The organism is Flavivirga eckloniae (genome assembly GCF_002886045.1).
Lineage (GTDB): Bacteria > Bacteroidota > Bacteroidia > Flavobacteriales > Flavobacteriaceae > Flavivirga > Flavivirga eckloniae.
In genome coordinates this window covers 4,700,904-4,758,574 of record NZ_CP025791.1, presented here as the reverse complement: position 1 = coordinate 4,758,574, position 57,671 = coordinate 4,700,904, and the positions used below count along the sequence as shown (strand labels likewise).

Below are 57,671 nucleotides of genomic sequence, written 5' to 3'. Positions count from 1 at the left end.
ATACCATACCATGTATAGCGCCTAATTGTTTGGTTCCAAACAAGTCTCCGAGGAATGCAGGTAACGTTGCAAACCCACCGCCGTACATAGTAATTACAGTAAACAGAACCACAAGGAATACTAGTTCCATTGAAATTTTTGGCAATAAAAAGAATGCCAAAATTTGAAAAGCAAAGAATATGATATATGTATTTGCTCTTCCTAAATAATCTGAAAGACTGGACCACATAATTCTCCCCAGTCCATTAAACACACCTATTAAACCTACAATTGCTGCTGCTTCCATCGGGGTGTAATTTAATTTTTCCTGCATCATTGGGCTTGCTGCAGATATAATAGCAATACCGCAAGCAATATTTATAAACATCATAATCCAGATGTAATAAAAACGTGGTGTTCTTAATGACTCATTAGCACTAATGTTAGAAATATCTGCTTTAATCTTTTTACCTTCACCCGGTTTAAACCCTTCTGGTAAATAACCTTCTGGTGGTCTTTCAATATATCGTGCAGACGATAATATTAATATCATATATATGGCTCCTAAAATGTAAAAGGCATTTGATACACCAACGGCATCAAAAAGCGATTGCATAACAGGTCCAAAAATTAAGGCAGCAAAACCAAACCCCATAATGGCCATTCCTGTTGCCAGACCACGTCTGTCCGGAAACCACTTTACCAAGGTACTTACAGGTGTAATATACCCAAGTCCTAATCCAATACCTCCTATTACACCATAACAAAGGTAAAATAGCGTTAATGATTCCAATTGAACAGCGAGTCCAGAACCTAAAATACCAATACCGTAAAACAATCCTGCTGTAGTACCACTAACTCTTGGCCCTACTTTCTCTACCCAACGTCCTAAAAATGCTGCTGATAAACCTAATAGTAAAATAGCTATTTTAAAAGCCCATTTTATAACACTTCCATCAACATCAAAAATATCTTTAACCGGGTTCGTCATAACCGAATATGCATATACAGAACCAATAGAAATATGGATTCCAACTGCAGATGCTGCTATTAACCAACGGTTTTTAAGTTTTTGTGTTTTCATAATATATTCTTTAAGTGCTGCTCTTAACAACACTTTCTTCTTAATTAATTTTTACTTCTTTAAAGTATTTCTCTAATATCTTTACAGCTTCATCTATCTCCTCGTCTGTGTTTTCCCGTGCATCTTTTAATTGGTATTCCCAACCTAAAGATTCCCATTTATGTATACCTAGTTTATGATATGGCTGCAACTCAATTTTTTCAATGGTCTTATAATCTTTAAAATATTCGCCCATTTGATGTAAAAGCTCTGGTTTATTAGTAATTCCCGGTATTAATACATACCTCAACCACATTTTCTTTCCCGAGGCCTCTCTATGTTTTGCAAAATTGAAAGCTGTCTCTTTATTACGCATCCCCGTTATGGCTTCATACCCTTCTTCGGTCATATGTTTTATATCCAGCATAACTAAGTCTGCGTACTTGTCTAACAATTCTTCTGTGAAGTGATTCAGTATTCTGCCATTGGTATCAATGTTAGTATGAATCCCTTCTTCTTTAAGTCTTTTAAAAAACGACACCAATCCTTTAGATTGTAACAAAGGCTCCCCTCCAGATACCGTTACACCACCTTTGTTTCCAAAATATGGTTTCATTTTTAAAGCGATATCCACGAGCTCCTCTGTATGATATAGTGTACCACCTGAAGTACTAATTGTATCCGGGTTATGACAATACAAACATTTTAATTTGCAGCCTTGCAGGAAAACAATTAATCGAACTCCCGGACCATCGTGTGTTCCAAAGGATTCAATTGAGTGTACTCTTAATATGTTCTTTTCTGTTTTGATAGGATAGTCTTTTTAAAATTTAGCATCCGCAAAAGAAGCCATGACACTCCTTTTGCAGACGCTCAAAAATAAATATTAATAAAACTACATGGATTCGTGGAAAGATCGTGTAATAACCTCCAGTTGTTGCTCTTTTGTTAATCTTACAAAATTAACAGCATAACCGGACACACGAATTGTTAATTGTGGGTATTCCTCTGGATGCTCCATAGCATCAAGCAAGGTTTCTTTGTTCAATACATTCACATTAATATGTTGTGCATTTCTAGAGAAATATCCATCTAAAATTGTTGCTAAATTATCTATTCTATCAGTATCATCAGCTCCTAACGATTTTGGCACTATTGAGAAGGTATTTGAAATACCATCCTGAGAATCTTCATAATTAATTTTAGCTACCGAGTTTAATGAAGCAATAGCGCCTTGAGAATCTCTTCCGTGCATAGGATTAGCACCTGGTGCAAATGGAACGCCTTTTGCTCTACCATCTGGTGTTGCTCCGGTTTTCTTTCCGTAAGCTACATTCGATGTAATGGTTAACACAGACATTGTTGGATCTGCATCTTTATAAACTGGTAATTTCTTTAATTCATCGTTAAAATCTGCTACAGCATTTACTGCTAAAACATCCACTCTATCATCATCATTACCATAACATGGGAAATCGCCACTTACATCAAAATCAACGGCTAAACCTTCTTCATTTCTAATAGGCTTAACTTTAGCATATTTAATTGCAGAAAGTGAATCTGCTACTATTGATAAACCAGCTATACCGTAAGCAATATTAATACTTGGATTCGTATCAATTAACGCCATTTGAGCTTTTTCATAATAGTATTTATCGTGCATGTAGTGAATAATGTTCATAGAATCATTATAAACACGTGCCACTTCTTTCATAGCTATTTTAAAATTAGCCATGACTTTATCGAAATCTAAATATTCGCAATCACAAGGCTCAATACCATCAACCATTTGAGTTCCTGTTATTTCACAACGACCACCATTAATAGCTAATAATAATGTTTTAGCCAGATTTGTACGTGCTCCAAAGAACTGAATTGATTTTCCTAATGCCTGGTGAGATACACAACATGCAATTCCGTAATCATCAGACCCTCTGCTTTCTCTCATTAATTCATCATTCTCAAATTGAATTGATGATGTATCGATAGATACTTTAGCACAGAAATCTTTAAAGTTTTGTGGTAAATCCTTAGACCAAAGAATCGTCATATTCGGTTCTGGTGAAGGCCCTAAGTTGTATAAGGTATTTAAGAAACGGAAAGAGGTTTTAGTCACCTTAGTTCTTCCATCTTCAAATAAACCACCAATAGCTTCTGTTACCCAAGTAGGATCTCCTGCAAAAATTTCATCGTAAGCTCCCATTCTTAAGTGACGTACCATACGTAATTTCATTACGAACTGGTCGATGTATTCTTGAGCTTCTTCCTCTGTTATAAGACCTTCTTGTAAATCATTTTCAATAAAAATGTCTAAGAATGTAGATACATTACCTAACGACATAGCTGCACCATCCTGCTCTTTAACAGCAGCAAGGTAAGCCATGTAAGTCCATTGTACCGCTTCTCTTGCATTTTCCGCAGGTCTGCTTAAGTCTAAATCGTATTTAGCTCCTAATTCAAGCATTTCTTTTAATGCTTTTATTTGCTCAGAAACCTCTTCACGTAAACGAATAACAGCATCACTCATCGGACCTGTAATATTCTCTAAATCTTCTTGCTTAGACTTAATTAGGAAATCAATTCCGTATAACGCTATACGACGGTAATCACCAATAATTCTTCCTCTCGCATAGTTGTCTGGTAACCCAGTTAAGAAACCTAAAGAACGGAACTTCTTAATTTCTGAAGTATACGCATCAAAAACACCATCATTATGTGTTTTAACATATTTTGAAAATAATTCCGTTAAAGCATCATTAGGTTTTACACCTTGTTCCGATAATGCTTTTTGAACCACTTTAAAACCTCCAAAAGGTTTCATGGTTCTTTTTAATAGTTCGTCTGTTTGTAATCCTACAATTACTTCATTCTCTTTGTCTATGTACCCAGCACTAAAGGCACTAACAGTTGAAACGGTTTCAGTATCTACAGATCGTACACCGTTATTTTGTCGCTCTTCCTTGGTAGCTTCTTTACAGATGTCCCACAATTTTTGAGTTTTCGCACTAGGTCCAACTAAAAATTCTGATGTGCCATGATAAGGAGTAATGTTATTAATAACAAAATCTCTCACGTCGACTTTTTCAGCCCAAATTCCGTATTTAAATTGTTTTACTTCCATCTTTTTATTTATTAATATTTTGAAAAAAAATCATGTTTGTTTTACTCTTACAAAATTAAATACTGTCTCTATTTTGAAACCTGACAATTGTCAGTAAACAGATTAAAAGCGGAAGATTAAGCTCTAATATTTTTTACGAAAACGTTTGAGTTTAGAGTTTAAAAAAAGAATCTTTTATACTTTTCACTCCAGAACAAACAAAAACTAAAAGAAAATTTATTTTTTGTGGTATTTTATCATTCTTTAACACAATTCGATATATTTTTCATAATAATTCAAAAATTTTACCTTACTTGAAGTATTTAATAGAAATAAACGAAAATAGGTACGCTTTTAGAAATTCATTTTCCGAAAATGTTAAAAACAGTTACATATTTGATAATCCTATTTAATTTCCTATTTTGCAATACAAGAAACTTTAAAATAGCACATGGCAGAGATAACAAGAATTTTTGATTTCCCTTATTACCAGTTAGAAACTTACAGTTTAGATAAATCACTCACCTCTAAACAGAATGGGGAATGGTACTCAATATCAACTCAAGAATATATTGATCAAGTTAATGCTATTAGTAGAGGTTTATTGCGCATGGGGATTCAACCCGATGATAAAATAGCTGTTATTTCTTCAACAAATAGAACAGAATGGAATGTTATGGATATTGGCGTATTGCAAACTGGCGCGCAAAACGTTCCTATCTACCCAACTATTTCTGCCGAAGAATACGAATATATTTTAAATCACTCCGAATCTATTTATTGTTTAGTTTCAGATGTAGAGGTACTCGAAAAACTAAATACCATAAAAGACAAAACCAAACTTAAAGGTGTTTATACATTTAATGATATTGAAGGTGAAAGCAGTTGGAAAGAAATTTTAAAGTTAGGTGAAGATGCAAGCAATCAAAACGAAGTTGAAGCCAGAAAAGATGCTGTTAAGCCTAACGATCTTGCTACCTTAATATATACATCTGGAACTACGGGCAAACCAAAGGGTGTTATGCTGTCGCACAACAATCTAGTGTCGAATGTCTTAGATAGTTTACCTCGGGTGCCTATAGAATTGGGAGAATCTAAAGCATTAAGTTTCTTGCCCATATGCCATGTTTTTGAAAGAATGATATTATATCTGTATCAATATTGTGGTATTGAAATATATTTTGCTGAGAGTATTGAGCTTATAAGTGATAACCTTAAAGATGTTAAACCAACCATCATGACAGCGGTTCCAAGGTTATATGAAAAAATGTATGATAAAATCATCGCAAAAGGAGCTGAATTAAAAGGACTAAAAAAGATGCTGTTCTTTTGGGCTGTTAACTTAGGCTTAAAATATGAACCTTACGGCAAAAATGGTTGGTGGTACGAATTTCAATTAAAAATAGCCAATAAGCTTATTTTTAGTAAATGGCGAGAAGCTCTGGGTGGCAACATTAATACCCTCGTATCTGGAAGTGCAGCTTTACAACCACGATTAATTAGGGTGTTTTCTGCTGCAAGAATGCCTATACTGGAAGGCTATGGTTTAACCGAAACCTCTCCCGTTATTTCTGTAAACTGTCCTATTGACTATGGTATTAATATAGGAACTGTTGGACGTATGATAGATAATGTTGAAGTAAAAATAGCAGACGATGGAGAAATTTTAGTTAAAGGCCCAAATGTGATGCTCGGCTATTATAAAGACCCAGAAAAGACCAAGGAAGTTATGAGTGGAGATTTTTTCCACACGGGTGATATTGGAGAAATTGACGACGACAATTTCTTAAGAATTACAGATCGTAAAAAAGAAATGTTTAAAACCTCTGGTGGAAAATATGTAGCCCCTACGTTGTTAGAGAACCAATTCAAACAATCGAGGTTTATAGAGCAAATAATGATTATAGGTGAAGGAGAAAAAATGCCAGCAGCATTAATTCAGCTTAATTACGAATTTGTTGAAGAATGGGGAAGACGACACGATATAACATTTCAATCTAAAGAAGACATGAACACGAACCCTACTTTATTAGAACGTATTCAAGAAGAAATTGACGCGGCTAATAAAAATTTCGGGAAGTGGGAACAAATAAAAAAATTCGAAATTACCCCAGATATATGGTCTATAGATGCAGGCCATTTAACACCTACTTTAAAAATGAAAAGAAAAGTGATTAAAGGTATATACGCCGATTTGATAGAAAAAATTTACAGGCCGTAACCTAAAAATCACAAATACATTTTCAATACTCTCTCAATTAAAATGTGTTAATTTTTACACAATTTATTATGCATGCATAATAAATTTTTCATATCTTTGATCACCAACCAATTGATATGAAAGACAAAACTATTGACTATATACTAAGAACTACATGGCTTGCAGTGCAAAAAATGTATAATGAAGAAGCGGCAAAATTTGAAAGTACGATGGCAACGGGCTTTACTCTTTTAAGTATAGATCCGGAAAAGGGAACTCCTTCCACTGCTCTCGGACCTAAAATGGGAATGGAAGCGACCAGTTTATCCAGAATATTGAAAACTATGGAAGCTAAAGGACTCATAGAACGCAAACCCAATCCGGATGACGGTCGTGGGGTTATTATTTCTCTTACCGAATTTGGTCTTGAAAAAAGAACATATTCAAGAGAAAAAGTTTTAACATTTAATGACGCCATAAGAAAGAATATTTCTGAAGAAAAACTAAATAGTTTTTACGAAGTAGCAGAAGTTATAAATGATATGGTGACAAACAAAAAAATATATAATCAAAACGAGTAGTTGTATAACATGAGCAAACGTAGAATAAAAAAAGTGGCCATTATTGGTTCTGGTATTATGGGAAGCGGTATCGCATGTCATTTTGCTAACATTGGCGTAGAGGTTTTATTGCTAGACATCGTTCCAAGAGAATTAAACGATAAAGAAAAAGCCAAAGGTTTAACACTCGATGATAAAATGGTACGAAACAGATTGGTAAACGATGCCTTGTCTGTAGCTTTAAAATCTAAGCCCTCTCCTATTTATCATTCTAAATTTGCAAAACGTATTACAACTGGTAATCTGGAAGATGACATTGCTAAAGTTTCCGATGTCGATTGGATTATGGAAGTCGTTGTGGAACGATTAGACATAAAAAAACAGGTTTTTGAAACCCTCGAAAAACATAGAACTCCCGGTACTTTAATTACCAGTAATACATCTGGTATTCCCATTAAGTTTATGAGTGAAGGCAGAAGCGAAGACTTTCAAAAGCATTTCTGTGGGACACACTTTTTTAACCCGGCGCGTTACTTAAAATTATTCGAAATCATTCCTAGCCCTAAAACAGATGCATCTGTTTTAGAATTCCTTAATGGTTACGGTGAGCAATTTCTTGGTAAAACTTCGGTAGTAGCAAAAGATACCCCGGCTTTTATTGGAAACCGTATTGGGATCTTTAGTATTATGAGTTTATTTCATGTTGTTAAAGATATGGAGTTAACTATAGAAGAAGTGGATAAACTATCTGGTCCGGTTATCGGCAGACCTAAATCTGCGACCTTTAGAACCGTTGATGTGGTTGGCTTAGATACTTTGGTACATGTAGCAAACGGAATTGCAGAAAATTGCAAGGAAGATGAAAGCCTAGAGCTTTTTAAATTACCGGATTTCGTTAACACCATGATAGAAAACAAATGGTTAGGAAGTAAAACCAAACAAGGCTTTTATAAAAAAACCGTTTCGGCAGAAGGAAAAAAAGAAATCCTATCACTAGATTTAAACACTTTAGAATACCGCTCTGCGAAAAAAGCAAAATTTGCCACTCTAGAACTTACCAAAACTATCGATAAGGTTGTAGACCGATTTGAAGTATTGGTATCTGGCAAGGATAAAGCCGGTGAGTTTTACAGAAAAAACTTTGCCGCTTTATTTGCCTACGTTTCCAATCGTATTCCCGAAATAACCGACGACCTATACAAGATTGATGATGCTATGAAAGCTGGTTTTGGTTGGGAACATGGTCCCTTCCAAATTTGGGATGCTATAGGAGTAGAAAAAGGCATTGAAATAATGAAAGCCGAAGGTTTGGCACCTGCTTCTTGGGTAAGCGATATGTTAGCTTCTGGAAGCAAATCGTTTTACTCGGTTAAAAACGGTGCAACCTATGCTTACGATATTCCAAAAAAATCACAGGAAAAAGTACCAGGACAAGATGCATTTATCATTTTAGATAATATTAGAAAATCTAACGAAGTATTTAAAAATTCCGGAGTCGTTATCGAAGATTTAGGTGATGGTATATTAAACTGCGAATTTCAATCTAAAATGAATACCATAGGCGGTGATGTATTAGCTGGACTAAATAAAGCTATCGATTTAGCTGAAAAAGAATATCAGGGATTAATAGTTGGCAACCAAGGCGCCAATTTCTCAGTTGGCGCCAATATTGGTATGATATTCATGATGGCTGTAGAGCAGGAATATGACGAACTTAATGCTGCCATTAAGTATTTTCAGGATACCATGATGCGCATGCGCTATTCCTCAATTCCAACTATTTCGGCACCACACGGCATGTCTTTAGGAGGTGCCTGCGAATTATCGATGCACGCCGATAAAGTTGTGGCTGCAGCCGAAACTTATATTGGTCTGGTAGAATTTGGTGTTGGGGTAATTCCTGGCGGAGCAGGCTCTAAAGAAATGGCTTTAAGAGCATCCGATACCTTTAGAAAAGGTGATGTAGAACTAAATATTCTGCAAGAATACTTTTTAACTATAGGTATGGCAAAAGTCGCTACTTCTGCTTACGAAGCTTTCGATATGGGAGTACTTCAAAAAGGAAAAGATGTTGTTGTTATTAATAAGGACAGACAAATAGCCACAGCAAAAGCACACGCTAAATTAATGGCAGAAGCTGGTTACACAAAACCTATACAACGTAAGGATGTAAAAGTACTTGGTAAACAAGCTTTAGGAATGTTCTTAGTTGGAACAGACTCTATGGAAGCAGCCAATTACATAAGTGAACACGATCATAAAATAGCTAATAAACTAGCCTACGTTATGGCTGGTGGTGATTTATCAGAACCTACTCTGGTAAGCGAACAGTACTTACTAGACCTAGAGCGAGAAGCTTTCTTAAGTTTATGTACAGAGCGTAAAACGCTAGAACGCATACAACATATGTTGAAGACAGGGAAACCGCTTCGTAATTAACAGCCCCTAACCCCAAAGGGAACTATAAAAAGCGAATTGATACATATTCTGAATGAAAAAATTGAAATTAACACATAAATAAAACCCTATTGACCCCTAATAGGAATTCCCCCTTTGGGGGGTAGGGGGCTAATATGAAACAAGCATACATCGTAAAAGCATACAGAACCGCAGTTGGAAAAGCGCCAAGAGGAGTCTTTCGTTTTAAAAGAACTGATGAATTGGCTGCAGAAACCATACAATATATGATGAAGGAATTGCCGCAATTAGATAAAACTCGTATAGACGATGTTATTGTTGGTAATGCTATGCCAGAAGGATCTCAAGGTTTAAACATGGCACGCTTAATTTCCTTAATGGGATTAAATAGCGTTGATGTGCCCGGAGTTACCGTAAACCGTTTTTGTTCATCGGGTATCGAAACTATCGGCATTGCTACAGCAAAAATACAATCCGGAATGGCAGACTGCATCATTGCCGGAGGAGCAGAAAGTATGAGTTCTGTACCTATGACGGGGTTTAAACCAGAACTTAATTACGACATCGTAAAATCAGGACACGAAGATTATTACTGGGGTATGGGAAATACTGCTGAAGCTGTTGCAAATCAGTTTAAAGTATCGCGTGAAGATCAGGATGAATTTGCCTATAATTCACATATGAAAGCTTTAAAAGCACAAGCCGAAGATCGTTTTCAAGATCAAATTGTGCCTATAGAAGTAGAACAAACTTATATTGATGCTAACGGAAAGAAAGCAACTAAAACATATACCGTAACAAAAGACGAAGGACCTCGTGCAGGAACAAGCATAGAAGCTTTAGCTAAATTAAGACCTGTTTTTGCACAAGGCGGTAGTGTAACCGCAGGAAATGCATCTCAAACAAGTGATGGCGCTGCCTTTGTTATGGTTATGAGCGAAGACATGGTAAAAGAACTTAACCTAGAACCAATTGCGCGCTTGGTAAACTATGCTGCCGCTGGTGTAGAGCCACGCATTATGGGAATTGGTCCCGTTAAAGCAATTCCAAAAGCCTTAAAACGTGCCAATTTACAACAATCGGATCTAGAGCTCATCGAATTGAACGAAGCCTTTGCTTCACAATCATTAGCCGTAATAAGAGAACTTGACTTAAATCCAGATATAATAAACGTTAATGGTGGTGCTATTGCCTTAGGTCACCCACTTGGCTGTACCGGAGCAAAACTATCCGTACAACTATTTGATGAAATGCGTAAACGTAACATGCAAGGTAAATATGGTGCCGTAACTATGTGTGTAGGAACAGGTCAAGGTGCATGCGGTATTTTTGAGTTTTTGAATTAAGAAAAAAGAATAGAGAATAAATATTAAAAACACTGGAAGAAAAAATAGAGAATAGAGAACCTTAAAGGATAATCTATAGGATTTCAAAACGGTCTCAATTAAAATCTATTTTCTTTCTTCTCAAATCTAATAAAACATGGAAGCAACAGAAAAGGACATTTTACGTGGAGGACAATTTTTGGTAAAAGAAACCAATTGTGAAGATATATTTACTCCCGAAGATTTCAACGAGGATCAGTTGATGATGAAAGAGGCTGTTTCTGAATTTGTTGACAGGGAAATTTGGGCCAAAAAGCCCCAATTTGAGAAAAAGGATTTTGCATTAACGGAGTCGTGCATGCAAAAAGCTGCAGAACTTGGTTTTCTAAGTGTTTCTGTTCCCGAAGAGTACGGTGGTATGGGCATGGGTTTTGTAGATACTATGCTTGTTTGTGACTTTATTTCTGGAGCAACAGGTTCTTTTAGTACTGCATTTGGTGCACATACTGGTATTGGTACAATGCCAATTACCTTATACGGCACCGAAGAACAAAAGAAAAAGTATGTTCCTAAATTAGCTTCTGGAGAATGGTTTGGGTCCTATTGTTTAACAGAACCTAGTGCTGGTAGTGATGCCAATTCCGGGAAAACAAAAGCGGTATTGTCCGAAGATGGAAAAACATATAAAATCACTGGACAAAAAATGTGGATCTCCAATGCTGGCTTTTGTAGCTTAATGATTGTCTTCGCTCGTATTGAAGACGATAAAAATATTACCGGATTTATTATAGAATACGATCCGGAGAATCCAAATGGGATTACCATGGGCGAAGAAGAACATAAACTAGGTATTCGTTCATCATCAACCAGACAAGTATTTTTCAACGATACAGTGGTGCCTGTAGAAAATATGTTATCAACAAGAGGCAATGGCTTTAAAATTGCTATGAACGCTCTTAACGTAGGTCGTATTAAATTAGCAGCAGCATGTTTGGATGCACAAAGAAGAACCATAACAGAATCTGTTAAATATGCTAACGATCGTATTCAATTTAACACCCCCATTTCCAGTTTTGGTGCTATTCGTCAAAAAATAGCAGAAATGGCAACCAACTGTTGGGTTGGTGAGGCTGCCAGTTACAGAGCAGCAAAGAATATTGAAGATCGCATAGAACTTAGAAGAAATAATGGAAAAGACACCCATCAGGAAGCAGAATTAAAGGGTGTTGAAGAGTACGCTATAGAATGTTCCATACTTAAGGTGGCCGTTTCAGAATTTATTCAACACTGTACAGACGAAGGCATCCAAATTTTTGGAGGTATGGGCTTTTCAGAAGAAACGCCAATCGAATCTGCATGGAGAGACGCCAGAATTTCACGAATTTATGAAGGCACCAACGAAATTAACAGAATGCTTTCTATAGGCATGCTTATTAAAAAAGCAATGAAAGGCCATGTAGACGTATTAACACCAGCTATGGCTGTAAAAGAAGAATTGGTAGGTATTCCATCATTTGAAGTTCCAGACTTTTCCGAGTTGTTTTCCGAAGAAAAAAACATTGTAAAGAACCTTAAAAAACTCTTTTTAATGGTTGCTGGAGCAGCATTACAGAAATATGGTGAAAAAATAGAAGAGCAACAACAACTCATGTTAGCTGCGTCTGATATTTTAATTCAAATTTATTTAGCAGAATCTGCCATTCTTCGTGCCGAAAAAATGGCGAAAAAAGAAGGTGAAGACCAGGTAAAAGAACAAATAGCTATGGCTAAGTTAAATTTATTCCATGCTATCGATGTTATTGAAACAGCTGGAAAACATTCTATCATTTCATTCTCAACAGGAGATGAACAACGTATGATGCTTATGGGCTTAAAACGCTATATTAAATACGTTAACATGCCTAACATTATTGAACTAAGACATATTATTGCAGAAAAAGTAATTAAAGAAAATAAATACTGTTTTTAGTATTGACAATATAAGTAGTGACTAACTCAATTTTTAAAAGCGCTCCGAATTTATTTTCGTAGCGCTTTTATATTTTTATAATCTTTAAAATAAAACAGCAATGTGTCCCTATTTAGCTCACTACAAACGTCTTAATACTATAAATCCATTAAAACACAATATTATGAAGGTCTTTTTTATGATTATACTAGTAACTACTTCTTTTTATAGCTTACCCTGCAAAGCACAAACCGAAAAAGAACTCGAGCCCAAATTAGAAAACATTTCGTGGATTTCTGGTAATTGGAAAGGCGAAGCTTTTGGTGGGCAGGTAGAAGAAAACTGGAGCAAACCATCTGGCGACTCTATGATGGCTACATTCAAACTGGTTAAAGACAATAAAACCTCTTTTTATGAAATTGAAATAATCCGCGAAGTAGAAAATACGCTTATACTGCAATTGAAACATTTTAATAATGACTTAAAAGGATGGGAAACCAAAGACGAAACAGTAGATTTTCCTCTTAAAAAAATAACCTCCAATAAAGTTGTATTCGACGGTATGTCTTTCGAAAAAATAAGTGACAACGAAATGAATGTCTATGTAGATTTACATGAAAAAGACGGCACCACCAAAACCATCAAATTCAATTACAAAAAATAAATCTCAAATAACATAATCAACAATAAAAAACCTCCGAATATTTTTAGGTGTTCCATGCAATTTATTTTTGAAGCATTCCTATTTTCGTTATCTTTAAAAACACTAGTTCAAAACGAAAATTACATTTATTCAAAAAAAACATGAAGCACCTAACTCTATTACTTTTACTACTCGTTCCATTAACTATTATTGCCCAAACCAATCAAAAACTGTATGATATTATTGAGACTGTTTCTGCCGACCGTCTAAAAAAAGATGTCCAAACCCTTGCCGATTTTGGAACAAGAAATACCTTTAGCGATACTATTTCAAACACAAGAGGTATTGGAGCAGCCCGACGATGGATAAAGTCGGAATTTGAAACTATTTCTAAAAATTGTAATAACTGTTTAGAAGTCTTCTATCAAAAAGATTTTGTTACTAAAAAAGGCAACAATCGTGTGCCACATGATGCTTGGGTGGTTAATGTTATAGCCATTCAAAAGGGAACAACTCACCCAAATCGTTATATCATTATGAGTGGTGATATTGATTCCCGTGCCAGCGATACTATGGATTTTACTACCGATGCGCCCGGTGCAAACGATAACGCTTCCGGTATGGCAGGCACTATTGAAGCCGCTAGGGTTTTATCTAAATACAAATTTGAAAGTAGCATTATTTACGTTGGGTTGTCTGGCGAAGAACAAGGCCTTTTTGGTGGTGCAGGATTGGCTAAATATGCTCAAGAAAAAGCATGGGACATCATAGGGGTTTTCAATAACGATATGATTGGAAATATAAAAGGCGTAGATGGTGTTATAGATAACAGAACCTTTAGAATATTCTCTGAGCCCGTACCTGCTAACGAAACAGAACGCCAAAGAAAACTACGTCGATTTTATGGCGGTGAAGTAGATGGTATCTCGCGTCAATTAGCGCGCTACGTATATAAAACCACGAAAACATATATGCCGGAAATGAACCCCATGATGGTATATAGATTGGATAGATTCGGCCGTGGCGGTCACCACCGTCCTTTTAACGATTTAGGTTACGCTGGAATCCGCATTATGGAAGCTCATGAAAACTACACCCAACAACATCAAGACATTCGCGAAGAAAACGGAATTAAATATGGTGATGTTATTGAACATGTAAATTTCGATTACGCAAAAAAGCTCACCACAGTAAATGCCATAAACATGGCTAGTTTAGCCTCTGCTCCACCCACTCCAAAAAATGTTTCAATTGGTGGTATTGTAGAGCCTTCCGTAAAATTCAAATGGGATAAAGTAGATGGTGCCAAAGGCTATAAGATTTACTGGAGAAGCACCACTTCCCCTACTTGGGATCACAGCAGATATGTTGGTGATGTTTCAGAATTCATATTGGATGGTATCGTTATTGATAATTACTTCTTCGGGATAGCTTCTGTTGACGACGATGGTTTTGAAAGTGTAGTTGTATTTCCTAACAAAGTCTTTAGAGACTAAGATACGAACCAAACATTAACAAATTCTTAAGAACCTTTTTATTTACATTTGGGTTAAGTTATAATTATAGACAACATATTAAGAATTGTTAGAAACTCGTTCCTTTCCTCTTAAATTAAAGAAGAGAGCCGTAATGGTTAAGTAATGATGTTAAAGGGAAAGATGCGTGTTGATGTATAAAAATAAAAACAGAACTTGTTCCTCCCTTTTTTAAAGGGAGGTGGTCCCGATAGAATCGGGATCGGAGGGTTACAGAATATTAGGAGGAATAAAATAAAAACACCTCTTTCTTCCGATTTTTTATTAAAATCGGAATTCATTCTCCTCTTAAATTTAAGAGGAGAGCAATAATAACTGAACGCTATAATTAATAAACATACAGTAAATAAAATATAAATAGAACTCGCACCTCCCTTTTTAAAAGGGAGGTGGTCCCGATGGAATCGGAATCGGAGGGTTACATAATATTAGGAGGAATAAAATAAAAACACCTCTTTCTTCCGATTTTAATAAAAAACCGGAATTCATTCTCCTCTTAAATTTAAGATGAGAGCCGTAATAATTGAACGTTATAACCAATAAAATACAGTACCTAAAATATAAACAGAACTCACTCCTCCCTTTTTAAAGAGAGGTGGTCCCGATAACATCAGGATCAGAAGGTTAAATCAAATCCATTTTCTAAACCCAATTCGCTAAATAAAAAAATGATCAATCGAATATATCTATTACTCTTATTATTAACAATCCCATTTTCAATCGAAGCTCAGGGGTTACTTTCCGAGAAAAGTAGTTTTACAAGACAAGACACATTAAGAGGTTCAATAACTCCAGAACGTTCGTGGTGGGATTTAACCTATTATCATTTAGATATTAAAGTAGATCCAGATAAAAAATTTATTTCGGGTAAAAACACTATTCAGTATAAGGTTTTAGAAGATCATTCCGTAATGCAAATTGATTTGCAAACACCTTTAAACCTTACTAAAGCCGTTCAGAATGGTAAAGAATTACAAATAAAACATGATGGTAATGCACATTTTATAAATCTTATCGAAAAGCAAAAAACTGGTGATTTAAATGCTATTGAAATTTATTATGAAGGAAACCCCAGAGAAGCAGTTAGAGCACCTTGGGATGGAGGAATTTCATGGAAAAAAGACCCAAAAGGCAACCATTTTGTAGCCTCCTCTTGCCAAGGATTAGGTGCAAGTGTTTGGTGGCCATGTAAAGACCATATGTACGATGAAGTAGACAGTATGCTTATTAGTGTAAACGTGCCTAAAAATTTGATGAACATTTCCAATGGTAGACTAAAAAATATAGAACAATATGGAGATACAAAAACATATCACTGGTTTGTAAATAACCCTATTAATAATTATGGTGTTAATATAAACATTGGCGACTACACTAATTTCTCTGATGTTTATTATGGAGAAGACGGTCGCTTAGATATGAATTATTACGTATTAAAAGATAGCCTTGAGAAAGCCAAAGAACATTTTAAAGATGCTCCCAAAATGATGAAAGCTTTCGAACATTGGTTTGGCAAATACCCTTTCTATGAAGACAGTTTTAAACTGGTTGAAGTTCCCTATTTGGGCATGGAACATCAAAGTTGTGTTACTTATGGTAATAAGTATAAAAAAGGATATTTGGGTAGCGATCTATCCGGTACTGGATGGGGCTTAAAATTCGACTTTATTATTGTACATGAGTCCGGGCACGAATGGTTTGCTAATAATATTACCAACATAGACATTGCAGACATGTGGATACATGAAAGCTTTACTACGTACTCCGAAAACCTGTTTTTAGATTATTATTATGGAAAAGAGGCTGCAGCAGAATATGTTATTGGTACTCGAGAAAGAATCCTTAACGACGTCCCTTTAATAGGAACTTATAATGTTAATAGCGAAGGATCCAGTGACATATATTTTAAAGGCGCCAATATGTTACATACACTAAGGCAACTTATTGAAGATGATGAAAAGTGGCGACAAATTTTACGTGGGCTTAATAAAGATTTTTATCATCAAACAGTTACGACACAGCAAATCGAAAGCTATTTAAGTGAAAAAACAGGCATCGATTTAACAGAGTTTTTCAATCAATATCTAAGAACAACAAAAATTCCGACATTAGAGTACACAATCGAAGAAAATACATTAAAATACCGTTGGACAAATATTGTTGATAAATTCGACATGCCCATTCAAATCAGCATTAACGAAAAAGAACAATGGTTATTTCCAAAATCTGATTGGAAAACTATAACCGCAGCATCAAAAATCACCTCTTTTAACGTTGATCCAGATTTTTATGTTGAAGTAAATAAACTCTAAAAGCAGTGGAAATTCCAGAACTATATTTTAAAACAGATACCGAATGGCGCGAATGGTTGCACGAAAACCATGATCTATCAAATGGGGTTTATCTCATCCTTTATAAAATAGAAACAAAAAAACCTTCTATGCGTTGGGAAGAAGCTGTAAAAGTGGCGCTTTGTTATGGTTGGATCGATTCTACAGTAAAAAGTTTAGGCAACGGCAAACGCCGACAACGCTTTTCTCCAAGAAACCCTAAAAGTGTATGGAGCGCCCTAAACAAAAGGTACATTAAAGAATTAACTGCTAATAATTTAATGCACGAAAGTGGGTTTAAAATTATTGAAATTGGAAAACAAAATGGTAGCTGGACGGCATTAGATGCTGTTGAAAAAGGCATCATTCCAGACGATCTTCAAATGGCCTTCAACAAAAACCCAAAAGCCTTTAATAACTATAATAGCTTTGCGCCTTCATATAGAAAGGGTTATTTATATTGGATAAATCAAGCAAAACGCCAAGCTACTAGAGAAAAGCGAATCGCAGAAATTATTAAACTGTGCGAAGCCAATGTAAAAGATAGAGGTGGTTGGTAAAAGACCTTTTGGCTTTTATTCTTAAAATAGTTTTTTGACAGAAGAGTACTAACCATCTTTATAGTAAAATTTTACATAAAATATTAGGTAAAAAAAATAAAACGATTATTTTTGCCAATAAGTTCATATGTATGAACATATGAACTATAAAATATATGTTAACCCAAATCATATAACTTAAATACCTTATATTATGAAGAAAATCAATTTATTATTTGTACTAGTTTTAACTATTTGTATATCCCTAACATCTTGCAAGGATGCAAATAAAGAAACATCTCAAAATGAAACAGCAGAAACAGAAGCTCCAAAAAAGGAAGCATCTCCTAGCGAAACTTTAACTGGAAAATGGATCTTAAAAGACATGAACATTAAGACTAAAGAAGAAATGGCAGGCATGGAGGAAATGTTTGAAGCTGTAAAAAAAGCTTTAGTTGGAAAACTTTCTTATGAATTTAAAGCAGATAACGCTGTTGTTGTTAATTCTCCTGCTTTCATGGGGAAAAAAGAAAAAACAGAGAAAGGAACATGGTCTTTATCTTCCGACAATAAAACATTAACAACAACTGAAGGTTCTGAAAAAAAGGATTTCTCAGTTACTAGCTTAGATCAAAAAAGCTTAGTTATTGTGTTAAGCGACGAAATGGGAGCGCAAACCATGACCTTTGCTAAGCAATAAAAACGAAATACTTTTTTTCTATATATTTCTATAGAAAAAAAATTTATAAAAGCGTAGTATGCTTACCTTTCATGGTTGCATACTACGCTTTCGCTTTATATGTAATGGGTTATACTATTTTACAGTTTAACAATCTTAAAGTTGTCCTCATCAATATTTAAAAGATAAACACCACTTTTTAAGTGTTTAATATCTAACCTTATTTCTGAGGTATTAATTGGTTCTCTTAATAATTCGACACCATTAATTGAATACAGCCTAATAAACTTTGGTCTTGAAGATCTAAAATTTACAAATAAATAATCTGAAGCAGGATTAGGGTATATTTCAAAGGAAAAGTCATCCAACTCGGTAACACTTAAAGGGGTTTCTTGTAACGGGTTATATGTATTACCAGAAAGCGTAAACATATAAATGGCTCTTAATGTTGCACTAAAATAATCACTTTTAGATTGATTCTTTAATTCTGTATAACCATTATTTACAAAACTTTGAGTACTTGAAGACATACCTGCTGTAGCATAAGCACCAGTAAATACCGGGTCTTTATAATCTGTTGAAATTGGAACACCATCTTGATTATAACCCGGGTATATTTGATTAAAGCCGCCTTTAGCAGTGACAAAATTATTACACAAAACTGAATAATCCAATGCTTTAGAATTACCATGCCACACATAATCAATTGCTATTCTCCATGGTGCCCTAGCTGAATCGTAATAATAAGACTTCCCTTGATTATGTGCTCCTCCAGGTAGTACAGTTGCATAATTACCATCCGCTTTACACCAATCTGATACTAAATTATAAGCCGCATTGTTTTTAAATAAATTAGCATTAATAATATCGTAGCACGTATCTGCAACAGTGTTCCAAAAAGTAGCATCTTTCATATACTCACCAAACACTCTAAAATAGCCAGTTGCAAAGTATGATGGACTTGTATTGGTGCTCCCTCCCCAGACATCACCAGGCTTTAAGACATTTGTACCGGCTTCTACTTCATGATTTTTTATAGCATTTATTAATGTTTTTGCATCTGTCTCATAATTTATAGCACCTGTATTTCCCCAACGTTTATCTGCCACAATTAAGGCTATAGCTGCATCTAATTCTGCATCAGTTGCACCATTAAAACCAATGGCATTGGAGCAACCATCTATTTTCCAGTTCATAACACCATTTGCATTAGCAAAGTCTTGATAGTAAAGCCATAGACCATCAAAAAGTTCTTTATCATTTGCATAAGCTGACAATAACATGCCGTATGCTACTCCCTCGGAAACTGTTTCGTTAGTCGGGTTAAATTTAATTCGATATCTTCCATTAGAACAGGGTGAGGCAAAAGTGTTTCGCCACGCCACGTAGACATCATACAAATCATCTGCTTGAATATTTGATGGTTGAATGCCGTAAGCATAATCTTTATTCAAAAAATTTATTTCTGAAATTTGAGCACTAGACAGGCTCACAAATAGTAGTAACAACCAAACGGTTGTAGGATAACATTTTAACATAATAAGTAGGTTTTTTCGTTATCCTATATACGTTATTAATCTAAATGTCAGATTTTATTTAGCACTATTTTTATATCCCATTTATAAAACTTCCATAAGGATCTTTAAACTGAATACCTTCGGTTAACCTTTGTTTACTTAATTGCTTAAATTCCACCAACGCCCAAAGCACAAACTCCTTTACAAAATAACTATCCTGTTTAGATAAATTAGGCTGGTATTCTCCTAATAAATCATTTAAAGGTTCAATAGAGTCTAGTAAACTTTTATACTCCTTATCGCGTAAGTCGTCCAAGAGTTCGAAACCTTCTTTTAGGTTAAAAAACCAAGACACAATATTATCATAAGGACTTTCTTCATCCTGTTTTTTTAATTTTTCAATCTTTGGAAAAAATTCACTAAACAAACTCTTAACCGCCTCGCCTATTAAATTATAAGCAACAACGGCGCTTCCCTCCTGCTCTCCTTCGTAAACCAATTCTACTTTTCCTGTAATAGACGGAATAACACCAATAAAATCACTTAAACGTACCATGGTGTTTTTATCGCCCGATATTAGCGCTCTACGTTCCGCGGTACTTAGTAAATTCTCTAAAGCAGTAATACTTAACCTGGCACTTACGCCGCTTTTAGCATCAATAAAATCATTTTCACGAGCTTCAAAGGATATTTGCTCCAGTAAATCCCTTGCTAATTCAGGAACTGTAACAGTTTCTTTTTGTCCTTCTACTAATTTGGCTTCTTGTTCTGTTATTAATCTGGCCGTATCTATATTTATTGGGTAATGGGTTAAAATTTGAGAACCAATTCTGTCTTTTAAAGGTGTTACAATACTTCCTCTATTGGTATAATCCTCAGGGTTTGCAGTAAATAAAAACTGAATATCTAAAGGTAAACGTAACTTGAATCCTCTAATTTGAATATCACCTTCTTGTAAAATATTAAATAAAGCTACTTGAATTCTGGCTTGTAAATCTGGTAATTCATTAATTACAAATATGCAACGATTAGCTCTTGGTATCATACCATAATGTATCACTCTGTCGTCTGCATAACTCAATTTTAAGTTGGCTGCCTTAATAGGGTCTACATCACCAATAATATCAGCTACTGTAACATCGGGTGTTGCCAGTTTTTCAGCAAAACGTTCACTTCTATGTAGCCATGAAATAGGTGTATCGTCTCCTTTTTCATTTATCAATTCAGTTGCAAATCTCGAAATTGGCTGAAACGGATCATCGTTAATCTCAGATCCTGTAACATAAGGAATATATTCATCTAACAGATTCAACATTAAACGAGCCAAACGTGTTTTAGCTTGTCCTCGTAACCCCAAAAGGTTGATATTATGACGAGATAAAATGGCACGCTCTAATTCGGGAATAACAGTATTCTCGTAACCATGCACACCTTCAAAGGTCGTTTCCTTATTCTTTATTTTTTTAATAAGATTATCTCTTAATTCATCTTTAATGGATTTAGGTTGATATTTTGCCTTCTTTAAATCCCCCAGTGTTTTTATGTTTTCTATGTTCATATACTTTTGTTTAGAAAAGAGATTATAAACTTGTATAATTATATCTTTTCTTTTGTTATCTTTTTTTAACCCTTCGAGTCTCGATTATACCGGAACGCATCTTTCCTTTAACCTTATTACTTTATTCGTTACGGCTCTCCTCTTAAATCTAAGAGGAGAATGAATTCCGATTTAATAAAAAATCGGAAGAAAGAGGTGTTTTTTACTTTACATACTCTAAATACTCTAACCCTCCGATCCCGATTCCATCGGGACCACCTCCCTTTTTAAAAGGGAGGAGCAAGTCTGTTCTTGCTTCTAGTTAGCCTCTAATCCGTTTCTTTCTATTCGTTTCGTAATCTTCAAAGATCATTTCCCCCAATCCTTTTAATCCCGTATAAAATGCTTTTCCTTGATTTGCATAAGTAAACTCCCTTACAAATTGCATCAAATAACTATCCTGAGCAATCATAAATGTTGTAATAGGAATATGTAAACGTCTAGCCTGTTGCGCCATGGCATAACACTTATTTACAATATGTTTGTCTAATCCATTACTGTTTTTATAGTACTGACCGTCCGGCAAACGCAAACAACTTGGTTTCCCATCGGTGATCATAAAAATCTGTTTATTAGTATTTCTTTTTCTTCTAAGCAAATCCATAGCCAACTGCAATCCCGCTACAGTATTGGTATGATAAGGTCCAACTTTTAAATAAGGCAAATCCTTAATTTCAATCTGCCATGCATCATTTCCAAACACCAAAATATCCAAAGTATCTTTTGGATACCGCGTAGTAATCAATTCTGCTAATGCCATAGCTACTCGCTTAGCTGGTGTAATTCGATCTTCCCCATAAAGAATCATACTATGGCTTACATCAATCATTAAGACAGTACTCATTTGCGATTTATGAAGCGTTTCTTCAACCACCAGATCATCCTCAGATAAATTAAAATCACCAATCCCATGGTTAATTTGAGCGTTCTTTAAACTCTCTGTCATAGACACCTTATCCAAAGCATCACCAAACTGATAATTTCTATAATCTCCCGTGTGTTCATCACCTATTCCAGGACTTTTACTTTTATGGTTTCCTTTCCCACTTCGTTTAATCTTCCCGAAAATATGATCTAAAGCTTGCTGACGAATGGCACGTTCTGTTTTTGCAGTAATAGCCATACCTCCGTTTCCATCAGGATCAAGTTCTTCTCTTATATACCCTTTCTTCTTTAAATCTTCAATAAAATCATCAATAGAATAATCGTCGGTAGTGAGCATATATTCTTTATCTAACTCCCGTAACCATTCTATAGCTTCATCAAAATCACCAGAAGTATGGGTAATGAGCTCTTTGAAAACTTCAAAAATTCTATCAAAAGGGGACTGAAAAGGAGCTTCATATTTTTTAAATACAAACCCTTTTCTTATGGCTTTTTTATCTATCATAGCTGTATAAAAATACCACATTTTTTTCATTACATAAAAGCATTAACATCTCATTAAGAATCTCGCGCTAAGTTTTTGTTATCTTTATTCCGACTAATCGAATAAATAAATGAAACGCACACTCTACCTATTGATGCTATTGGCATCAATTTCTGTATTTTCCCAAGAATTTTCAATGGACTTATTAAAGAACATGCAACCACGAAACATTGGTCCTGGCGGTATGTCTGGTCGTGTTACAGCCATAGATGTTGTACATTCTAATCCAGATATCATGTATGTTGGAACCGCTTCGGGGGGATTATGGAAATCGACTTCTGGGGGTATTAAATGGCACCCAATTTTTAACAAAGAAGTAACAGCCTCTATTGGTGCTGTCGCTATTCAACAATCAAACCCAAGTGTTATTTGGGCAGGAACCGGTGAAGGAAACCCGAGAAACAGCTTAAATGGCGGCTATGGCATATACAAGTCGTTAGATGGCGGTAGAAACTGGACATTAATGGGCTTGGAAAAAACACGGCACATACATCGTGTTATTATCGATCCAACGAATCCGAATATCATTTATGTTGCTGCTATAGGTTCGCCTTGGGGAGAACACCCAGAGCGCGGTGTATATAAAACCATCGATGGTGGAAAAAATTGGAAGAAAATTCTATTTGCCAATAACAAAACCGGAGCTGCCGATTTGGTTATGGATCCTACAAACCCCAATAAACTTATTGCTGCCATGTGGGAACACAAAAGAGAGCCTTGGTTTTTTAATTCTGGTGGTGAAGGCTCTGGATTACATATTACCCATGACGGAGGAGAAACATGGAAAAAGTTAACCGATGAAGATGGCTTACCAAAAGGAAATTTAGGACGTATAGGTATCGCTATTGCTGCAAACAAACCCAATACAATCTATGCCCTTATTGAAGCCAAGAAAAATGCCTTATACAAAAGTGAGGACGGTGGTTTTAAATGGAAAAAAATAAACGATAAAAACGATATTGGAAATCGTCCTTTTTACTACTCTGAAATTTATGTAGACCCACAAAATGAAAACCGTGTCTATTCTATTTATACCTATGTAAATGTTAGTGAAGATGGCGGAAAAAACTTTTCACAGCTCATGCCTGCATATGGAGCCAATAACGGTGTGCATCCCGACCACCATGCCTGGTGGATACATCCCAACAATGGTGATTTTATGATAGACGGTAACGATGGCGGATTAAATATTACGAAAGATGGAGGTAAAACATGGCGCTTTATAGGCAATCTACCTGTTGCGCAATTTTATCATATAAATGTAGATAACGATATTCCGTATAATGTGTACGGAGGCATGCAAGACAATGGTTCATGGAAAGGTCCTGCTTATGTTTGGCGTTCGCAAGGTATTAGAAACTCTTACTGGCAGGAAATAAGTTTTGGTGATGGTTTTGATGTTGTTCCAGACAAAGAAGATTCCCGTTTTGGTTGGTCTATGAGTCAACAAGGCTACGTGAGCAGATACGATTCCGAAACCGGAAATAATTACATCGTAAGACCAATACATCCCGATGCCGATGTAAAACTCCGATTCAATTGGAACTCGGCCATAAACATAGATCCTTTTGACTCCAGTACAATTTATTTTGGCAGTCAATTTGTTCACAAATCTACAGACAAAGGCTTAACATGGGAGATTATCTCCGAAGATTTAACAACCAATGATCCTGAAAAGCAAAAACAAAGTGAAAGTGGCGGATTAACGATGGATGCAACTGGTGCCGAAAACCACTGTACCATTTTAGTTATAGAACCTTCACCGCTCGAAAAGGACATGCTCTGGATTGGTACAGACGATGGTCGTTTACATTTTACCCAAAACGGCGGACAAACTTATACTGAAGTTACTAAAAATATTAAAGGGCTTCCTTCTGGAAGTTGGATTGCCCAAATAAAGGCTTCTAATAAAAACAAAGGTGAAGCGCTTTTAATTGCTAACGATTACAGACGCTTTAACTATACGCCCTATGCTTACCGCACTAAAAACTATGGCAAAACATGGCAACGCATAGTTGATGCTAACGACGTAAAAAGTTATACATTATCTATAGTTGAAGATATTGAGAACCCTAACCTATTATTTTTAGGAACAGACGATGGTTTATACCTCTCTTTAGATGCAGGAAACAAATGGACAAAATGGACTACTGAAGGCTTTCCAACGGTTCCTGTAAAAGACTTGGTTATTCATCCACGTGAGCACGATTTGGTTATTGGAACTTTTGGTCGCGCTGCATGGGTTTTAGATGATATTCGTCCGTTACGAGCCATTGCCAAGAATCAGGAAATAATTAATAAAAAATTAGAGTTATTCCAACCTCCAACAGCTTACATGGCTGCTTATCAACAACCAACGGGAACTCGCTTTGGAGCTGATGCTATATACCATGGTGAAAACAGAAAATATGGAGCTCAAATATCGTATTATGTAACTATAGACAAAAAGGAGTCGTCTGATGAAGATAAGAAAGACGATGACGATAATACCAATGAGACAATAGATGAAGATCAGGAGCCTACTTCGACTTCGCTAAATACAGAAGTTCAGGTTAAATGGGATTCTTTAACTATGAAAATTTATGATAAAGACCGTTTAATAAGAACATTGAAACAAAAAGCGCCTAAAAAAACTGGTATTCATAAGTGGACCTGGTATATGAATGAAAAGGGGCCAGACTGGGCATCGCGAAAAATAAGTAACGTAAAAACAGAACCCGGAGGTGTTAGAGTAAAACCCGGAACATATAACATAGTGTTGCATTTTGGAGATCAAACCTCAAAACAAACGATTACCGTTAAAAACGATCCTCGTTTGAACAAATCTGAGGCTTCAATTAACGAAGTATACAATGCCTCAAAAAACATTGAACATATGAAGCAGGTTATGGCAGACGCTGTTAAACAACTCGTTGAAAGTAAACAAACTGTTAAAAAATATCAATCCGGTTTAAAAAAACTGGATAAAGAGTTATATAAAGATCAAATAAAAGCATCAAAGGATATTACTAAAAAGATTGACGACATTATTAATCTGTTTTTAGGAAAAGAAGATAAAAGACAAGGTATAACGCGCGATCCTGGGGTGAATATTAATCAACGTATAAATGTAGTAGATAATTACGTAAGTTCTAGGCAAAATGGGTTGACTACAACAGAAACCACATTACTTAAACATGCTGAAAAAGCTTTAAGAAACGGAATTGAAAAAACAAATGCTTTTTTTAACGACGATTGGAAAACCTACAAGAATTTGGTGGAAAATATAAAGCTATCCCCATTTAAAGAAGTGAAATCATTTAAAACCAATTAGATATGAATAAACTGGTAACCTTAGTGCTTCTGGTTTTGTTTGTTTCTTGTAAAAAAGAAAACAAAACAGAAGAAGTTGCTCTTAATTTAAAAGAGTACACAATTGAACAGTTCATGGATAATGAAGCTGTAGGTGGAGGGAGTTTTTCTCCAGACAAATCAAAATTATTGATATCGAGCAATCGATCTGGAATTTATAATATGTACACCGTTCCTACATCTGGTGGTGATTTTACGCCTATTACGGCTTCAGACTCATCATCGGTTTTTGCTATTTCTTACTTTCCAAACGACGAACGTATGTTATATAGAGCAGATGGAAATGGTGATGAAATCTTTCATTTATACATGCGAGATACCGATGGTTCGATCTCCGAACTAACACCAGATGAAGGCGCAAGAGCATCCTTTAATGGCTGGTCTCACGATGGAAAAAGCTTTACGTATAGTTCTAATAAAAGAGATAAGCGCTTTATGGATGTTTACGAAATGAACATTGAGGATATGACTTCTAAATTAATTTATCAAAACGATGAAGGCTATAATCTTAATGCTATTTCCAGCGACAAGAATCTTTTGGCTTTAAGTAAAACCATAAATACAAACGACAGCGATATTTTTATTTACAACAGAACTGATAAATCGCTCACAAAAATTAACGAAAACCAAAGCAGTAATTTTGCTCAGGATTTTTCTTTAAACAACGAAACGCTTTATTACACTACAGATGATGGCGCAGAATTCTCGTATGTTATGAAGTACAATGCCACTACCGGCGAAAGGCAAAAGGTTTTAGAAAAATCTTGGGATATAACTGGTATTTACTTTACCCATAACGAGAAGTACATGGTTAGTTATATAAACGAAGATGCCAAAAACGTTATAGAAATATTGGATATGGCTTCTGGTAAAAATATAGAACTCCCAGATTTTAAAAATGGAAGCATTACCAGTGTTGGTTTTTCCAGAGACGAAACCATGATGCGCATGTATGTTGGAGGTTCTAATAGTCCATCGAATTTATTCACTTACAATCTTGCGACCAAGGAGCAACATCAATTAACCGATGTACTTAATAAAGATATAGATGCAGAGCACTTAGTAACTGCCAAAGTAATTAGATATAAATCTTTTGACGGTGTAGAAATTCCTTCTATTTATTATTTACCGCATCAGGCTTCAGTAAAAAATAAAGTACCAGCTTTGGTTTTAGTACATGGTGGACCTGGAGGGCAAAGCAGACAAAACTTTAGATCTCTAGTACAATATCTGGTTAATCATGGTTATGCCATACTAGCCGTAAATAACCGTGGAAGCAGTGGTTATGGTAAAACATTTTTTCAAATGGATGATTTAAACCATGGCGAAAAAGACCTACAAGATTGCGTAGAAGGTAAAAAATGGTTAGCCTTACAACCCGAAATTGATGCTAGCAAAATTGGTATTATGGGCGGGTCTTACGGTGGATACATGACTATGGCTGCGTTAACCTATACTCCAGAAGAATTTGCCGTTGGGGTTAATATATATGGTGTAACAAACTGGATACGCACACTTAAAAGTATTCCACCATGGTGGGAATCATTTAAAGATGCGCTTTACAAAGAATTAGGAAATCCGCATACAGCAGACTCTATAAGACTACATAAAATATCGCCTTTATTCCACACCGATAAGGTAACCAAACCTTTAATCGTTTTACAAGGTGCTAAGGATCCTCGGGTTTTACAGGTAGAATCAGACGAAATCGTTGCTGGAGTTCGTAAAAATGGAGTACCTGTAGAATACGTTTTATTTGAAGATGAAGGTCATGGTTTTGTGAAAAAAGAAAACCAGATTAAAGCTTATAGCAGTATTCTTAAGTTTTTAGATACTTATCTTAAAAAGGAAAACGCACCTATAGATGGTGAAATTCCTGTAAAAGAAATTGAAGCTGAAACGGCAAAACAGTAACGATCTCTTACCTACATAGAAACAATTTAAAGAGGGTGAATTCTAAATTAAAATCAAAAGAATTCATCCTCTTTTTTAGTCATATACAATATGACTTATTGGTACTTTTTAAAAACTACTTCTCTTAAGATCCTTATTAAGCAAATATTTATCCTTTAGAGGTAAGTTTTATATTGCAACTTTATACGGTATTTAGTAATCAATTTATTAGAAATGTCGTGTAAAGAAATCCCCTTTTCTACTATAATACCTCAAAGGCAATACTAAAAAATTAAAAAAACAGTATCCTATAATGATACTTCTGTCAGGGCTAAGACCGAAAACCTGTAGAAAAGAGTAGGTCGTTAATTTTTTAATATATATGTTATGAATTTTAAAATTTTTAAAATCGTTTTACCAGTATTTACTTTAATGTTAGCTATCACTACTTCAGTTGCTTTTGCTCCAGCTGAAAACGATGCAGAACATGTTGGCAAAATTACAGAAGGGTGGATTCAAAACGCAGCTCAACCGGGTAAGTGCGGTACAGCCTTTATTAATGTTTCCTGTCAAAATGCAATTCCTCCAAATTTTGAGATTTGTACAGTTACAATTGCAGGTAAAAAAGAGAAATTATTAGATCAACACGTAGGGAAGTGTAATATTCTCTTATATAAATACACGCCTAATTAATTATAAAAACTAAAAAGAGAGCCTCTATATGGGGCTTTTTTTAATACAACTTACTCTTGTTTTTAAATAATACCTGTTCTGATAAAATATACTAGAGTAAAAGAAAACTCAAACACAGATGTTTAAATTTCATATTGAAGTATAACATAAAAGGATTGCAAATAACGAATTCAACTTATAATTCTATAGTTATTCAATTCGTTTCAATCCTTCTTTATTTTCTATCTTAATTTGTTTTCCAATAGTAGAAATGAGTCCTTCCTTTTTAAATTGGGATAAAACTCTTATGGCAGACTCTGTTGCCGTACCAACGATATTAGCAAAATCTTCTCGAGACAACAATACACTAAGTGTACCATCTGGATTAACTCCAAAACTATCATGTATATAAATTAATGCCTCAGCCAAACGTTGTCTAACAGATTTCTGAGCCATGTTAACAATAATATCGTCCGCTTCTCTTAAATCATGAGCCATATCCTTTAATACATCAAAGGAAAACTTAGGATTCTTTTGAAGATCGGCCATGATTTCATGTTTAGGAATAAAACAGACTTCCATATCGTTTAAAGCTGTAGCTTGTAAATTGGAATTTTCGTCGCTAACCAGAGAACGCTGACCTAGTAATTGGCCCTTAACAACCATTTTTACAATTTGATCTTTACCGTTTTCACTTAATTTAGACAGCTTACAGATACCATCCTTAACACAATAAACGCCATTTACAGCATCTCCCTCTTCAAAAATAACCGTTCCTTTTTTTATTGTATACGATGTTTTGCAGTTTGAAATTCTTACCAACTCATCCTTAGTCAGAGATTTAAGAGAATTGAACTGCTTTATAATACAAGATTCACACTTACCCATAATATTTAATTGCTCATGATGTAAAAATAAAGAAAACATGACAATTATCATATTAAAATAGCCATTAACTTATAACCTTTGTACTAGGTATAAATGAGCAAAAATAGGAATGGACAACAACACATGTTTTCATTGTGGGTTAGATGCAACGTCCTCTACAATTACATTTGATGATAAATCATTTTGTTGTAATGGTTGTAAAACTGTTTACGAAATTTTTTCTGTAAACGATTTAACCTGTTATTACGATTTACAACAAGCACCCGGTGCAACTCCTAAGGATATAGAGGGTAAATACAACTTTTTAGATAATATTAAAATTGTTGAACAACTGCTGGAATTTAATAATGACGATACACAAATCGTTACCTTGTACATTCCGCATATACATTGTAGTTCGTGCATCTGGATTCTTGAAAATTTAAACAAATTAAATCCATCGGTTAACTCATCCATTGTTAATTTTGGCAAAAAAAATGTGCGGGTTACCTATAACAGTGAATCCCTTACACTAAAGAATCTGGTAACTTTATTGAGTAGTATTGGTTACGAACCTTTTATAAGTCTAGACGATTATACCGTTGGCAAAAAACACATTGACCGTTCTTTAATATACAAGCTGGGAATTGCTGGTTTTGCCTTCGGAAATGTTATGTTTTTATCATTTCCAGAATACTTTCAAGTAGATGGGTTTTGGATAGAAAAGTACAAACATTTATTTAGATGGCTTATGTTTTTCTTTTCTCTGCCTGTAGTGCTTTATTCTGCACAAGATTATTTTATTTCTGCCTTTAAAGGGCTTCGGTCTAAAATCTTAAACATAGATGTTCCTATCGCTTTAGGAGTTTTAGTCTTGTTTATAAGAAGTTCTACAGAAATAATTTTTGATGCCGGTTCCGGCTTTTTCGATAGTTTAACAGGACTTATATTCTTTCTATTACTAGGGAAATTTTTTCAACAAAAAACATATACGTTTTTATCTTTTGAACGTGATTACAAATCGTATTTCCCTATAGGCATCACAAAAATAACAAACGAAGGAACAGAAGAACCTATACAGGTATACGACATCGAAAAAGGCAATCGATTACTCATTAGAAATGAAGAGCTTATTCCTGTGGACTGTATTTTAATAAAAGGAAGGGCTCGCATTGATTATAGTTTTGTAACAGGCGAATCTAAAATAGTATCAAAACAATCAGGAGATAAACTTTTTGCAGGAGGAAAACAATTAGACGGCAGCATAGAAGTAGATGTATTAAAATCGGTAGAACAAAGTTATTTAACACAGCTTTGGAGCAACGATGTTTTTAAAAAAGACAAAGAATTATCATTTACAAACATTACCAATAGTATTAGTAAACGTTTCACGGTTACCATTTTAGTAATAGCACTATTGGCTACCTCTTTTTGGTTGTTAACAGATTCAAGTAAAGCATTAAATGTTTTTACCTCTGTACTAATTATTGCATGCCCCTGCGCTATTGCTTTGTCTGCTCCTTTTACTTTCGGAAACATATTACGTATTTTAGGAAAGAAAAAGTTCTATTTAAAAAACGCCAGCGTTATTGAGCAGTTGGCTAAAATAAATACGGTCATCTTTGATAAAACTGGCACCATAACTGCTAACAAAGAAACTTCAATAAATTATGAAGGCACAACACTTTCTTTAGCCGAAGAAAACTTATTAAAGAGCACATTACGAGGATCTAATCACCCGTTAAGCAGATCACTTTATAATATCTTAGACAAGCACGATATTCATACTTTAGATACTTATGAAGAGTTTTTAGGAAAAGGTATTGAAGCAAAATATAAAGACCATAATATAAAAATAGGATCAGCGCCTTTTGTTGGTCTGGCAAACGACACAGCTACATTAAACACAGCCGTTCATGTTAGCACCAATAACATATACAAAGGTAAATTTACGTTCTACAACGCCTACAGACAGGGAATCTCTCTACTATTCAATACCCTTAAAAAAGAGTATGATTTAGTAATTCTTTCCGGAGACAATGCCGGCGAAAAAGAGAACTTAACAAAACTACTTCCCACAAAAACCAAGTTACTTTTCAACCAAAAGCCCGAAGACAAACTGGAATACATAAAATACCACCAAAACGAGGGGGCCAATATATTAATGGTTGGCGACGGATTAAATGACGCTGGTGCATTAGCACAAAGTAACGTTGGTATAGCCATCTCAGAAAACGTGAATGTTTTCTCACCGGCCTGCGATGCTATTTTAGACGCCTCCAAATTCAATCAATTATACAATTACATAAAAATATCTAAATCCGCTATAAACATTATAAAATGGAGTTTTTTACTCTCTTTCATATACAACATTATCGGACTTTATTTTGCTGTAACCGGGCAATTGGCACCAGTTGTAGCAGCCATATTAATGCCACTCAGTTCAATTAGTATCGTGGCATTTACAACAGTAACAACAAATATTTTAGGTAGAAAACTAGAGTAAATATGCTCTATTACACGAATAATTATGCTTTAAAATTGTTACACGGTGACTCGTAAAGCTTTCACAGAAATGTGCTGATATTTGATCATCCGTGTATTCGTGGCTAAAAAGTATTCTGTAAAACATGATAAAAATCATATTTTAAAAAAAGACATAAAAGTATTTTTGAACCATAACTTCAAGTAGGTATGAGTGTTATATATATTTTATTAGCTATAAGTATAATTGTAGCTGTGGTTTTTTTTATAGCCTTTATCATGGCAGTAAAGAAAGGACAGTATGACGATAGCTATACGCCTTCCGTAAGAATGTTATTTGAAGATGAACTTATAAAAGAAAATTCCGAAAAAACGATACTAACCAAAAAAGATTAATAACTAATAAATTATGGAAATGCAGCAATTTCATTACGATAATAAAATCGTTAAAAATTTCTTATACGCCACCATGCTTTGGGGCGTTGTGGGTATGTTGGTAGGACTGCTACTGGCATTTATGTTTTTATTCCCTAATCTAACCGACGGTATTTCATGGCTAAGCTTTGGTCGATTAAGACCATTACACACCAATGCCGTTATTTTTGCTTTTGTTGGTAATGCCATTTTTGCGGGAGTTTACTACTCTACGCAACGTTTACTAAAGGCGAGAATGTTTAATGACACCTTAAGCAAAATTAACTTTTGGGGATGGCAACTTATTATTGTAGGTGCTGCAATTACGCTACCTTTAGGTTATACAACATCAAAAGAATATGCCGAACTAGAATGGCCTTTTGATATTGCTATTGCAATTGTATGGGTCGTATTCGGTTGGAATTTAATAGGTACCATTCTAAAAAGAAGACAGCGCCATTTATATGTTGCTATTTGGTTTTATATAGCCACGTTTGTTACTGTTGCTGTACTTCATATATTTAATAGTTTAGAATTACCGGTTAGTGCCTTAAAAAGTTACTCGGTCTATGCCGGGGTTCAGGATGCTCTGGTACAATGGTGGTACGGACACAATGCCGTGGCTTTCTTTTTAACCACACCATTCTTAGGGTTAATGTATTATTTTGTTCCTAAAGCCGCTAACAGACCTGTTTACTCTTATAGACTATCGATCGTCCACTTCTGGTCGTTGATCTTTATATATATCTGGGCAGGACCTCACCATTTACTATATACAGCATTACCAGAATGGGCTCAAAACTTAGGTGTAGCGTTTTCTGTAATGCTATTAATGCCTTCTTGGGGAGGTATGATAAACGGACTTTTAACTTTACGAGGAGCCTGGGATAAAGTACGTACAGACCCTGTTTTAAAATTCATGGTTGTAGCCATTACAGGTTACGGTATGGCAACCTTTGAAGGGCCTACCCTATCACTTAAAAACGTTAATGCCATTGCCCACTTTACCGATTGGATTATCGCTCACGTACACGTAGGAGCCTTGGCATGGAACGGGTTTTTAACGTTTGGTATGATTTATTATTTAGTACCTAAGTTATTTAAAACAAAACTATTTTCAGTTGGGTTAGCAAACCTTCACTTTTGGGTTGGCACACTTGGAATTATAATGTATGCCTTACCTATGTACGTTGCAGGATTCACACAAGCAAGTATGTGGAAACAGTTTAACCCAGATGGTACACTAACCTATGGTAACTTTTTAGAAACTGTTACGGAAATTATGCCTATGTATTGGATGCGTGCCATTGGAGGAACACTTTTCATTATAGGTATGCTCATTATGGTTTACAATGTTATTGTAACCATTAAACAAGGTAGTAAAGTTGAAAACGAATTAGCAGAAGCGCCTGCATTAGAGCGTGTAACTAAAAAACGTACAGCAAGCGAAGGATGGCACACTTGGTTAGAACGCAGACCAATTCAATTAACCATTTTAGCTACGATTGCTATTTTAATTGGTGGTGTCGTGCAGATTGTACCGACTATAATGGTTAAATCCAATATTCCAACCATAGCAAGCGTAAAACCATATACGCCGCTCGAATTAGAAGGACGAGATATTTACATCCGTGAAGGTTGTGTAGGCTGTCATTCACAAATGATTCGTCCTTTTAGAAGTGAAGTAGAACGCTACGGCGAATACTCGAAAGCCGGAGAATATGTTTACGATCATCCATTCCTTTGGGGAAGTAAACGTACCGGACCAGACTTACATAGGTTAGGTGGTAAATATTCAGATAACTGGCACTTTAATCACATGTACGACCCACAAAGTACATCATCAGGATCGATCATGCCGCGTTATCCATGGTTAATCACAGGACCATCCAGTGAGTTAGATAAATCGCAAACCGAAGCTAAAATGCGAACCATGGTGTCTTTAGGTGTTCCTTATACCGAAGAAGACATAACCACTGCACAACAAAATATGTTGGAACAAGGAACTCAAATAGAAAAGAACCTTTATACAGACCCAGATTTTGCAGAGACCTACGAAGCAGATAAAAAATACGCTTCAGAAAACGGTGAAAACTTCGTTGAAATGAAAAACAGAGAGATTGTTGCTCTTATTGCATATTTACAACGTTTAGGAACCGATATTAAAGTAGAAACGGCTCAGAATTAATCATCAAAAAAAACAGATAACATGTTAAAATTTGTAAAAAATCATATGGAGAGTATCTCAGATGTGGAAATATATCCAATCATCTCACTACTCATCTTTTTTATATTTTTTGTAGCACTTTTTTGGTGGGTTATTACAGCTAAAAAAGACTACATAAATACCGTAAGCAACATTCCTTTAGACAACCAAAACGACGATATATCATGAGAAAATTAATCCCATCTTGGATAAGAGTTCCTATAGCATTCTTTTTCATCTTCGGAGTTGTAGAGTTCTTCGTAGATTCAGGAGATAAACCTGCATTTATAGAATATCCAATAGTTCTACTTTTCCTTTTCTTAGTACTGCTAATTTTAATAGCCATTGAAGCTATTGTTGCAGCATTGGAAAACATTATGATTCATAAATTAGACGAAGAAGCCAAAGCACGTTTTTTAGCAGAAAAGGAAAAACAATACCAGTTTACCTGGCTAAGTAACATTTACAAAAAGCTTCTGGGACAAAAGCCTCTTGAAGAAGAAGGCGAAATTATATTGGATCATAATTACGATGGTATAAAAGAGTTAGATAATAACTTACCACCATGGTGGCTGTACGGCTTTTACATCTCAATTATTTTTGCTGTTATTTATTTATTTAAGTACCACGTTTTTAATGGAGATAACCAATTTGATGAATTAGAAACCGAATTAGCCGAAGCCAGAGAAGCTATTGAAGCTTATAAAAAAACAGCTAAAGATTTAGTTGATATTAACACCGTTACTATGCTTACCGATGCAGCAGATTTAAACGCAGGTAAGAAAATTTTCGAAACGACATGTGTGGCCTGTCATATGGCAGACGGTGGTGGTGGTATTGGTCCAAATTTAACAGACCAAAACTGGATTTTAGGCGGTGGTATAAAAAATGTTTTTAGAACCGTATCCGAAGGAGGTCGTTCTGGTAAGGGTATGATCGCCTGGAAACAACAATTAAAGCCGTTGCAAATAGCACAAGTATCTAGTTATGTGTTAACACTACAAGGCACAACACCAGCTAATCCTAAGGCTCCTGAAGGCGATGTATGGGTAGATGAAAATGCACCTGTGCAGGAAACCAACACCACCCAAACGGATTCTTTGGCTACAACTGCGGTTAACTAACATAGATATATCTCAGACCTGTTAGATTTTAAAAACCTGACAGGTCTGTAGACAGGTTAAAAAACAAAAACAAAAAACTTGGAAACCCCAGAAAACGAAACGTTTAGAGACTCAATAGGTACCGTTACCGAAGAAGGTAAACGTGCTTGGGTATTTCCAAAAAAACCTAGCGGAAAATTTTACAAATACCGTAAATGGGTGAGTTATGGATTGCTGGCTTTTTTATTACTGTCTCCTTTTGTAAAGATAGGTGGAAACCAGTTTTTAATGTTCAACGTATTAGAACGTCGTTTTAATATTTTTGGATTTCCGTTTTGGCCACAAGACTTTCATTTGTTTGTGGTTTCTATGATTATTGGTGTTATTTTCATAACGCTATTTACAGTAGCTTTTGGTAGAATTTTCTGTGGATGGATTTGTCCGCAAACCATTTTTATGGAAATGGTTTTTCGCAGAATTGAATATTGGATTGAAGGCGACAGAGGGAAGCAAATAAGACTTTCTAAACAACCTTGGAATGCAGAAAAGATTAGAAAGAAAGGGCTGAAGCTTTTTATTTTTACGGTAATTTCCTTTTTAATTGCCAATGTATTTCTGGCATATTTAATTGGAAGTGACAAACTCGTTCAATACATCATTGATGGTCCTTTTAGTCATTTAAGCACCTTGATTTCATTGTTGATTTTTACAGCGGTGTTTTACTTTGTCTTTGCATGGTTTAGAGAGCAAGTGTGTATTATTGCCTGTCCTTACGGAAGATTACAGGGCGCGCTTTTAGACACTAAATCTATTGTGGTTGCTTACGACCATAAACGAGGTGAAGCAGAAAATGGAAGAAAGAAGTTTAGAAAAAATGAAGACAGACAAGCTTTAGGACATGGCGATTGTATTGATTGTTTTCAATGTGTTAATGTATGTCCTACCGGTATCGACATTAGAAATGGTACACAACTAGAATGTGTAAACTGTACTGCTTGTATAGATGAATGCGATCATATTATGGAAAGCATTAATCTGCCAAAAGGTTTAATTAGATATGCCAGCGAAGAAAACATTGAGAAAAAAGTACCTTTTAAACTAACAGCCAGAATGAAAGGCTACATTGCAGTGCTTTCTATATTAATTGGTTTGTTAACTGGTATGCTCTTTTTAAGAAACGATGTAGAAGCTAATGTATTAAGATTGCCTGGGCAATTGTACGAGCATAAAGAAAATAATATAATAAGTAACGTATTTACCTATAAATTGGTAAATAAAACAACAAAAGAAATTGATAATGTCCGCTTTAAATTATTATCGCATAAAGGCACATTAAAATTAGTAGCAACTAGCGATAGTTTTGTAGTACCCAGCCAAGGAATAGCAGAAGGGACGCTTTTTATCGAAATAAATAATTCGGCATTATCTGGAGATAGAAATAAAATAAAGATTGGCGTATATGCAAACGACGAATTAATTGAAACGACTACGGCTAATTTTTTAGGTCCGAGGAGTTATAAATAGTTGGCAGTGTTTGGTGATTAGTATACAGTGAGCAGTGTTCAGTAAGCAGTTTTAACTAATAAGATATCATTAACAAATAAGATCATGAAAATAAACTGGGGAACAGGAATTGTAATTGCTTTTATAGGCTTTATAAGCTTTATAATGTATTTCATTATCACTATGAACGTAGATGATAAATACGACCATGATCTTGTAACTGAAGATTATTACGCCGAAGAATTGGAATATCAAAAAGATATAGACAAACTAGAAAACGCTAAAGAATTAGAAGAGAATATTACATATAAAAAAACAGCCGAAGGGTTAATTATTCAATTTCCTGAGGCTATTGATATTAAAAAAATAACTGGAAAAGTATTCCTATATAGACCATCTAACAAACACTTAGATTTTGATACTGCTATTTCATTATCTAAACCCACTTTGCTCATACCTGACAATCGTTTGGTAGATGGTCGTTGGAATATTAAAATCGATTGGCAATATAATGGAATTTCTTATTTATTTAAGGAATCCATCAATTATTAAAACTTATAGAACAATAGATATAAGAAATGTTCCAAAAAAGATCATCTATCGAACACTTAGATAATGATAATGCTATATCGTTATCTAAACCCACTTTGCTCATACCTGACAATCGTTTGGTAGATGGTCGTTGGAGCATTAAAATTGATTAACAACAATCTATAAATAATTTAAACATGTTAATTTCGGCATTTGTATTAGGTTTATTAGGAAGCTTCCACTGTTTGGGTATGTGCGGTCCTATAGCCTTTATGCTTCCATTAAGTCGAACAAACACCTATAAAAAAGTATCACAAATTACCATTTACCATGTTGGTAGGTTATTAGCTTATAGTATTATTGGTTTAATTTTTGGACTTATAGGCAAGAGCCTGTATATTTTCGGGTTTCAACAACAACTCTCTATTATTACTGGCCTTTTAATGATCTTGGTTGTTATAATTCCACAAAAAACATTTAATAAATACAATATTTCGAGACCGATCTATAAACTTATTTCCAAAGTAAAATCTGCTTTAGGCAATGCTTTAAAAAAGAAAACAACCGATACCTTTTTAACCATTGGTTTTTTAAACGGTTTTTTACCTTGCGGACTGGTTTACATGGCTTTATTTGGAGCTATTGCCGGAGGAAATGCAACACAAGGAAGTCTTTATATGATGCTCTTCGGTTTAGGTACCATACCATTAATGACAACTGCCATTTTCTTTAGTCATTTTTTAAAAGGAACCGCAAGACAAAATATACAAAAAGCTATTCCTGTTTTTGTGGTTTTTATTGGTATGCTCTTTATTATTAGGGGGTTAGGTCTTGGGATACCTTACCTGTCCCCTGCTCCTATTGTAGATAGTGTGTCCAGCGCTATTGAATGCCATTAAGAATTAACCTTCTATACTGGGTTGGTGATGTTTTAAGGTGTCTTTTAAAATACTTCACAAAATACGAAGCGTCTTCAAAACCTAACTTATAAGCAATTTCATTAACTTTTAATGATGTAAATGCCAATAAGCGTTGAGCCTCCAAAATAATACGTTCCGTTATTAATGTAGCAGGCGACTTTGAAGTAACCGTTTTGGTTATTGTTGCGAGTGTTTTTGTTGAAATATGCAATAAATCTGCATAATCACTTACCATATAATTTTTATTGTAGTGATGTTCGATAAGCTCCCTAAACTGTAAATATTGTAATTCGTAAGCATTTGTTAAATGAATGTTTTCATCTGTATTTTGGAGATGTGTCCGTTCCAAAACAATAAGTAACGACTTTAACAAATACCGAATAACTTGTTGATGCCCAAAACCAGTTGCTATAGCTTTCTCTTTTTTAATAAGATTCAGGTATGAATTTGCCTGATCAATAATGTCTCTAGTAATGCAATAGCAAGGCCTTCCCTGATTATTAAACACATTGTACTTTAAAAATATATCAACATCAGATTGCATTAAAAAACTTTCATTAAAATGAATGAGAACACCTTCATGATTTGCTGTCTTGTCAAAATAATGAATTTGATTTTTAGAAATAAAAAAAATCGTATTAGTCTTAACGTCGTAAGAGTCTAAATCAATATAATGAACACCACCCTCATTATATATCCATAAAATCTGATAAAAACTATGCGAATGCGGTAGTTGTGCATGCACCCCACTAGTCTCTAAATAATCACTCAAATTATAAACTTCGAATTGAAGTTTTTCAGGATGATCTTTATGAAGATGGTACTGTTCGATATTTGTCGTGCCCTTTTTCAACGTACAGTTATTGCATTAATAATCCGTCCAAGTTAATAAAATATTAATTCCTACCAGACATAACCCCGCCATCAACGTCCCAAATAGCACCAGTTACCCAAGATGCTTTATCAGATAATAAAAAGGAAATAGTATCTGCCACATCCTGTGCCTTGCCATTTCTTCCCAGAGGATGAAATCCGTGAAAGCTTTGCAACGCTTCTTCGGCTTCTTGCTTGCCTCCAAATACACTTTCATAAACTGGTGTTTCAACAACTGCTGGAGACACCGCATTTACACGAATATTATATTCCGCTAGCTCCATGGCCAAATGTTGTGTTAAGCTATGTAACCCAGCTTTTTGCATAGAATATGCAGAAGAAGGTGTGGCTTTAACCGATTGCTTCGCCCACATCGAACCCACATTTACAATTACTCCACCATTAGTTTCTGTCATTTTTTTAGCCGAAGCTTGAGTAATAAAAAAGAATCCACGATTTAAATTCAAATAAGCATCATAGTCCGCTTGCGTATGGTCTAAAAAAGTTTTAGGTCCAAATATCCCCGAAGCGTTAACCAAATAATCCAGATTATCCAAACCTTTAATTACCTCATTTAACTCGTCAACCTCAATGCTGTTTGTAATATCCACCTGATGAATGTATAAACTTTCACCAGCTTCTTTTTTAAACACTTCCAGTTTATTCCTGTTCGTACCTACCACATGTACTTCCACTCCCTCGTTCAATAAATTTTGTGCTGTAGCTTTACCAATGCCGCTACTCCCTCCAATTATTAATGCTCTTTTATTCATATTCATAGTTTTTTAAATTAAGACTACAAAATTAAATCAGACACTTCTCCACCAACTGCGACTAAAGGATAAAAAATGGTAATTTTGAGAAACTTCAGGATGTTTCATTACAACGAAACATTTAAAAACAATAAAACCCTTATATTTATACACAAACATATGTAGGGTTTCATATGTAGATCCGAGACTTTTTAGCTCATTAATTTTATAACTATGACATTAAAAAAAAGATACCTCTTACTATCTGTTTTTATACTAAGCTTGTCAATTAGTTTTAGCACTTATGCCAGTGATCATACCCGTTTAATCATTCTGGCAGATATGGGGAACGAACCCGATGAAGTTCAACAAATGGTCCACATGATTATTTGTTCAAACGAATTTTACCCAGAAGGACTCATTGCAGTAACGGGGAAGTATTTGCGACCCGAATCAAATGAAAAATACCGTCAGATTACACACCCAGAATTATTTCATAACATCATAGATGCCTACGATAAGGTACTAGACAATCTTAAAAAACACGATACCGGGTGGCATACTACAGCATATTTACGCTCTATTGTATGTAGCGGACAACCCGAATATGGCATCCAGGGTATAGGAGAAAATAAGCAAACAAAAGGGTCTGATCTAATAATCAAATCCCTTGAAAAAGATGACCCGAGACCAATTTGGATAGTCGTTAATGCTGGCTCCAATACACTGGCTCAAGCATTGCTAGACTACGAAAAAACACATACAAAAGACGAGCTTAAAAAAGCCATTTCTAAAATAAGAGTATTTGAAAACGGAGCACAGGATAACGCGGGAGCCTGGATATGTAATAAATATCCAAACATTCATTGGATTAGAAGCAACTTTCAAACATACGCCTATGGCGGACCAGGGGGAACAGATGGTGATCTTACCGTAAATTTAGGCCCTAATTTTTGGGGAACCTACGATTATAGTGTTTCTGGTCAAAACGAATGGCTTAAAGAGCATGTAATGAATAACCACGGTGCTTTAGGTAAAGCATACCCAGAAAGAAGGTATCATGGTTTTAGAGATGGAGGTTTAGGGTTTATGGAAGGTGGAGGAACCATTCCTTGGATCGGATTGGTTAATCATGGACTATTCGATATTAACCACCCTTCTTGGGGAGGCTGGGGAGGCCGTTTTACATCTTTTAAAGTGGCCGACTTTTGGTCTCGCCATATGGATATCAGTATAGATGAAAAAGAATACGCTCCGTTTTATACGTACAGAGAAGTAAGTGATGTATGGTATAATAAGTCTGATAAAAAAGTATATCACGGAAATTATGTGCCCGTATGGCGTTGGCGTGAAGCCATGTTTAACCATTTTAAATGTAGAATGGATTGGTGTACAAAACCGTATGAAGAAGCAAACCATCAACCTGTTGCAGTCTGGAATAACGATAAAAGCGATACTATAATTCATTTAGATGTTATGCCCGAAGAAGTGCTGTCCCTTGATGCTTCATCTTCATTCGATCCAGACAATGATACTCTTAACTATAAATGGTGGATTTATAACGAAGCTGGAAATTACTCTGGCAAGATTTATATTGAAGATCCCACAAAAGCAAATACAAAATTGCACATACCATCGGGAGCAGCAGGAAAACAGATTCATTTAATCTTAGAAGTAAAGGATACAAATGAAATAGCTTCTTTATTCGACTATAGAAGAATCGTTTTAAATGTTTCCACAACCTATAACCATTCAGGAGTATCCAAGCAAAAAGACTAATTTTATTTCAATACTCAAACTCTTATTGAGTTAAACCTATAATTATAAGCCAGTTACCAAAACAGATTTTCTATTCAGTTTTAATTTGCTAAATTAGTTACCATACAAATTAATCGCAAATGCACACCCAAAGGGTAAACTATAAATTGATTATGAAACAACCTGTTGTCTTTTTTATCTATCTCTTTTTTCTTATACTTTGTGTTAATGCCCAAACCAAACAAGATTCCATAAGTATTAAACAAGTAGCTCTGGATTATATTGAATCGCAACACCATGTTAAACCAGAACAGTTCGCACGTGCCGTGCACCCAAGAATGGCAAAACGAACGTTTTGGACCGATAAATACACTCAAAAAGAGTATTTAAGAGAAACTTTTACTGATGCTATGATCTTGCTGGCCGAAACTTATAATAAAAATGGCGACAAGTTTCCTAATAAGCCTAAAAAGGAAGTTATAATACTGGATATTTTTGGTAAAACAGCCTCTGTAAAACTTATAGCAGATGACTGGATTGATTATATGCATATTGTTAAACTAAACGGAAAATGGCAAATAGTAAATGTGCTGTGGCAATTTAACGACGCTTCCAAACATTGAGCGTATTCTTTTGAAATAAAATGAATTAATCATAATATCAGACCATTAAACCTTAAAAAATAATTTAAAAAACCATTATAATAACGCAATGAAACAGTTCCCCATGCAGACAACAAATCGAATTGCTAAAATACTTTCAGCCTACTTAATGGTAACAGGAACCGGCTTCTTATTATCCAGTGATTATTATTCTCAAATGATATCTCATGCGGGGTCAGATCCTGTGCTAATCAACCTATCTGGAATGGTTCATTTTTTTATAGGCATGACCATACTTGTTAATCATTTCTTATGGAAAAATGCCTTGCAAATTATTGTAACCATTTTGGGCTTTATGTTTTTACTAAAAGGCGCTTTTTTAATAGCACTACCAGAACTAACCTTACAATCTGGAAATAACCCGGTACAATTACCTTGGGCAATGTCTGTTGGATTTATAGCCATTGGAATATGCATGGCTTTTTTAATATTGAAAAACCGTAAACTAAACTCAATTTAAATAAAAATGAAAATGAAAACACTAACCTTTTACCTAGTACTATTTTCGACCTTAATTGCCTGCAATAGCAAACCCGATTCTGAGAAACAAGCTAACACCGCAGAACAACCAGAACCACAACCCAAAATTTCCGAAAAGAAGATCATAGACCTTTCTCATTCCTATTCCGATAAAACGGTGTATTGGGTAACTTCAAAGGAATTTGAATTAGATACCGTTTATAGAGGGCACACAGATAAAGGATACTACTATTCTGCCAATAATTTTTGTACTGCCGAACATGGAGGAACTCATATAGATGCACCAATTCACTTTATCGAAAATGGTGAAACGGTAGACAAAATAGCTCTAGAAAAACTAATAGGAAATGCTATAAAGATTGATGTCTATTCAAAAGCCATTAAAAATCCAGACTATTTAGTGAGCGTACAGGATCTTAAAACATGGGAAGTAAGCCAAAAGACTACAATTCCAGAAGGCGCTATTATTTTATTGCAAACTGGATATTCAAAATACTATCCAGATAAAGTAAAATACTTAGGCACAGATAAACGTGGAGAAGATGCTGTTAAGCTATTACATTTCCCTGGCCTTTCTCCAGAAGCAGCTAAATGGCTAATAGAAAAACGTAATATTAAAGCCATAGGTATTGATACTCCTAGCATTGATTATGGACAATCTGAGTACTTTGAAAGCCATGTTTTGCTTCTTAAGCAAAGCATTCCCGTTTTCGAAAACCTTACCAATCTGGATAAATTGCCTTTAAGTGGTTTTGAAGTCATTGCCTTACCAATGAAAATTGAAGGTGGCACTGGTGCGCCTTTAAGAATTATAGCGCTAACTAACAATTAAAAAAGGCAATTCTAAAATAGATATAACGGTTGCTATCTATTTTTAATTGATATTAAAATCAATTATAATGTAACACATCTATTATATTTTCATCTATTATAGAAATTTTAGTTTATGAAAAAATTAGTATTTGTATTACTTCTTGGTCTCAATTTTATTTCGTGCCATAAGGCCAATCCGGAAAAAGAAAATGTTTTAATTATTGTTTCGAATACAGAGGATATGGGCGATCCTGAAAAACACTTTGCAGGTAATAACCTTTGGGAAGTTGCACCACCTTATCATATATTTGTTTCACATGGATACAACGTTGATTTTGTTTCACCTACAGGTGAAGAAGTACCTTTTTCAATGGATCCGCTTGGCATAAGTAGTTATACCATAAAATATGAGAGTTTTATGGAAAAAGTGAGTCATTCACTTACACCAGATAGAGTAGACTATAAAAAGTACAAAGCCGTTTTTATTGGTGGTGGGTATGGTCCTTTATTTGACATATCGAATAACGAAAACCTGTTAGCAATTATAGCTAACATCTATGAAAATGGAGGCATTATTGGTAGCTGTGGTCATGGAGCTGGTGCTTTTGCAAATGTAAAGCTCAAAAATGGTGAATATCTGGTAAAAGAAAAAAAGGTTACTGGTTTCCCAAACTCTACTGAGGTTACCAAAAGTTGGGCTAAAGAAGGGACATTACTTCCATTTCTATTAGAAGATAAATTAAGGGAAAATGGCGCCATTTTTCAAACTAAAGCAGACTTGAACGATAAACACGATGTTATAATTGACCAAAGAATCATTTCAACCATGTTTCTTCCTTCCTCGGCAATAGTAGCAAAAGAAATGATAAATGAAATGGAAAAACTTCATACCAACCATAAATAACAATTATGATAAAAAATACAGTTCTTGATATTAAGACCTTATCTTCCTCACTACTAACAAACTCAAGTAATCAAGCTCATGTAGAAAAAACGCTAAACGACATTCATGCGCTTTTTCAGGATATAACAGCGATCACCGGTTATGACGTCAAAATAGAACACCTGGCTGCCGTTCCCACCTCAAAAGGTAAAGCTTTAGGGTTGAATCATGCCGCACAATGTCTATTAGATTATAAAAGAACTGTAAAGTTTTTGCAAGCTGTTGTTACTGCAATTCAAGAAAAACAAAAATTACATCCTGGAGAAACTATTAACATCTTTTATGCCGGATGCGGGCCTTATGCCCCATTCGTGACCTTAGTAGCTCCTCTTTTTAATTCCAATGAAATACAATTTTCTGTATTGGAAATTAATAAAAACTCACTGGAATCTGCTAAAAAACTTATTGATTCGTTAGAATTATCAGACTATGTAAAAGAAACCCATTTAGCCGATGCAGTAACTTTTAAGGTGCCAAATCCGGATGATTTTCATATTCTAATTAGCGAAACATTAGATGCTTTGTTATATCGGGAATGTTATGTTCCTATTTTGTTTAATATGCTTCCTCAATTCAACAAGAACATTACTTTAATTCCTGAAAATGTATGCTTGAATCTGACATTCACCTACAACTTGCCCGAAAAGAATACTGGTAATACAGAATATAGTGCTGGTACAATTTTGGATGTACGGGAAGCTATATCATCCCATAATAACAACACCAACATTCCACCACAATTACCAGATAAAATATTTGATTTAAAATCGATGAATAATTATAAGAGTATGATCATAGACACCGAAGTTCATATTCATAATAATTTAAGATTGACCAGAAGCGAATCTTCTTTAACACTTCCATTTGAAATGGCATTAGAACAGCCTTTCTCAGGCAATGCTATAATTTTCACTTACCATATGGGATATGATATAGAACTGAAATATAGGCTTGAATAGAAAAAATCGATTATTGAGAAACTTTCTAAAACAAAATAATGTTAAATTTAAGCCTCTAAAAATCCCCCTTTCCCCACCAATTTTCTACCAAAACATGAATTCACTCTCCTCTTAAATTCAAGAGAAGAGCAGTTATAGTTAAACTAAGAAGTAAAAGGAAAAAGCATGTTAAGGCAGTTAAAATACAAACAAAACTTGCTCCTCCCTTTAAAAAGGGAGGTGGTCCCGATAACATCGAGATCGGAGGGTTACAAGATATTAGGAGGAATAAAATAAAACTCCTCTTTCTCCCGATTTTCTACCAAAATCGGAATTCATTCTCCTCTTAAATTTAAGAGGAGAGCAATTATAGTTAAACTAAGGGGTAAAAGAAAAAAATATGTTAAGGTAATTAAAACACAAATTGAACTTGCTCCTCCCTTTTAAAAAGGGAGGTGGTCCCGATAACATCGGGATCGGAGGGTTACTGACACTATTAAAAAGTTAAAAACATCATTTTGAAAGAAAGAATACACACATTAAAACATCTAAAAGAAAAAAGAGCTGAATTAAGGAAATCTCTAACACCGGCAGAAGCTTTTTTGTGGAAACATTTAAAATCAAGACAATTTGAAGGAAGACGTTTTACAAGACAACACAGCATAAAAAATTATATTGTAGATTTTTATTGTGCAAAAGAGCGTTTAATAATAGAACTGGATGGAGAAGTTCATAATAATGAGAATGCCAGAGAAAAAGATGAAATCAGAACAAGTTTTTTAGAAAGTTTAGGTTACAAAGTAATCCGATTTGAAAACAAAATGGTTTTTGAAAATTTGGCATCTGTTTTTATGGAGATAAGAGATAGTTTTAGATAAAACTCCTCTTCTCCCGATTTTCTACCAAAATCGAAATTCATTCTCCTCTTAAATTTAAGAGGAGAGCAATTATAGTTAAACCAAGGAGTAAAAGAAAAAAGACATGTTAAGGTAATTAAAACAGAAATAGTATTTGTTCCTCCCTTTTTAAAGGGAGGTGGGTTCCGATGGAATCGGGACTCGGAGGGTTATAGACTATTAAGAAAGTTAAAAATAAAAACTCCTCCTTCTCCCGATTTTCTACCAAAATAGGAATTCATTCTCCTCTTGAATTCAAGAGGAGAGCAGTTATAGTTAAACCAAGGAGTAAAAGAAAAAAGACATGTTAAGGTAATTAAAACACAAACAATACTTGTTCCTCCCTTTAAAAAGGGAGGTGGTCCCGATAACATCGGGATCGGAGGGTTACAAAATATTAGGAGGAATAAAATAAAAACTCCTCTTTCTCCCGATTTTCCACCAAAATCGGAATTCATTCTCCTCTTAAATTTAAGAGGAGAGCAGTTATTGTTAAACTAAGGAGTAAAAGGAAAAAGACATGTTAAGATAATTAAAACAGAAATAGTACTTGCTCCTCCCTTTTTAAAGGGAGGTGGTCCCGATAAAATCGGGATCGGAGGGTTAAACAAATAAAATAATAAAAACAAAACACATGGTAAATCAAGAAGTAAAAACACAAAGCAGCGACCGTATAAAATTGCCTTTTACCTTCGATATAGCTAAAATGCTCGAAGAATGTGAAGCCTTAAAACTAGGACAATTTGAATATTATAATGTAATTCCATTGCGATCGCCTGAACATATTGTAGACCCTTCATTACCATTTCCTCCCCCTGCAGATGACTATGCAGATGGCTCCTGGACAGACTGGTTGGATACACCAGAACTGAAAAAATCACCTTACTTAATGAGTGTGGTTGATTATTTCCGTAAAAATACAACAGTTACCCTGGTTCGATTATTAAGGTTAGCTCCCGGCTCAGTAGTAAAAGAGCATACCGATCCCACCCTGGCATTGGAAGTAGAAAAATCGGTTATCCGGCTTACTATTCCAATTCTAAACAACGATCAGGTGGTATTTTACCTGAATAACACCCCGGTTAACATGCAACCCGGTGAATGTTGGTATTTAAGACTCTCCGACCCTCACAAAATAAACAACCCTGGAGATACAGAGCGTATCAATTTAACCATAGATATGATTCCTAACGATTGGATACGAAAAATAATTGAAGCCAGTGAATTACGATGAAGCGAAATATTTATACCTGTAAACCTTAAAAAAACTTATCTTATAATTCACTAATAAAAAACAGGCGATCCCAAAAGTAAAAAATACCTTAAGACCGCCTGATCACAATAATCAATTTTACTAACTACTAACTATATTTTAAATGTTATCACTGGTAATGTTGAATGATTAGCAACATCTTCACCTACACTTCCTTCGAAGAAATGAGATAACCCTTTTCTACCATGGGTTGGAATGGCAATTAAATCTGCTCCTATTTTAATTGAAGAGCTTAAAATTCCATCTTCAATAGTATAATCAGATGTGTAATAAACATCATCCATTCGGTCTAAATTTCCATCTGCTTTGGTAAAGAAATTAACAGCAAGCTTTTCTATCTCCAATGAGTTTCTAAATTTATCATTTGGTAGATTCACATAAACCAAATACAACTTAGATCCCGTTTCTTCAAACATTTTAACGGCTTTTTTATAGGCGTCAATCGATTCTTCCGAAAAGTCGCAAGCATAGGCAACAATCTCAAAATTAATTTGAGGCACTGTGTTTTTAACTACCAATACGGGAATATCTGCATTTCTAACAACCCGCTCTGTATTAGAGCCAATAAAAAACTCCTTAACGCCACTTGCACCATGCGACCCCATAACAATAAGATCTGCATCATATTTATGCGCAATTTCATTAACCTCGCTAAACACTTTAAAATGTTTAACAATTGGTGTTACTTTAATACCTTCTAAATAATCTTTTTTAAGAAAATCTTCAAACCTCTGCTCTGCTAGTTTTAAAAAATAAATTACTTTTTGTGGATTTTCTCCGCCTGCTGTAAGTACAACTTCAGACATTTCTAGCATATGCAGTGCCAATAACTCTGCATTATTTTTTTTAGCCAACTTAGCAGCTGTGTTTAAAGCATATTCTGAATGTTCAGAAAAATCTACTGGGACAATGATTCTTTTCATGGTTTTTTGTTTTTAGGTTCTTATTTATAATATGGAACTTCTTCGCAAAGCTTAGAGACGTTCCTTTCTTATTTAACTCATTTAAACCGTCATAGAAAACAACTGTGTATCCGGTTGTTTTCTTTGTAACAATAAATCGAAAGCCATACATATGTTTCTAACAAATGGTTGACCCTTTTTAGTCACCTCAATGCTATTTGTTCCTACATTGAGTAATCCGTCTGTCTCCATCTCTTTTAATCGAATTATAACATCTGATAACTCTTCAAAATAGAAATTATTTTGTGTCCAAGTTGTTTTAAAACGACACATTAAATCAAGAATGTGTTTTCTTATAATTAAATCCTCTTCATTAAGGATATGTCCTCTATAAACCGGGATAATATCATGCTTTAATGAATCGTAATACCCTTCAATACTTTTAACATTTTGGGCAAACCCGTACCAACTATCACTAATGGAAGACACGCCTAAACCAATCATAGATTGTGTTTTAGAAGCCGTATATCCCATAAAGTTTCTGTGCAAATTGCCTTGTATCATCGATTCATACAACGAATCCCTAGTTAAGGCAAAATGATCCATACCAATCTCTTTATAACCAACTTCAGAAAGAAGCTGTTTACCCAGTTCGTATTGCTGTCTTTTTAATTCGGCAGGAGGTAAATCGGAATCATTAAATCCGCGTTGTCCGTTTCCTTTAATCCACGGTACATGAGCATAACTGTAAAATGCTAACCTATCTGGTAATAGCTCTTTTGTTTTTAAAATGGTTTCTTTTACATGCTCTAACGTTTGAAAAGGTAATCCAAAAATAATATCATGTCCTACAGAAGTATAACCAATGTCTCTGGCCATGTCTGTAGCTCTTTTAACATTTTCGAAAGGCTGAATTCTGTGTATCGCTTTTTGCACCGTTTCATTATAGTCTTGAACACCATAACTCACTCTTCTAAAACCAACATCGTAAAGCGCTTGCAAATGTTCTCGGGTGGTATTATTGGGGTGCCCCTCAAAACTAAACTCATGGTTATCTGCGAGTATAGATCGCTTTAAAATACCATTAATTAATCGTTGTAAATTTTCCGGACTAAAGAATGTAGGCGTACCACCTCCCAAGTGCAATTCTTTAATAATTGGCTTTTCTTCAAATAATTCCAAATACAAATCCCACTCCTTTAGAACTGCCGTTATATAAGGAGATTCCACACCATGTTGTTTTGTAATACGCTTGTTGCAACCACAAAACGTACACAAAATTTCACAATACGGCAAATGAATATAAAGGCTTATTCCTTCTTCAGAATTGCTTTCTTTAAAAGATTGTATTAATGACGATTTCCATTTTTTTAACGAAAATGTCTCATTGTTCCAATAAGGAACCGTTGGATAACTCGTATAACGAGGCCCCGCAATATTATACTTATTTATTAACGAAATTGACATACCTAACAATTATATTCCAAAAGTATAGCATGTGATGCGTTAAAAATATGACATATGTCATGCCTATATTTGCAATTCGATTATTATTAGTTTAATTTCACGCTGCTAAAACAAATCAAAAAAAATGAAAAGATCTATCACCTTATTAATCGCTATTTTCTTAGGAATAACCTCTTGTAAGCAAGAAAAAAAAGAAACTAAAACAGACGCAGACACCCCTGTTCAAGTAGAATCTACAGAAAAGTTTGTCGTTAAACCAGAAGGTACTTCTGTAAAATGGACGGCCTATAAAACCACAGAAAAGAAAGCTGTTAATGGTGAGTTTGCCGTATTAAAGTTTGAAAACAAAGAAGGAGCAACACCACAGGAGGCTTTAAACAATTTAAGCTTTTCCATTCCTATTAGCAGTCTAATTACAAAAGATGAAACCAGAGATGCCAAATTAAAAGAGTTTTTCTTTGGAGCTATGTTAGACACCGATTTTTTAAAAGGTACTATTAAGTATGAAAACAATGCATGTACTGCTTCAATTACTATGAATGGTGTTACTAACGACTTACCTCTGATAGTTAAAATAACCGACGGTAGACGTGTAAATATGGCTGGATCTATGAATCTTAAAGATTGGAACGCTCTAGGTGCATTAGAATCAATAAACAAAGCTTGCTTAGATTTGCATAAAGGACCTGATGGTGTAAGCAAAACCTGGGAAGATGTGGCTATTGAAGTAAACACATACCTTCGTAAAAACTAATAAGTTAAACAACAACTTATTATTATACATCCCAAGGCTATTCTAAATGATATAATTTTTTAAAAATGATCACGTTATAAGTTGTTTCTTTTTATTAACTTTAAAGACAACACACTTGTATACAAATCATTACAATGAAAAAAATCCACTCTGTTGAAGAATATATTGAGGAAAATGCTCATTATAGCGAGGCACTAAACTTATTACGAGATATTATAAACACAACGGAATGTGTTGAAACGATAAAATGGAGTGCTCCGGTTTACACCATAAACAATAAAAATATTTTAGGTTTAGGTGCCTTTAAAAACCACTTTGGTATTTGGTTTTTTAATGGTGTATTTTTAAAAGATGAACACAACTTATTGTTAAATGCCCAGGAAAACAAGACCAAGGCCTTAAGACAAATGCGCTTTGAATCTATTAACGAAATAGATAAAAATATAGTTCTAAGCTACGTTAAAGAAGCTATTGAAAATCAAAAATTAGGCAAAGAAACAAAACCGGATCGCAGTAAAAAAGAAATGGTTATTCCTAAAGAATTAAAAGATTTATTTGCAAAAAATAAAGATTTAAAAAACAGTTTCGAATTATTAACGCCTTACAAACAACGTGAATATTGCGAATACATAAATAGTGCTAAACGTGAAGCCACCAGACATACACGACTGGAAAAAATCACACCTATGATTTTACAAAATATAGGTTTAAACGATAAGTACAAAAACTGTTAAATATGTTTTTCATTCTATTCGACTGGTATACTCTCTTGAATTAGATTTAGGATTTTATCTGGTTCTCTGTAGTTTTTGATTATTTTTTTAACTCCTGCATTTTTGAGTTTATTATTTCCGTTAAAATCTACCCCAATAAAATTAATTCCCAACACCTTGGTTGCCTTTAAATCCCAAAGCCCGTCGCCAAAATATAAAATGGATTCGTATGCTTTACACTTATTTTTATCTACCGCTTCTTTTATAGCAAGTTCAATAATTTTGGCTCGGTTATAATGATTGCTAGACGATTTAAAAATAAAATCACTTACATTAAACCCTACCGAGCTACACTTTAATTCGGCAGTTTCCTGCCATCCTCCTGTAGCAAAGCCTATTTCAAAATCGGGATTATCTGCAAGCAACTTTATAAAAGACAAGGCCTTGTCAATTTCAGTAAACTCATTTATACTTTTCTTTAGCAAGTTTTTATAATGCTCCTTAATGGTTTCTACTTCTTGCTTTTCAGGCATTCTTTTAAACCATCTTTCAAAAATCTCTATGGTTATCCCTTCATCTGTAACATTATTAAAATCGTTCCAATTTACTTGCGTTAAATCTATTTGAAACAAATCTTTAAATGTTTGCGTAAAACATCTATCGTCTGTATTTACAGAATCCAAAATGGTTCCATCAATATCGAAAATTATCAACTTCATACAATAGCAACTAAAGTTATAAGAGAACGTTGTAATAGACAATCGCTAACTCCAGCATGAAAAATACGTAATTAAAACGACATTAAAATAAGAAACTAGTACCCAATATTATTTAACTTTTATATTGATTAAAACTTGTCACATCATCAAAACAGCACCATTTATTCTGCAAAATAACATTCGAACTTACCGGTTTTTTCACCTTTTAAGCTAGCTAGATCATATTCTATTTGCTCAGCAACCAAATAGTGTTCTGTATGTTCCATATTAGGACAAAAATCTTTAGCCTTTTTATCAGTATCACCCCAATATGTTAACTTTTTTCCATCGTAAGAAGCCACTTTATTTGTATAAGTGCCGAAAACAATTTTACCCAAATCTAAATTTACTACAAATAACCCTCTGGAACCTGAAGATGTCCCCGTATCAACAAAAAGGTAATTATCATAAAGTCCTTGAAAAAATGCAAAGTCATCAAAATTTGAATCAGTAAGGGTGTAAAGTACATCGTTAAAATCCATGGTTACTTTGTCCAGAGAACCATCAAACGCTGGAAAAATACTTATAACATTACCAAACTCTCCGGGAGTGCTTACTATGGCATATTGATCATTGACTACGCATTCTCCACGAAAATTAGCTTCTAAAGACTTGTAATACCTGCAATTATCATTGTTAATATAGCGTTTAGAGTCTTTAAGTGTTATTTTAGACATGGACATTTTGATATGCTTCCATGGTTTTCTGGAAATAACCGAATCTGTAATATTCATATTCGGTAAAATATCTACACCATTTTCCGGAGATCTCCAAAACGGTATTTTTGATGAAGGCTCTCGTTGTGAGGCTTCAACGATTTTTGCGGTTTCCTGTTTATTAGCAAATTGGCATCCATATGCACTAAGCACCAAAACGCAAACAACAATTCTTAATAACACTAATACATTTAAAGTTCGTAAACACGTATTTCTCATATTGATTAAGGGGATAAAGTTTTAATTCGAAGCAAATACTTTTCTATCGACTTGCTTAAGCAAAATTAAATTTAAACACACCTGCTAACAACACCATTTTCAGGGTTAACAATACCCCTGTTTTCAGTTAAACAAGTATTATATTAAGCTAGTTTTGGAAAATCGATAATAGCGAAGTATTTATTATCAATATAAAAACATACTGTGTAAATATTAAACTATCCTATGGAATTTAACGTATACTTTATTACATGCATATATAGAATTAACCATCTTAAGGTATGACATAAAACATCATCTAAATAGTTTTCTTATTGAAGTGGACAATTCTTTATGCAGCAAAGCTTTTAAAGAACATGTATTGCTCTTTATTTTAGGATGCTTTGGCAGTCTTAAGGGTTGTGCTTAAGATTTGGAAAGTGATGGCTTTCGCTTTATGGCAACCAATAATATATTTAACAACACCAATAAACAGCCTATTACAACAGAAACATCGGCCATATTAAAAATAGCTGTTTTAATACCACCATATTCCACATACATAAAATCTGTAACAGAATTGAAAAAAATCCTATCGTATATGTTTCCAATACCACCACCAATAATAAAAGAGAAACCAATTAGGTTTAGTTTAGAAATCATCTTTTCCCTAACAATATAAACGAATAAAAGCAAAAGTACTGTTAGCGGAAAAACTTGTAGAAAAATGATTTTTAAAAATGGAGTTAAATTTCCTCCTAAATTGAGAGCTGCTCCATTATTTTCTACCTTGGTGAGCATAAAACTGTTTCCAATAACTTCAATTACTTCATATTTTGAGATGCTTTCTCTTACTTTATCTTTAGTGATTTGGTCGCAACTTATGTTACTTAATATGAGTAACAAAGAAACAAATACTTTAATAAGCCTTTCCTTTTTCATTATTATACTTTTACAGAATTATAGCGTTTGTTCAAATAAGAAGCGAAGGAAAAGGTAAAAAACACCTTATAATGTACGACCTCTCATAACAAACTTATTTATTTTCGCATACCAAAGCATTATATGGTACTGCTTATTTAAAAGTACAAAATTTCTTTCGTCCGTAAAATGCCTTAAGTCCTTATTTTGTAATATTTAACATTTCTTTTAACCGACTTACTTATATGTATAAGATTATTAAACCTAAAACGATAAATTTCACAAAACTCCTGAGCATAAAGACTAACTAATAAGTTAAATTACAACAGCTTTTCTACCTCGTATTGAATTGTACCCATTCATTGTTTTTTCTCATAATCCTTATAAGATATAGTCTTTATCATTTTAGTATCATCGTGTTGATAAAAACCGATTTCAGAAATACAAGTATCGTTGTATTTTGCATTTGTTGAGTCGACATCTATAATTTCAAATTCAACTATCTCAAATTCTTCAGCCGGCATGTTTTGAAAAAAAATAGAGCTTACATTAACAGAATATATATTAGGAACTATAGAATTAATAGTTGGTTCTTTTGGTATACTAACTATAATTTCACCTAAAAGTTCTCTGGAGTACGCATCATCTTCTATGGTTAAAAACTTTATTTTGAATTTAGATACACGATTGTTTTTATACCAGGTATCCTCTGTATTAAAATATCCTGGGGTAAAGGTAATAACATCGGGATGCGTACCCATATCGAATGAAAATCTAATTTTCTCACCTATACCATTGCCCTTTACACCTTCAACCCATGCTGTTTTTGGATCTTTATCTAGTAAATTAGCTTTTTTATACTTGTTAGTATTACTTTTTAGAGAACTAGAAACATCCACCTTTTTTGGTTTTAAAGGTATTGTTTTATAAACCTCATAAAATGCCCCATCAAAAATGTGGACTTCTTCCATAAATCCGATTTTTGCAACAAAATCTTGAGCGTTTAAAAATTTGAATGGCAACAAAAGACATAGGCTAATAGTTATAAGCAGGGTAATTTTTTTTCTCATTAATATACTTTTAATTAATTGGGACTAGCAGTATAGATAGTATTTTAAGACTCTGTGGTATGGTTGAATTTAAAAAAAATGAGCCCGATATAATACCGAGCTCATTTTATTTGATTTTTTGATTTTTGGGGTTTATTCTATATTTTTCTTATGCTTTTAAATAAATTAAACATTGATCTAATTCGGGGTTTTGCTGTACGAGAGAAAGAATATAAATTTTAAGCTCTTCTATCTCATAAGGAAGTAAACGTTGTACCGCCTTTTGTACCTCTTTGCAAAACAACGTTGTATCAAAACTAACTTTTCTTAGTATAGTTTTGGTATACTCTAGCATTGCTCTTGCCATAATATAAATTAAAGGTTTAGGTTTGTAATAAAAAGTAGACGTTTTTTATAGGCTTTATTGGTTTTCATTATTGAACTCTAAAAATAATGAAAAATTACATAAGTTTTTCTGTTTAATGTAAATTTAACATTTAGAAGCTATTATCTCCATCCAACAAATCTCCTATACCACCTAGAATACTTCCTTCTCCCTTACTTTTTCCACCAGCTCGAGGAGCAGATGCCAAAACGCGCCCAGCCAATCTGCTAAACGGTAACGATTGAATATAAACTGTACCAGGTCCTTGTAACTTTGCAAAGAACAATCCTTCGCCTCCAAAAATGGTGTTTTTAATACCTCCAACAAATTCTACATCATAATCTACACCTTGGGTAAAACCAACGATACATCCTGTATCGACTTTTAAAGTTTCACCAGCCTGTAACTCTTTTTTAGCCATCGTTCCACCCGCATGTACAAATGCCATACCATCGCCTTCCAATTTTTGCATAATGAAACCTTCTCCTCCAAATAACCCTCTTCCTAATTTTTTCGAAAACTCAATACCTACACTAACCCCTTTAGCGGCACATAGAAAAGCGTCTTTCTGACAAATAAACTTTCCGCCATATTCGGTTAAATCAATTGGTAAAATTTTTCCTGGGTATGGTGAAGCAAACGACACATTTCGTTTACCAACCAGGTTATTATAAAAGGCGGTCATAAACAAACTCTCTCCCGTAAGAATACGTTTCCCAGCCCCTAGTATTTTGCCTAAAAACCCGGAATCCTTTTGAGATCCATCTCCAAAAATAGTTTCCATTTTTATACCATCATCCATCATCATAAAACTACCCGCTTCGGCAATAACACCTTCTTCCGGATCGAGTTCTATTTCCACATATTGCATTTCTTCACCATATATTCTATAATCTATTTCGTGTGCTGTCATATCTATAAATTTTACAATTCGATAATAAGTAGTTTAGTTTAATATTTTGTTACACAATCTTTAATAAAGTTTAAAATTCAAAGTTTAAAGTTCAAAACACAAACTCTAACCCTAGAAAACAGACCCTTATCCCTTATCCCTTACCTCTTATCCCTTGAATACTAAATACCGAACACCAAAAACTACCCCTTAACCTTAATACTCCATTCAAAACTAAACGTTGAAACTTCCACCCCTTCTTTATTAACTCCAATAGATTTAGCCCAGACAGTTTGCCCTTCTCCCGTTTCTATAGCTTTTTCTATAGCTTCATCCATAAGTTTACCGTCATGACACGTAAACATTATTCTACCTGTTGCTTTTTTAGTAAAACTGGCCTTATTAGAGGTTACCAACATTGAAATTTTCTTTCCAGATGCCTTAATTTTAGAAATCATTAAAGCTCCAGTTGAAAGTTCCGCTGCCATTCCCTGTACTGCCCAAAACATCGATTTAAATGGGTTCTGGTTTATCCATTTATGCTTCACTGTTACGATACACTTACTAGCATCAATATATTTTGTTCTAACCCCGCAAAAATATGCTGATGGCAATTTAAACATTGTGAAAGTGTTGAATTTCCTTGGTGTTATGTTCATTTTAAAGGGTTTATTTTTTACTAAGTTATAAAATTATTGACAATCCATATTATGTTAATATTT

At 34.5% G+C, this 57,671-nt stretch carries 50 protein-coding genes (1 of these 50 only partly in view); 32 read left to right on the top strand and 18 right to left on the bottom strand.

The window, feature by feature from the left end:
- The 3 genes from C1H87_RS19450 to pflB all read right to left on the bottom strand — a co-directional run.
- A protein-coding gene (locus C1H87_RS19450; protein ID WP_102758335.1) for an L-lactate MFS transporter crosses the window boundary here: on the bottom strand, window positions 1-1,063 show its 5' portion. The gene continues 194 nt to the left of window position 1, outside the view; the window shows 1,063 of its 1,257 coding nt (coding positions 1-1,063); its start codon is at window positions 1,061-1,063; its stop codon lies beyond the left edge, outside the window.
- A 40-nt stretch (window positions 1,064-1,103) separates the two neighbouring features.
- On the bottom strand, window positions 1,104-1,817 hold the full coding sequence (gene pflA, locus C1H87_RS19445; protein WP_262497922.1) for a pyruvate formate-lyase-activating protein: 714 nt from the start codon (window positions 1,815-1,817) through the stop codon (window positions 1,104-1,106).
- Between the two features lie 120 nt (window positions 1,818-1,937).
- The gene (gene pflB, locus C1H87_RS19440) at window positions 1,938-4,163 is read right to left on the bottom strand and encodes a formate C-acetyltransferase (RefSeq protein ID WP_102757416.1); all 2,226 of its coding nucleotides are present in this window, start codon (window positions 4,161-4,163) and stop codon (window positions 1,938-1,940) included.
- 430 nt (window positions 4,164-4,593) lie between these two features.
- On the opposite strand from pflB, the gene C1H87_RS19435 reads away from it, so the two are divergent.
- The 10 genes from C1H87_RS19435 (at window position 4,594) to C1H87_RS19390 (ending at window position 18,340) form a co-directional block, all read left to right on the top strand.
- Complete coding sequence (locus C1H87_RS19435) at window positions 4,594-6,363, top strand: AMP-dependent synthetase/ligase (protein WP_102757415.1); 1,770 nt, start codon at window positions 4,594-4,596, stop codon at window positions 6,361-6,363.
- 116 nt (window positions 6,364-6,479) lie between these two features.
- Window positions 6,480-6,923, top strand: a complete 444-nt coding sequence (locus tag C1H87_RS19430; protein WP_102757414.1) for a MarR family winged helix-turn-helix transcriptional regulator — start codon at window positions 6,480-6,482, stop codon at window positions 6,921-6,923.
- 9 nt (window positions 6,924-6,932) lie between these two features.
- Complete coding sequence (locus C1H87_RS19425) at window positions 6,933-9,341, top strand: 3-hydroxyacyl-CoA dehydrogenase/enoyl-CoA hydratase family protein (RefSeq protein ID WP_102757413.1); 2,409 nt, start codon at window positions 6,933-6,935, stop codon at window positions 9,339-9,341.
- Between the two features lie 134 nt (window positions 9,342-9,475).
- The gene (locus C1H87_RS19420) at window positions 9,476-10,666 is read left to right on the top strand and encodes an acetyl-CoA C-acyltransferase (RefSeq protein ID WP_102757412.1); all 1,191 of its coding nucleotides are present in this window, start codon (window positions 9,476-9,478) and stop codon (window positions 10,664-10,666) included.
- A gap of 136 nt (window positions 10,667-10,802) precedes the next feature.
- Window positions 10,803-12,614 (top strand): acyl-CoA dehydrogenase family protein, encoded by a 1,812-nt coding sequence (locus C1H87_RS19415; RefSeq protein ID WP_102757411.1) that lies wholly within the window; start codon window positions 10,803-10,805, stop codon window positions 12,612-12,614.
- 163 nt (window positions 12,615-12,777) lie between these two features.
- Window positions 12,778-13,257, top strand: a complete 480-nt coding sequence (locus C1H87_RS19410) for a DUF6265 family protein (protein WP_102758334.1) — start codon at window positions 12,778-12,780, stop codon at window positions 13,255-13,257.
- 140 nt (window positions 13,258-13,397) lie between these two features.
- Window positions 13,398-14,732 (top strand): M28 family peptidase, encoded by a 1,335-nt coding sequence (locus tag C1H87_RS19405; protein ID WP_102757410.1) that lies wholly within the window; start codon window positions 13,398-13,400, stop codon window positions 14,730-14,732.
- A 707-nt stretch (window positions 14,733-15,439) separates the two neighbouring features.
- Window positions 15,440-17,083, top strand: coding sequence for a M1 family metallopeptidase (locus C1H87_RS19400; RefSeq protein ID WP_102757409.1), 1,644 nt, complete (start codon window positions 15,440-15,442; stop codon window positions 17,081-17,083).
- Between the two features lie 5 nt (window positions 17,084-17,088).
- The gene (locus C1H87_RS19395; protein ID WP_102757408.1) at window positions 17,089-17,661 is read left to right on the top strand and encodes a YdeI/OmpD-associated family protein; all 573 of its coding nucleotides are present in this window, start codon (window positions 17,089-17,091) and stop codon (window positions 17,659-17,661) included.
- Window positions 17,662-17,854: 193 nt separating this feature from the next.
- A complete protein-coding gene (locus C1H87_RS19390) occupies window positions 17,855-18,340 on the top strand; it encodes a lipocalin family protein (protein ID WP_102757407.1) in 486 nt (161 codons plus the stop codon).
- A gap of 119 nt (window positions 18,341-18,459) precedes the next feature.
- On the opposite strand, the gene C1H87_RS19385 is transcribed toward C1H87_RS19390, so the two are convergent.
- The 3 genes from C1H87_RS19385 to C1H87_RS19375 all read right to left on the bottom strand — a co-directional run bounded on the left by C1H87_RS19385 (window position 18,460) and on the right by C1H87_RS19375 (window position 22,853).
- Window positions 18,460-19,857, bottom strand: a complete 1,398-nt coding sequence (locus C1H87_RS19385) for a glycosyl hydrolase family 8 (protein WP_102757406.1) — start codon at window positions 19,855-19,857, stop codon at window positions 18,460-18,462.
- A gap of 70 nt (window positions 19,858-19,927) precedes the next feature.
- Complete coding sequence (locus tag C1H87_RS19380) at window positions 19,928-21,394, bottom strand: magnesium chelatase (protein WP_102757405.1); 1,467 nt, start codon at window positions 21,392-21,394, stop codon at window positions 19,928-19,930.
- Window positions 21,395-21,695: 301 nt separating this feature from the next.
- Window positions 21,696-22,853: a vWA domain-containing protein gene (locus tag C1H87_RS19375; protein WP_233783206.1), complete on the bottom strand. Its 1,158-nt coding sequence runs from the start codon at window positions 22,851-22,853 to the stop codon at window positions 21,696-21,698.
- Between the two features lie 79 nt (window positions 22,854-22,932).
- Between C1H87_RS19375 and C1H87_RS19370 the strand changes: the two genes are divergently transcribed.
- From C1H87_RS19370 to C1H87_RS19360, 3 genes are all read left to right on the top strand, one after another.
- Window positions 22,933-26,175: a WD40/YVTN/BNR-like repeat-containing protein gene (locus C1H87_RS19370; protein WP_102757404.1), complete on the top strand. Its 3,243-nt coding sequence runs from the start codon at window positions 22,933-22,935 to the stop codon at window positions 26,173-26,175.
- A gap of 2 nt (window positions 26,176-26,177) precedes the next feature.
- The gene (locus C1H87_RS19365; RefSeq protein WP_102757403.1) at window positions 26,178-28,127 is read left to right on the top strand and encodes a S9 family peptidase; all 1,950 of its coding nucleotides are present in this window, start codon (window positions 26,178-26,180) and stop codon (window positions 28,125-28,127) included.
- 366 nt (window positions 28,128-28,493) lie between these two features.
- On the top strand, window positions 28,494-28,799 hold the full coding sequence (locus tag C1H87_RS19360; protein ID WP_102757402.1) for a DUF6520 family protein: 306 nt from the start codon (window positions 28,494-28,496) through the stop codon (window positions 28,797-28,799).
- Between the two features lie 189 nt (window positions 28,800-28,988).
- Here the strand turns inward: C1H87_RS19360 and C1H87_RS19355 are convergent, their stop codons facing one another.
- The gene (locus tag C1H87_RS19355; RefSeq protein ID WP_102757401.1) at window positions 28,989-29,666 is read right to left on the bottom strand and encodes a Crp/Fnr family transcriptional regulator; all 678 of its coding nucleotides are present in this window, start codon (window positions 29,664-29,666) and stop codon (window positions 28,989-28,991) included.
- 109 nt (window positions 29,667-29,775) lie between these two features.
- Here C1H87_RS19355 and C1H87_RS19350 point away from each other — a divergent pair, with 109 nt between their 5' ends.
- The 9 genes from C1H87_RS19350 to C1H87_RS19315 all read left to right on the top strand — a co-directional run bounded on the left by C1H87_RS19350 (window position 29,776) and on the right by C1H87_RS19315 (window position 38,785).
- Entirely contained in the window at window positions 29,776-32,151 is a 2,376-nt protein-coding gene (locus C1H87_RS19350; RefSeq protein WP_102757400.1) for a heavy metal translocating P-type ATPase, read from the top strand.
- Between the two features lie 188 nt (window positions 32,152-32,339).
- On the top strand, window positions 32,340-32,525 hold the full coding sequence (gene ccoS / locus C1H87_RS19345; protein WP_102757399.1) for a cbb3-type cytochrome oxidase assembly protein CcoS: 186 nt from the start codon (window positions 32,340-32,342) through the stop codon (window positions 32,523-32,525).
- A 13-nt stretch (window positions 32,526-32,538) separates the two neighbouring features.
- On the top strand, window positions 32,539-34,731 hold the full coding sequence (ccoN, locus tag C1H87_RS19340) for a cytochrome-c oxidase, cbb3-type subunit I (RefSeq protein ID WP_102757398.1): 2,193 nt from the start codon (window positions 32,539-32,541) through the stop codon (window positions 34,729-34,731).
- A 21-nt stretch (window positions 34,732-34,752) separates the two neighbouring features.
- Window positions 34,753-34,938: a CcoQ/FixQ family Cbb3-type cytochrome c oxidase assembly chaperone gene (locus C1H87_RS19335; protein ID WP_102757397.1), complete on the top strand. Its 186-nt coding sequence runs from the start codon at window positions 34,753-34,755 to the stop codon at window positions 34,936-34,938.
- Window positions 34,935-35,873 carry a cbb3-type cytochrome c oxidase N-terminal domain-containing protein gene (locus tag C1H87_RS19330; protein WP_102757396.1) on the top strand — a complete coding sequence of 313 codons (939 nt, stop codon included), beginning with the start codon at window positions 34,935-34,937 and terminating at the stop codon, window positions 35,871-35,873. The genes C1H87_RS19335 and C1H87_RS19330 overlap by 4 nt, the downstream gene beginning before the upstream one ends.
- A gap of 78 nt (window positions 35,874-35,951) precedes the next feature.
- A complete protein-coding gene (gene ccoG, locus C1H87_RS19325; protein ID WP_102757395.1) occupies window positions 35,952-37,376 on the top strand; it encodes a cytochrome c oxidase accessory protein CcoG in 1,425 nt (474 codons plus the stop codon).
- 84 nt (window positions 37,377-37,460) lie between these two features.
- Window positions 37,461-37,907 carry a FixH family protein gene (locus C1H87_RS19320; RefSeq protein WP_102757394.1) on the top strand — a complete coding sequence of 149 codons (447 nt, stop codon included), beginning with the start codon at window positions 37,461-37,463 and terminating at the stop codon, window positions 37,905-37,907.
- Window positions 37,908-37,933: 26 nt separating this feature from the next.
- Window positions 37,934-38,059, top strand: coding sequence for a hypothetical protein (locus C1H87_RS23675; RefSeq protein WP_262497881.1), 126 nt, complete (start codon window positions 37,934-37,936; stop codon window positions 38,057-38,059).
- A 24-nt stretch (window positions 38,060-38,083) separates the two neighbouring features.
- Window positions 38,084-38,785, top strand: coding sequence for a sulfite exporter TauE/SafE family protein (locus C1H87_RS19315; protein ID WP_102757393.1), 702 nt, complete (start codon window positions 38,084-38,086; stop codon window positions 38,783-38,785).
- Here the strand turns inward: C1H87_RS19315 and C1H87_RS19310 are convergent.
- Window positions 38,769-39,659: a helix-turn-helix domain-containing protein gene (locus C1H87_RS19310; RefSeq protein WP_102757392.1), complete on the bottom strand. Its 891-nt coding sequence runs from the start codon at window positions 39,657-39,659 to the stop codon at window positions 38,769-38,771. The genes C1H87_RS19315 and C1H87_RS19310 overlap by 17 nt on opposite strands.
- Window positions 39,660-39,702: 43 nt before the next feature.
- Entirely contained in the window at window positions 39,703-40,452 is a 750-nt protein-coding gene (locus C1H87_RS19305) for an SDR family NAD(P)-dependent oxidoreductase (RefSeq protein WP_102757391.1), read from the bottom strand.
- A 213-nt stretch (window positions 40,453-40,665) separates the two neighbouring features.
- Here C1H87_RS19305 and C1H87_RS19300 point away from each other — a divergent pair, with 213 nt between their 5' ends.
- The 8 genes from C1H87_RS19300 to C1H87_RS19260 all read left to right on the top strand — a co-directional run bounded on the left by C1H87_RS19300 (window position 40,666) and on the right by C1H87_RS19260 (window position 48,155).
- The gene (locus C1H87_RS19300; protein ID WP_102757390.1) at window positions 40,666-42,210 is read left to right on the top strand and encodes a nucleoside hydrolase-like domain-containing protein; all 1,545 of its coding nucleotides are present in this window, start codon (window positions 40,666-40,668) and stop codon (window positions 42,208-42,210) included.
- A 152-nt stretch (window positions 42,211-42,362) separates the two neighbouring features.
- Window positions 42,363-42,812 (top strand): nuclear transport factor 2 family protein, encoded by a 450-nt coding sequence (locus C1H87_RS19295; protein ID WP_102758332.1) that lies wholly within the window; start codon window positions 42,363-42,365, stop codon window positions 42,810-42,812.
- A gap of 103 nt (window positions 42,813-42,915) precedes the next feature.
- Complete coding sequence (locus C1H87_RS19290) at window positions 42,916-43,311, top strand: hypothetical protein (protein ID WP_158655290.1); 396 nt, start codon at window positions 42,916-42,918, stop codon at window positions 43,309-43,311.
- Between the two features lie 12 nt (window positions 43,312-43,323).
- Window positions 43,324-44,163 (top strand): cyclase family protein, encoded by an 840-nt coding sequence (locus C1H87_RS19285; protein WP_102757388.1) that lies wholly within the window; start codon window positions 43,324-43,326, stop codon window positions 44,161-44,163.
- A gap of 114 nt (window positions 44,164-44,277) precedes the next feature.
- Window positions 44,278-45,048: a type 1 glutamine amidotransferase domain-containing protein gene (locus C1H87_RS19280; protein ID WP_102757387.1), complete on the top strand. Its 771-nt coding sequence runs from the start codon at window positions 44,278-44,280 to the stop codon at window positions 45,046-45,048.
- A 5-nt stretch (window positions 45,049-45,053) separates the two neighbouring features.
- Window positions 45,054-46,046, top strand: a complete 993-nt coding sequence (locus C1H87_RS19275) for an SAM-dependent methyltransferase (protein ID WP_102757386.1) — start codon at window positions 45,054-45,056, stop codon at window positions 46,044-46,046.
- A gap of 497 nt (window positions 46,047-46,543) precedes the next feature.
- Entirely contained in the window at window positions 46,544-46,903 is a 360-nt protein-coding gene (locus C1H87_RS19270) for an endonuclease domain-containing protein (protein ID WP_102757385.1), read from the top strand.
- Window positions 46,904-47,555: 652 nt separating this feature from the next.
- Window positions 47,556-48,155: an aspartyl/asparaginyl beta-hydroxylase domain-containing protein gene (locus C1H87_RS19260; RefSeq protein ID WP_102757383.1), complete on the top strand. Its 600-nt coding sequence runs from the start codon at window positions 47,556-47,558 to the stop codon at window positions 48,153-48,155.
- 131 nt (window positions 48,156-48,286) lie between these two features.
- On the opposite strand, the gene C1H87_RS19255 is transcribed toward C1H87_RS19260, so the two are convergent.
- Complete coding sequence (locus tag C1H87_RS19255) at window positions 48,287-49,117, bottom strand: universal stress protein (protein ID WP_102757382.1); 831 nt, start codon at window positions 49,115-49,117, stop codon at window positions 48,287-48,289.
- Window positions 49,118-49,198: 81 nt separating this feature from the next.
- A complete protein-coding gene (gene hemN, locus C1H87_RS19250) occupies window positions 49,199-50,563 on the bottom strand; it encodes an oxygen-independent coproporphyrinogen III oxidase (RefSeq protein WP_102757381.1) in 1,365 nt (454 codons plus the stop codon).
- A 124-nt stretch (window positions 50,564-50,687) separates the two neighbouring features.
- Here hemN and C1H87_RS19245 point away from each other — a divergent pair, with 124 nt between their 5' ends.
- Together C1H87_RS19245 and C1H87_RS19240 are read left to right on the top strand one after the other, a co-directional pair.
- Complete coding sequence (locus C1H87_RS19245; RefSeq protein WP_102757380.1) at window positions 50,688-51,317, top strand: YceI family protein; 630 nt, start codon at window positions 50,688-50,690, stop codon at window positions 51,315-51,317.
- A gap of 134 nt (window positions 51,318-51,451) precedes the next feature.
- Window positions 51,452-52,051 (top strand): YdeI/OmpD-associated family protein, encoded by a 600-nt coding sequence (locus C1H87_RS19240; protein ID WP_102757379.1) that lies wholly within the window; start codon window positions 51,452-51,454, stop codon window positions 52,049-52,051.
- 14 nt (window positions 52,052-52,065) lie between these two features.
- Here C1H87_RS19240 and C1H87_RS19235 read toward each other — a convergent pair whose 3' ends face one another.
- The 7 genes from C1H87_RS19235 to C1H87_RS19205 all read right to left on the bottom strand — a co-directional run bounded on the left by C1H87_RS19235 (window position 52,066) and on the right by C1H87_RS19205 (window position 57,608).
- On the bottom strand, window positions 52,066-52,749 hold the full coding sequence (locus C1H87_RS19235; RefSeq protein ID WP_102757378.1) for an HAD family hydrolase: 684 nt from the start codon (window positions 52,747-52,749) through the stop codon (window positions 52,066-52,068).
- A gap of 161 nt (window positions 52,750-52,910) precedes the next feature.
- Window positions 52,911-53,723 carry a hypothetical protein gene (locus tag C1H87_RS19230; protein ID WP_102757377.1) on the bottom strand — a complete coding sequence of 271 codons (813 nt, stop codon included), beginning with the start codon at window positions 53,721-53,723 and terminating at the stop codon, window positions 52,911-52,913.
- 405 nt (window positions 53,724-54,128) lie between these two features.
- Window positions 54,129-54,644, bottom strand: a complete 516-nt coding sequence (lspA, locus tag C1H87_RS19225) for a signal peptidase II (RefSeq protein ID WP_102757376.1) — start codon at window positions 54,642-54,644, stop codon at window positions 54,129-54,131.
- Window positions 54,645-54,982: 338 nt separating this feature from the next.
- Complete coding sequence (locus C1H87_RS19220) at window positions 54,983-55,693, bottom strand: NADase-type glycan-binding domain-containing protein (RefSeq protein WP_102757375.1); 711 nt, start codon at window positions 55,691-55,693, stop codon at window positions 54,983-54,985.
- 148 nt (window positions 55,694-55,841) lie between these two features.
- Entirely contained in the window at window positions 55,842-56,039 is a 198-nt protein-coding gene (locus C1H87_RS19215; protein ID WP_102757374.1) for a hypothetical protein, read from the bottom strand.
- 130 nt (window positions 56,040-56,169) lie between these two features.
- On the bottom strand, window positions 56,170-56,970 hold the full coding sequence (locus C1H87_RS19210; protein WP_102757373.1) for a TIGR00266 family protein: 801 nt from the start codon (window positions 56,968-56,970) through the stop codon (window positions 56,170-56,172).
- 182 nt (window positions 56,971-57,152) lie between these two features.
- Window positions 57,153-57,608 (bottom strand): DUF4442 domain-containing protein, encoded by a 456-nt coding sequence (locus tag C1H87_RS19205; protein ID WP_102757372.1) that lies wholly within the window; start codon window positions 57,606-57,608, stop codon window positions 57,153-57,155.
- Window positions 57,609-57,671 lie beyond the last annotated feature (63 nt).

Excerpts from the sequence above, each read along its gene's own strand:
- pflB (WP_102757416.1), bottom strand. The coding sequence starts at position 4,163 with ATGGAAGTAAAACAATTTAAATACGGAATTTGGGCTGAAAAAGTCGAC.
- C1H87_RS19435 (WP_102757415.1), top strand. The coding sequence starts at position 4,594 with ATGGCAGAGATAACAAGAATTTTTGATTTCCCTTATTACCAGTTAGAA.
- C1H87_RS19430 (WP_102757414.1), top strand. The coding sequence starts at position 6,480 with ATGAAAGACAAAACTATTGACTATATACTAAGAACTACATGGCTTGCA.
- C1H87_RS19425 (WP_102757413.1), top strand. The coding sequence starts at position 6,933 with ATGAGCAAACGTAGAATAAAAAAAGTGGCCATTATTGGTTCTGGTATT.
- C1H87_RS19420 (WP_102757412.1), top strand. The coding sequence starts at position 9,476 with ATGAAACAAGCATACATCGTAAAAGCATACAGAACCGCAGTTGGAAAA.
- C1H87_RS19415 (WP_102757411.1), top strand. The coding sequence starts at position 10,803 with ATGGAAGCAACAGAAAAGGACATTTTACGTGGAGGACAATTTTTGGTA.
- C1H87_RS19410 (WP_102758334.1), top strand. The coding sequence starts at position 12,778 with ATGAAGGTCTTTTTTATGATTATACTAGTAACTACTTCTTTTTATAGC.
- C1H87_RS19405 (WP_102757410.1), top strand. The coding sequence starts at position 13,398 with ATGAAGCACCTAACTCTATTACTTTTACTACTCGTTCCATTAACTATT.
- C1H87_RS19400 (WP_102757409.1), top strand. The coding sequence starts at position 15,440 with ATGATCAATCGAATATATCTATTACTCTTATTATTAACAATCCCATTT.
- C1H87_RS19390 (WP_102757407.1), top strand. The coding sequence starts at position 17,855 with ATGAAGAAAATCAATTTATTATTTGTACTAGTTTTAACTATTTGTATA.
- C1H87_RS19385 (WP_102757406.1), bottom strand. The coding sequence starts at position 19,857 with ATGTTAAAATGTTATCCTACAACCGTTTGGTTGTTACTACTATTTGTG.
- C1H87_RS19380 (WP_102757405.1), bottom strand. The coding sequence starts at position 21,394 with ATGAACATAGAAAACATAAAAACACTGGGGGATTTAAAGAAGGCAAAA.
- C1H87_RS19375 (WP_233783206.1), bottom strand. The coding sequence starts at position 22,853 with ATGAAAAAAATGTGGTATTTTTATACAGCTATGATAGATAAAAAAGCC.
- C1H87_RS19370 (WP_102757404.1), top strand. The coding sequence starts at position 22,933 with ATGAAACGCACACTCTACCTATTGATGCTATTGGCATCAATTTCTGTA.
- C1H87_RS19365 (WP_102757403.1), top strand. The coding sequence starts at position 26,178 with ATGAATAAACTGGTAACCTTAGTGCTTCTGGTTTTGTTTGTTTCTTGT.
- C1H87_RS19360 (WP_102757402.1), top strand. The coding sequence starts at position 28,494 with ATGAATTTTAAAATTTTTAAAATCGTTTTACCAGTATTTACTTTAATG.
- C1H87_RS19355 (WP_102757401.1), bottom strand. The coding sequence starts at position 29,666 with ATGGGTAAGTGTGAATCTTGTATTATAAAGCAGTTCAATTCTCTTAAA.
- C1H87_RS19350 (WP_102757400.1), top strand. The coding sequence starts at position 29,776 with ATGGACAACAACACATGTTTTCATTGTGGGTTAGATGCAACGTCCTCT.
- ccoS (WP_102757399.1), top strand. The coding sequence starts at position 32,340 with ATGAGTGTTATATATATTTTATTAGCTATAAGTATAATTGTAGCTGTG.
- ccoN (WP_102757398.1), top strand. The coding sequence starts at position 32,539 with ATGGAAATGCAGCAATTTCATTACGATAATAAAATCGTTAAAAATTTC.
- C1H87_RS19335 (WP_102757397.1), top strand. The coding sequence starts at position 34,753 with ATGTTAAAATTTGTAAAAAATCATATGGAGAGTATCTCAGATGTGGAA.
- C1H87_RS19330 (WP_102757396.1), top strand. The coding sequence starts at position 34,935 with ATGAGAAAATTAATCCCATCTTGGATAAGAGTTCCTATAGCATTCTTT.
- C1H87_RS19320 (WP_102757394.1), top strand. The coding sequence starts at position 37,461 with ATGAAAATAAACTGGGGAACAGGAATTGTAATTGCTTTTATAGGCTTT.
- C1H87_RS23675 (WP_262497881.1), top strand. The coding sequence starts at position 37,934 with ATGTTCCAAAAAAGATCATCTATCGAACACTTAGATAATGATAATGCT.
- C1H87_RS19315 (WP_102757393.1), top strand. The coding sequence starts at position 38,084 with ATGTTAATTTCGGCATTTGTATTAGGTTTATTAGGAAGCTTCCACTGT.
- C1H87_RS19305 (WP_102757391.1), bottom strand. The coding sequence starts at position 40,452 with ATGAATAAAAGAGCATTAATAATTGGAGGGAGTAGCGGCATTGGTAAA.
- C1H87_RS19300 (WP_102757390.1), top strand. The coding sequence starts at position 40,666 with ATGACATTAAAAAAAAGATACCTCTTACTATCTGTTTTTATACTAAGC.
- C1H87_RS19295 (WP_102758332.1), top strand. The coding sequence starts at position 42,363 with ATGAAACAACCTGTTGTCTTTTTTATCTATCTCTTTTTTCTTATACTT.
- C1H87_RS19290 (WP_158655290.1), top strand. The coding sequence starts at position 42,916 with ATGCAGACAACAAATCGAATTGCTAAAATACTTTCAGCCTACTTAATG.
- C1H87_RS19285 (WP_102757388.1), top strand. The coding sequence starts at position 43,324 with ATGAAAACACTAACCTTTTACCTAGTACTATTTTCGACCTTAATTGCC.
- C1H87_RS19280 (WP_102757387.1), top strand. The coding sequence starts at position 44,278 with ATGAAAAAATTAGTATTTGTATTACTTCTTGGTCTCAATTTTATTTCG.
- C1H87_RS19275 (WP_102757386.1), top strand. The coding sequence starts at position 45,054 with ATGATAAAAAATACAGTTCTTGATATTAAGACCTTATCTTCCTCACTA.
- C1H87_RS19260 (WP_102757383.1), top strand. The coding sequence starts at position 47,556 with ATGGTAAATCAAGAAGTAAAAACACAAAGCAGCGACCGTATAAAATTG.
- C1H87_RS19255 (WP_102757382.1), bottom strand. The coding sequence starts at position 49,117 with ATGAAAAGAATCATTGTCCCAGTAGATTTTTCTGAACATTCAGAATAT.
- hemN (WP_102757381.1), bottom strand. The coding sequence starts at position 50,563 with ATGTCAATTTCGTTAATAAATAAGTATAATATTGCGGGGCCTCGTTAT.
- C1H87_RS19245 (WP_102757380.1), top strand. The coding sequence starts at position 50,688 with ATGAAAAGATCTATCACCTTATTAATCGCTATTTTCTTAGGAATAACC.
- C1H87_RS19240 (WP_102757379.1), top strand. The coding sequence starts at position 51,452 with ATGAAAAAAATCCACTCTGTTGAAGAATATATTGAGGAAAATGCTCAT.
- C1H87_RS19235 (WP_102757378.1), bottom strand. The coding sequence starts at position 52,749 with ATGAAGTTGATAATTTTCGATATTGATGGAACCATTTTGGATTCTGTA.
- C1H87_RS19230 (WP_102757377.1), bottom strand. The coding sequence starts at position 53,723 with ATGAGAAATACGTGTTTACGAACTTTAAATGTATTAGTGTTATTAAGA.
- lspA (WP_102757376.1), bottom strand. The coding sequence starts at position 54,644 with ATGAAAAAGGAAAGGCTTATTAAAGTATTTGTTTCTTTGTTACTCATA.
- C1H87_RS19220 (WP_102757375.1), bottom strand. The coding sequence starts at position 55,693 with ATGAGAAAAAAAATTACCCTGCTTATAACTATTAGCCTATGTCTTTTG.
- C1H87_RS19215 (WP_102757374.1), bottom strand. The coding sequence starts at position 56,039 with ATGGCAAGAGCAATGCTAGAGTATACCAAAACTATACTAAGAAAAGTT.
- C1H87_RS19210 (WP_102757373.1), bottom strand. The coding sequence starts at position 56,970 with ATGACAGCACACGAAATAGATTATAGAATATATGGTGAAGAAATGCAA.
- C1H87_RS19205 (WP_102757372.1), bottom strand. The coding sequence starts at position 57,608 with ATGAACATAACACCAAGGAAATTCAACACTTTCACAATGTTTAAATTG.